Origin of the sequence: Hydrotalea sp. AMD, assembly GCF_004100315.1 — a bacterium.
Lineage (GTDB): Bacteria > Bacteroidota > Bacteroidia > Chitinophagales > Chitinophagaceae > Hydrotalea > Hydrotalea flava.
In genome coordinates this window covers 115344-173014 of the sequence record NZ_SCKY01000006.1, presented here as the reverse complement: position 1 = coordinate 173014, position 57671 = coordinate 115344, and the positions used below count along the sequence as shown (strand labels likewise).

Here is a 57671-nt window from a genome sequence, read left to right as displayed (position 1 = left end):
AATATTTTCATCAGTTTTTGATTGTATTGTATCATTATTCTCATCTTTTTTTAACCCTTTTCTTCTACTGGTTATAAACCAAACAAGTGGTATCACGCCACCTACAGTAAAAATGGAACCACCAACAATACGCAGCCAAGTGAGCGTTTGAAAACCGCTGCTTTCTATAAATGCACTGCTACGGGCATACCATAGTCCTTGTTCTGTTGCTGTTTTAAACTGGTAAATACCTGCAGGAAATAAATCAAGTAATACCATTAGTAACAAACCGATATTAATGGACCAGAATACTGTTTTAATGAGTTTTGGTTTCCACCAATCGGCCTTAAATAATAACTGGCAACAAAATAAAACAGCAGCTACTGCAAGATTGCCATAAACACCCATTAATGCAGCATGGCCATGATTAACGGTTAAATAAGTTCCATGCTCATAATAATTGGCAATAGGAAGATTGATAATAAATCCCAGAACACCTGCTCCAAAAAAATTCCAGAAATTAACAGCTACCAAAAACAGGAACACTTCAGAAAATCCAAAACATTTATTCAAATCTCCATTTATCCGATTATTCGTTTCCAGCAGTTTTGGGAGTTTGCTGAAACGCCATGCTTCTAATGTGAGCAGCACTAAAGGTATTACTTGCAATGTTGAAAACACTGAGCCAAGAGCCATTGTGAAAACCGGCTTAGCATTCCAGTAAAAATTATGTGAAATACCCAGCAAACCAGAACCAAGAAATAATAAGGTTGCTAAATAGATAACACGAATCACAGCCTGCCTGCTTACCAATCCCATCAATACCATAAAGTACCCAATCAGCACTGTGGTGAACACTTCAAAAAAAGCTTCGGCCCACATGTGCACTACCATCCATCTCCAGAAATCAGCAATCACAAAATTGGTTTTGGGTGTTGCAATAAAGCCGGAGATCAATAATAAAATTATACTGAATGTGGCATATACTAACCAGTTAGGTAAAGCCCATGGCTGCTTTAATTTCATAGTGGGTTTAATTCCTCTGTAAATGGTTACTGCCCAGATAATGAATACTACACCCAGTATAATCTGCCATAATTTTCCAAGTTCAACATACTCCCATCCCTGGTTTCCCAGCAAATACCAGTTTTTCCCGGCAAGACCTTTCGGCCCAAGCAACATACCGACAAAGGAACCTCCCACCAGCAATACCGTAAGCCAGAAAATAGTATTAATAAGTGTAACCTGTTTTTTTGATTGATTGGGTGATACAAATGACATCATAAAAAATGACGCGCCAATCCAGCAGATTGATATCCATAGAATGGATAATTGTACATGCCAACTTCTTGTTACAGTAATTGGCAATGCTTCGGAAATATTGAATCCGAAAAAATTTATAAAACCTAAAAAATAATGTACGGTTAAAATACCTGCCAAAACCTGCACAGCAAAAAGTATTATGGCAACATAAAAAAATTTGTAGGTATTTTTTTGAATGGCATCCGGTTGAAACTTTTGTATATCACCTTTTGTCATAAAAGGCTCTGCCTTTTTTGTATAAACATCATCACCCAGCTTATCCAGCTTGCCATGATAAAACAATACGATACCCAACCCAAATATCAACCCCAATGAACCGATAATACTCCATAAAATAATCGTAGCACTCGGTGTATTTCCTGCTGTAGGATCGTAAGGCCAGTTATGTGTATAGCTGTAATGTTCTCCCGGCCTTTCTACGCCACAAACCCATGAACCCCAAAAGAAAAAGGCTGTTAACGACCTTATTTCATTTTCATCCGAAATGTAACCATCTGGTTTAAATGCTCCGGAGGAAGAGGGATTTGTGAATTTTTGGTGATAATATTTTATTAATTCTCTGATTGCAAAAACTTGTGCATCGGAAAGTGTTACACTGTTGTTGTCTTTACTATAATGATTGCTTTTAATTTCTGCTTTTACCTGTTCTGCCACCCCCTTTTTAAGCAAATTGCTATTTGCTCCGGCTTTCAACCGGGATAGATAATAGTCATTCATGTATTGAGAAACATAATGTAAGGCTTCTGCTGTATAGTCTGGGCCACGGTTGGCACCATCACCAAACATACTGCCATATTCCATCAGTGCATATTTTTGAAATAATGCCTGACCTTTTAACACATCCTCCTTTGAAAAAACAGTTTCATTCTTGGCTGAAACATAGTTTGGAATAGGGGGTGCTTCTGTGTAAGTATGTAGCCCAATCATGGTTACGCCTGCTATACTAATTACAAAAATTACTAGTAATGGCAGCCACCAGTTTTTGGGATTAAGCAGGTATCTGATGAAATTATTTTTTGCCATAAATAAATATTTATCGACAAATATAGTAATTAAGGATTAATTTGTCCTTAATTATTTGAATTTATTATTTTCAAAAGTGCCGACTAAAAACTATCCGGTGTTTGAGGACTGGTATCTCAGGCAGGTATATATTATGTTACAAATAATAAAAATTATTAATATTTTATTTCGAACTGGCACATGCCATTGATATTGATGGGTTATACAGGTGTCTGTAAAAATATGCACTGCCTTTCTTACAAATTATAGGTTACTGTTTCAGGGAATTCACCCAAAGATGAGTATATTCCGATACCGGGCTTTGTTTTTGATTTTAAGGAACTAAAACAATTGATAACTGAATCCATTCTCAGGATGATTGACCATAACTTGGGTTATCTAAAAAATTACATAGCAAGGCACCTTCCTATTCATTCTCAGAAAAATTTGATTATACCGAAAATTTAATACATTGTAAAAAATACATGTATTTACAAAAAAATTTTATTTTAAATATTTCCATCTATTACTATAGTGATTGAACTAAAATTAGTAGAAACAAAAGATTCATTTGCAAGTTGCAAGATAAGATGGATTGATACCACAACTTTACGCAGTTACTAAAATAAAATGTAATTTTCTTTTTAAAATCAATTTCATGTTTTCAAAAGCAACAGAATATGCATTAAGAGCAACGATATACATTGCACAAAAAGGCACAGTGGAAAACAAAATCGTAATTGGAGAAATTTCTAAGGCCATTGATGCGCCTCAATCATTTACCGCTAAAATATTACAGGCACTTAGAAAGGACAATAAAATCATCCGATCTGTCAGTGGACCTAACGGCGGATTTTTTATGACTGAAAAAGCGAAAAAACTGCCGGTTCGCACCATCCTTAAGGCAATGGGAGAAGATGAAGTGCTGGATAAATGTGTGTTAGGTTTGGATAAATGTTCTGAGACACAACCTTGCCCTATGCATTCGAAATATAAAATAATAAAAGAACAGTTGATAGCATTATTTGAAACTAAAACTATTCAGCAACTGGCAGATGATATAAAGAATGGTGATGTGTTTATCAATAATAAGGATAAACAGAAATTGAAGTTAAAATAACTGTTATTTCTGTAGCAGAACTGACTAATAAAGTAATCAAAACCCATTCTAATTTTTTCCATAATGAGGCTTTTGCGCCAATTGTTGTGTTTAATAGTATTGTTTTTGAAGCATCTGTTTTTTAATGAGGTGCATTTGTGCGTAATTAATATGGCAATCATTTGCAGCCAATCCAAGAAAGATTTATCAGAAAATTTAAGCCCATGTTCTTGGGTGGTTTGCTTTGTATAATTTGTTTTGTCGCCTCCTGTTTTTTTAATACTACTTTCGATTTTTTATTACAAACCATTGCAGTTGTTTTTAGTTGGTTAATTCCTGTAATATTATTGCGTAATGATATTTAAAGCAGCCGGCCATTCATGTTTAAAGAGTTGGATCCAATATTGTATTCTCAATTAAGACTTGCGGTGATGAGTTTGTTAATTACTGTGCAGGAAGCTGATTTTTATTTTATTAAAGAAAAAACAAATGCAACTGCGGATAACTTGTCGGTATAAATTTAAAAATTAAAAGAAGCCGGCTATGTAGAAGTAGAAAAAAATTCAGTAATAATTATCCTTTAACCATTTGTAAAATAACTCCCAAAGGTATTGAAGCCTTTGAAGCCTATGTAAAAGTGTTGCAGGAATATTTAAATGCCGGAAAAAAGTAATCCATCATTTTTGCGAGGCAAAGCCTAATTTTTCTAATACTACTTTTGCCATTTTGTACAATGCTTCATGGCTGTAGCCCGCAATATGCGGCGTAATGAGTACATTCGGTTGCTGCATTAACCAGTTTAACTGTTCTTTTTCAGTAGTTGTGTATTGGTCTAACTGTTCATTCTCTAATACATCTAAACCGGCAGCTTTAATTCTTTTATTGCTCAATGCATGGATTAAAGCATTGGTATCAGTTACTTTTCCTCTGCAAAGGTTCAGAAAATAAGGTGTTCTTTCCAAGGCATTGAAAAATGATGTATTGGCCAAATGACGTGTTTCTGATGTAAGTGGCACATGCAGGCTGATTACATCGGCATAGCGTTGAATTTGTTCAATGTTTGCTTCATGTATGTATCCTTTTGCAAAATCAGATTTGTATTTGTCATAAGCCAAAACGGTAACATTAAATGATGCTAAAATTTTCGCAAAGGCACTACCGTTATTTCCAAACCCGATAATACCGATTGTTTTGCCAAAAAGTTCTTCACCACGGTTCGCATCTCTTAGCCATTTGCCTTCCTTTACTTCCAAATAGCTTTTGGTAATGTGGTTCATTAAGTTCAGCAACATACCCAGACCATGTTCTGCCACAGCATTTCTGTTGCCTTCGGGACTGCTTACACATGCAATGTTTTTGCTTTCTGCATAAGCCACATCTATCATTTCCATACCACTGCCTAAGCGGCCAATCCATTTAAGTTCATGTGCAGCATCTAGCATAGGTTTATCTATAGCTAATTTGGTAGTAACAATTAATCCACTGGCTTTTCCAATTATTCCTAATAGCTCATTATATTGAATGCCGGGTTTATAAATTACTTCCCATCCATTTTTTTCAAATGTTTCATTTAAAATAGGATGGCATTTAGCGGTAATAATTACTTGTGGCTTCATGGTTTAATCTTTGCTATCTGTAAATACTTATAATGCAGACTTCATTTTAAAAGTAAGTTGTGCAAAATCGGCTACCGATAATTGTTCGGCACGTTTATTAAAAATTTCAGCCTGTAAAGTATCGGCATCAAATAAATTTTTTACGGCATTGCGTAACATTTTTCTTCGTTGGTTAAAAGCTGTTTTTACTAACAGAAAAAAATGTTTTTCGCTTAACATGTTTTCTACAACTGTTTTTCTTTGTAGTTCAATTACTCCGCTCATTACTTTAGGGGGAGGCTTAAAAGCGGTGGGTTCAATGCTAAATAAATATTCAACCTGGTAAAATGCTTGTATTAGCACACTTAAAATTCCATACGTTTTACTGTTGGGTTTTGCAGCAACCCTTTGTGCTACTTCTTTTTGAAACATGCCAATAACAACCGGTACTTGCTGTTTCCATTCCAAAATTTTAAATAGAATTTGCGAAGAAATGTTGTAAGGAAAATTGCCAATTACGGTAAAATGGGTGGTAAAAGGGGCATCCATTTCCAGCATATCGGTATGGATAATATTATTTTTTAAATTTGGATATGTTTTTTTCAGATAGGTAACTTTTTCCGTATCTATTTCAACGGCCTTCAAATCAATATTGGGAATTTGTAATAAATATTTGGTTAATGCGCCGCCACCGGACCCCACTTCCAGCAATTGACTAAAATTGTTTTTTTGTAATGCTGCAACTATTTTTTTACAAATGGCTTCATTTACCAAAAAATGTTGCCCCAACGATTTTTTTAATTGGTATTCCATTGCTGCAAAAATAACCATTTGTAGAGGCTGATATTCTGTTTCAGTTAAGTATTTGTATGGTACTTTCACACACTATTCTCCTTAACTTTACCTTTTAATGTTTTATTATGAGCAATGAACTGCTAAAACCTGTTATAGGCATTACTTCCGGCGATTTAAATGGTATTGGTATTGAATTAATTATTAAATCGCTATCTGACCATCGTATACTTGATATCTGTATTCCGGTGGTTTTTTCGGGCAACAAGAGTATTAATTTTTACAGAAAAAGTTTACCAGACTATAATTTTACTTACAATAGCACCAAAGATTTTTCTAAATTAAGCCATAAGCAGGTTAATTTATTCAGTTGTTGGGAAGAAGAAGTAGCAATTCAGCCCGGTGTGTTAAATGCCACAGGTGGCGAGTATGCTTTACGTTCGCTTGAAGTGGCGGTTAAAGCATTGAAGGAGGGGAATATTCATGGCTTGGTTACTGCACCCATTCATAAACAAAATATACAATCTGAAACTTTTCAGTATACCGGGCATACACCTTATTTGAAAGCTCAGTTTCAGGCAGATGATGTAGTAATGATGATGGTTGCCGAAAATATGCGTGTGGCAGTTGTTACAGAACATATTCCCGTAAAAGAAATTGCAGGACTGATTACCAGGGAAAATATTTTAAGAAAAATAAAAATTATGCACCAAAGCCTGCAAACTGATTTTGGAATAGAAAAGCCACGTATTGCTGTTTTAGGTTTAAATCCACATGCAGGCGATGAAGGCTTAATAGGAACAGAAGAGGAAACCATTATAAAACCTGCCATTAAAGATGCCAAACACAATATGTTGGTTTTTGGGCCTTATAGTGCTGATGCATTTTTTGCAAGAGCGCAATACAATCAGTTTGATGCTGTATTGGCCATGTATCACGATCAGGGTCTGATCCCTTTTAAATCATTGGCCTTAGGTGAAGGCATCAATTATACAGCAGGATTGCCTGCTGTAAGAACAAGCCCTGACCACGGTACGGCATTTGACATTGCAGGAAAAGGAAAAGCAGACCATACTTCATTTATTGCTGCCATTTTTGAAGCCATAGATATTATTAGAACCAGACAGGGTTATAAAGATGCTCGTGCTAATCCTATGAAAAAAATGAGCGCACGAATTTTAGCCAATGCGGTAGATGAAAAAGTAGAAGAATAATTTTAACCAACTGATATGGCTGTTTATACCATTGCCAGTTCAACCATGCTGGTGCAAATTGCCGATAAAGGTGCTGAGTTACAGCGCATCTTCCATACAACAACAGGATTAGAATATTTATGGAATGGCAATCCAACATACTGGGCTAAAAAAAGTCCCGTATTATTTCCCATTGTAGGCGGTTTAAAACAAAATAATTATTATTTTAATAACAAAGCCTATCATTTAAGCAGGCATGGTTTTGCAAGAGATATGGTTTTTACGGTGCAAAAACATACTGACAATTCGATTCAGTTCATATTAACCAATTCTATTGAAACTTTACAGGTTTATCCATTTCGGTTTCATTTCTCCATTACTTATACCATCAGTAACAATATACTTACCGTTGAGTATATCGTTGAGAATACAGATTCATATGATATGTATTTCTCTTTAGGTGCACATCCGGCATTTGCAGTACCCCTTACTACCGATACAGTTTATGAAGATTATTTTTTACAATTTAATCAAGTTGAAAATATGGGTATTTGGCCGTTAACGGATGATGGCTTGTTGCACGAAGATCCGGTGCCTTTTTTAAAGAATAGTAATACTATTGCATTACACAAATCGTTGTTCTATAAAGATGCATTGGTATTTAAACACCTGGTTTCTAACAGCGTTCAATTATGCAACACAAAAAACAAACATGGTATTACCTTACAATTTCCTGATTTTCCATACTTAGGAATTTGGGCTGCCAAAGATGCTGATTTTGTTTGTATAGAACCATGGTGCGGGGTTGCCGACAGTGAAAATACCCATCAGCAACTGATTCAAAAAGAAGGGATATATGTATTAGCGCCACATTCAAAATTTAATCGTACCTGGTCGTTAAAAATATATTAATTATTGAATATACCTTGCGGTAAGCCTTTATTAATGGTGTATGAAGCATAATCAATTTCAACCTTTCCATTTTTTTGTTGCATTTTTTTCCTGTCTGTATCAGTAAGTGGTTCATCCATTTCTAAAGTAACACCCTTGGGTATTTTATAATTTTGAGTGTTGAAAGTAAAAATCACTTTATCCGGTAAGCCCAAATTACTGTATCGGCCATATTGCATATTAATTTGGTAAGTACCATTTTCTTTAGTTGTGGTAATAGCTTTTCTAATCAGCAGGTTTTTTTCATCTATGTATAAAGTGGTTAAAACAATATCATTATTTTCATTCATAGGTAACAGCTTTACTATTCTCGTTGGAAAGCCATCTGTTACGGTATTACCGGCAAATAGTGCCACATAACTTTTAGTAGCCATAATTGCATTCATGTTTACAGTAACGCCACCCTTGGGTAAAATTGAAATACCGCCTTCACGAATCAATCGAAAATAATCGGGCTGTTTGTAATAAATTTTTACGGTGCCCACCGGTGCTTTAATAAAAGCTACATCTGTCTTCATTCGGCCGGTAGCAACATAATCATGCACCTGGTCTAACTTTTGTTTTACTTTTTCAATTAATGCTGTTTCATCTTGTGCGGCACTATACTGTACATGCATCAATGCAAGTAACAATGCACATAGAATTTTTATTCCCTTCATTCCAATTTATTTTCGATGTTCAAAAAAAACGATTTGTACTGTTTGGTTAGGTTAATATATCCTTCCTTTTAAAAACAAATATAGCCACACCTACAAACAGCACAATATGCGCTGCCAATATCCATGCCGATTGAATAATTTGCTTTTTGTTTTGCAGCGTACCTTTTAATGCGGTATTATCGGTATTTACTTTTAAATCAAAATACTCCTTCCAGGCAACCATGTGGGTTGTAAATAAATAAGGTTGAATTTTTTGAAAAATAGGAATACTCATGGTGCTTAAAATAGTAAAGAATATAATAATGCTGATGGTAGCTACAATAGGCCCAATTGAGTTTTCTGCAAATACCGATAATAAAAAACTTAAAGCCGCCACCGTTAGCATAGCCAATAAAGCAAATCCAAATGCACCAACATAGCGCCAAAAAACATCATCTTTACTCATTTGCACTAAGTAACGGGTTTTTTGTATAATTAAATCATCGGTGCCAAACAGCCATATACTAACAAAAAGTGCTAAAACAGCCATCCAAACCAATAATAAAAATGTGTAAATAGCTGCTGCAATAAATTTTGCCATCATTATTTCGTATCTGCTTACAGGTTGGGTAAGCATGAGCCGTAAAGTACCAATATTGGCTTCGCCACTAACCATATCTGCAGCAACCAAGGCAATTAAAAGGGGCACGTGTACCAATAACAATTGCAGAATAATATAACATACCAAATAACCATTGAGTAGTTTACCATCAAAAGTAAATGACTGTTCTACATTGCTCATTACAAAATTAACATAAGCATCGCCATCTAATTTTAAACCCAGTTGTATAATGCCAATTAATCCTGCAATGGCTATAAAAGCAATATAGGTTCTGGGGCGTTTAAAAATTTTATAAAGTTCTACCTGTAGTAGTGTAAACATTCAACAAAATATTAATGGTTTAAAATAAGTGTATCTGTATTGCTATTGGCGGTAACCTGTAAAAAATAATCTTCTAAACTATGTCTGGGTTGTAACATTAAAAGTTGAATATTCAGATTGAATAATGCTCTGTTAAAATCGGGAATTTGGTCATGATGCATTTTTAAAAATATATTGGGCCCTCTGTTCAATTGAAGATGGGGTTGCCATTTTGAAGCTTTTAAAATTGCTAAAGAAGCAATATTGTTGGTGGTTTCTATTTCTACAATGGTTTCAGCAGGATTAAATAAAGCTGCGGCACTGTCGGCAATAATTTTTTTGCCTTTATCAATAATCAGAATATGTGTGGCCATCTGCTCAATCTCGCTCAATAAATGTGATGAAAGCAATATGGTTTTTTGTTGTTCTTTGCTGAGTTGCACAATTAAGCGCCTGATGTCTGCAATACCCTGTGGGTCTAATCCGTTGGTAGGTTCATCCAGAATAATGAGTGAAGGATTGTGAATTAAAGCAATGCCAATTCCCAGCCTTTGTTTCATTCCCTGCGAAAAAGTCTTTACTTTATTTTTTGCTCTGTCTGCCAAACCAACCTGTTCCAATTGGTTCATTAACTGCAAATGGGTAGGATGCATGCCATTTAAACAGGCAAACATTTTTAAGTTATCATAGGCCGATAAATAACCATATAAATCGGGTCTTTCAATAATGGCGCCAATATTTTTGAAAATTTTCTTGCGGTGTTGTTGCAATGGAAGACCAAAAAAACGGATATTACCTTCGGTAGGTGTAATGAGCGATAGCAGCATGCGGATAGTAGTGCTTTTCCCGGCTCCATTTTGGCCTAAAAATCCGTAAACCGAACCGGCGGGTACGGTAAAAGAAAGGTCATTGACTGCTACAATATCTCCAAATTGTTTGGATAGGTTTTGTACCTGAATAATGGGTTCCATGTGGTTCAATAACAACAAATGTAGCAGATGGTTGTTAATACGTAAGATAACTTGCTGATTTTTTAACAGAGCTAAATAATAAAGGCCCCTTCAGTAAAATATGCAATAGGGTATAAAGCTGTAAATTTTATAATTAGCTTACTTTTTTAAATTAGAATGCTTAATTTTGTGATTACTGCAACGCTACAGGAATATGTGGCGTTGTATTTTTTTATGTCTGCTAAAAACGTTGGCTATGAGTGAATATGTAACTAAAGAGACTTTTGAAAAAATGCGGGAAGAATTGCAACGCATGAAAACCGTTGATCGTCCGGCTGCAGCCAGGGCAATTGCTGAAGCTCGTGAAAAGGGTGATTTAAAAGAAAACGCAGAATATGATTCTGCAAAAGAAGCGCAAGGAATGCTGGAAGCCAGAATTAAACAATTAGAGGGGATTATTGCGAACTCAAAAATAGTAGATCCCGAAACCATTGATACCAGCAGGGTAGCCGTTTTAACCAAAGTTACCGTTGTAAATATGGCCACTAAAAAAACATTTACTTACCAAATTGTGGGTGAAAAGGAAGCTAATTTAAAAGAGGGTAAAATTTCGGCCAGTTCCCCAATTGGGAAGGGCTTATTGGGCAAAGCAGTTGGTGAAGTTGCTGAAATACAGGCGCCTGCCGGTATGATTAAATTTAAAGTTGAAAATATTACGATTTAATTTTTCCGATTCAAATAAAAGCCTCATTTGCATTTTTTGTGAATGAGGCTTTTTAGCTTTGTAACGTGTGTTTTTATTCAACCCTTAATTTAATTTTATGACGATATTTTCAAAAATTATCCGTGGCGATATTCCTTCCTACCGCATTGCAGAGAACGATCAATTCTATGCCTTTTTAGATATTTTCCCTTTCACAAAAGGCCATACGCTGGTAATTCCAAAAATAGAAACTGATAAGCTTTTTGAATTGCCATCTCAGTATTTAGCGGGCATTTTACCTTTTGCACAGCCTATTGCACAGGCCATTCAAAAAGCCTATCCATGTAACCGTGTAAACATACTTACATTGGGTTTTGAAGTACCCCATGCACATCTTCATTTAATACCGATGGATGGCATGCAGGATGTACATTTGCTCAACAAAAAATTGCGATTAACACAAGAGGAATTGGCAGAAGTGCAACAAAATATATTACAATATTTATAGGAACGGGCTGAATGAAGTGCTATTGGGTTTTCTTTTTCTTCTCCTGCTGTTGAATGTAATCAGCCCAATTTTTAAATCCTTTTTGTGTCTGCCCCAATATACTATTGGTTTGGTAATAGTGGCACAATGCCACACTTAAAGCATCGGAGGCATCAAAATATTTTGGTTTTGTTTCAATGTGCAAAATCTGCTGCAGCATTTTCCATACCTGCTCCTTATCGGCATTACCGTTTCCTGTAATAGATTGTTTTACTTTTTTGGGAGAATATTCTGTTACAGGTATTTTATACTGCATGGCAGCTGCAATAGCCACACCCTGGGCCCTGCCCAATTTTAGCATGCTTTGTATATTTTTGCCAAAGAAAGGCGCCTCAATGGCAAAGGAATGGGGTTTGTACGTGCTGATTAAGCTGCAAATTTTTGTATGAATTTTTTCTAATCTTTCATAAATGTCATCATACTTTGTTAAACTAAGTACATCCATCGTGATTAATACCAGCTGGTTATTTTGTACAGCCAGTAAGGCATACCCCATTAACTGCGAGCCCGGGTCTATTCCTAAAATTATATTTTTTTTATGCATGTAATTGGTGTTGGTGTTACAATCTTCCTGTCTTTATCCCTATGAATGAATTAAAATGTTAGGTGAATGTATGTAATTCAACCCATGGGTTTCTAAATATGGTTTATTCCCTATTACTTTGCTGCTAAATTATTCGTTCTGAACAAGCGGTTTAAAATATTTATCAATTATTTTCTGGGGCCGGTATTATTTATCTGGTTAGTTTTTTCTATTTATCATCAAATTCAGCATCAAAAAAATATAGAGGGGGCATTGCAGGTATTATGGATTTCTTTAACCGGAACAGAATGGTGGAAGTTGGTGGCTGTTTTGTTGTTGATGCTGGTAAATTGGGGTATTGAAGCTAAAAAATGGCAGTTTCTATTACAAACCATTCAGGTAATTGGTTATACAAAAGCATTTAAAGCGGTTTTAACAGGGCAGGCATTTGCCATCAATTCGCCCAATAATGTGGGTGAATATGTAGGTAGAATGATGTATTTAGATGAAGGAAACAGGTTGCGGTCAGTTGCTTTAAACATGGTAGCCAGTATAAGTCAGTTAGTCATCACTTTTATAGCCGGCATTGCAGCTTGGCTGTATTTAAAGCATATTGGAATAGAAGCACTGAGCAAACTTTCTGATGCTGTGCAGTATTGGTTACAGAATATGTTATGGGTAATCGTACTGTTTACAGTAGTACTGGTATTTGTTTATTATAACTTATCCGGCATAACAAAGTTGATAGAAAAATTGTCTCTTGTAAAAAAATACAGTTATTTTTTTACAAACATTGCCACTTTAAATTGGAAGGAATTAACAACAGTTTTAATTTTTTCCGCTCTTCGTTTTGTAATTTTCCTTTTGCAATATGTGCTGATGTTACAGGTTTGTGGCGTTCATGAAAATGTGCTGGTATTGGTATGTATTACGGCAGTGTTTTTTTTGGCATTGGCTATTGTGCCTACCATTGCTTTGGCCGAGGTAGGCATTCGTGGCGCATTGAGTTTACAATTATTTGGTTTGGTTAGCAGCAATATGCTAGGTATATTGTTTGCGGCTACCGGTATTTGGTTGATTAATCGAATTATTCCGGCTTCGGCAGGCAGTATGTTGGTACTGCGTATTAAATTATTTAAAAAATAAATGTACATTGAAGAAAATGTGTCAAAAAAATTGCAACCTTTCATTCAAATGGCTGTAATTGTAAAGAACACGAATCATTGATTTTATATTTAGCTGAAGATAATCGCATGAAAAAAATAGTTATTTTATTGTTTACGTTGGCTACCTCTTTCCCATTATGGGCAGGGGAAGAATCCTGCGGTGTACGTAATTATGCTTTTGAAAATGGTGAAAGTATTTCTTATACCATTTTTTATTCTGTAATTGGGGTATATGTAAATGCAGGTACTGCCAACTTTACTACTGCATTAGAGAAGTTAAATAATAAAGATGTGTACCATGTAGTGGGTACCGGTAGTTCAAACCATAGTTACGACTGGATTTTTAAGGTGCGCGACCGCTACGAAACTTATTTTGACACAGCAACGCTACAGCCGTATAAATTTATCAGAAATGTGGATGAGGGTGGATATAAAACTTATGAAAGCGTAACATTTAACCAGCAAACCAATATTGCCATTACAACCAAGGGTGTTTATAAAGTACCATCCTGTATTCAGGATGTGTTAAGTTCAATTTACTATGCCCGTAATATTGATTTCAGCGGGTATAAAGTAGATGATAAAATTCCTTTTGATATGTTTTTAGACAATCAGGTTTATCCATTATATATCAGGTATTTAGGTAAAGAAGTAATTAAAACCAAATATGGAAAATTCAGAGCCATTAAATTCAGGCCATTATTGGTAAAAGGAACAATTTTTGCCGGTGGTGAAAAAATGAATGTGTGGGTTTCAGACGATCCCAATCATATTCCTTTGCGCATTGAAAGCCCCATTGTAGTGGGTAGTGTGAAGGTAGATATGATGCAATACCGTAATTTACGGTACCCATTAACATCCATGCTGTCTTTCCATTAATGTTATTTATCCCAATTCCTGCAATCGAAATATTTCTTTTTGCCGAATTCCCTTTTCTGTTTGTGAAAGCGTGCAACATTCGTTCTGAATATCGTGTTCAAAAAACAGGATATAGTTTTCAAGCGTAGCTTTTTCTAAGAAATATTTTTTTTCGTTGAGTGTGGTTAATGGAAACATATCATAAGCCATTACATAGGGTAATGGTATATGTGCTATTGATGGTAGCAAATCGGCCATGAAAACAACGGTATGCCCTTTGTATTTAATTTGAGGCAACATCATTTTATCGGTATGTCCATCGGCAAAAATAATTTGGATGTCTGTATGAAAGGGTGCAGGAACAGGGCTGTCAATTTTGCCGGTTTCAATAAATTTTAACTGTCCACTTTCCTGAATGGGTAAAATATTTTCTTTTAAAAAAGAAGCTTTTTCCCGGGCATTGGGCTGTGTGGCCCATTGCCAGTGTGTTGCATTGCTCCAATAGGTTGCATTTTTAAAGGCAGGTACTAATTTGTTGTTTATTATTTCAATGCTTCCTCCACAATGATCAAAATGCAGGTGCGTTAAAAAAACATCAGTAATATCATCTTTATGAAAACCGGCTTTGGCCAACGATTTTTCTAAAGTAGCATCGCCATTTAAATAATAGTGCGAAAAAAATTTTGCATCCTGTTTATTGCCAATACCATTGTCAATTAATATGAGTTGGTTGCCATCTTCAATCAGTAAACAGCGCATCGACCAGTTGCAAAGATTGTTTTCATCAGCTGGGTTTAGTTTTTGCCAAATGGTTTTTGGAACTACCCCAAACATAGCACCGCCATCTAATTTAAAATTGCCGGTATCAATGGTATGTAATTTCATAAAATAAAATGTTTATTTCATCTTCAAATATGCGCTGCCCTGTAATTGTTTATGCAGCAGCAATTACATAATCAGGTTTATTTCTATAAGGTTTTCCGGTAATAATCAGTAACAGAAACAGCATTCCAATAATAAAAAACACCATTAATGCTATGACCGAATTACGCATATTGCCGGTAATTTGTTGTATAAAGCCAAAGCTAAACATACCAATTACAATGGCAATTTTTTCAGTTACATCATAAAAGCTGAAAAATGAGGCAGTATCTTTTGTTTCAGGCATTATTTTAGAATAAGTGGAACGGCTTAACGATTGTATGCCCCCCATTACCAGCCCAACTATACCGGCAATCATATAAAACTGTATTTCAGTAGTTATGAAATAAGCAGCTGCACAAACGCCAATCCAAATTACTATAACAAATAGCAGTACTTTAAAATTACCGAATTTATCTGAAAGCTTTGCCATGAGATAAGCCCCTGCAATGGCTACAATTTGAATTAGCAATATACACAATATTAATTTGCTGGTAGCCATTTGTAAAACCTGACTGCCAAATAATGTTGCAGCTAACATTACGGTTTGAACCCCCATACTGTAAAAGAAAAATGCCAACAGGAATTTTTTTAGAATAGGCAGATGCCTGGCCTGATCCCATACCTTTTTTAATTCGCGAAAGCCGTAGTACAAAAGGTTGTGTTGGGTTGCAGTTTTGCTGACTTTGCTTTTGGGTAGCCAGCTAAAAGTAATTTGTGCAAAACCCATCCACCACAGTCCTACTAATAAGAAAGATAAACGTGGTGCAAAGCCCGCATCTTTTATTCCAAACCATTCGGGTTTTAACACAAAAACAAAGCATACAATTTGCAATAAAACACTTCCAATATAGCCATATGCAAAACCTTTTGCGCTTACATCATCCTGATCTTCTTCTGCTGCAATTTCAGGTAAATAGGCATTGTAAAAAACAAGGCTGCCACAATAGCCTATGGCTGCTAAAATACAACAAATAATTCCTAACGATAATGTGTTTTTGGTAAACCAAAATAAAGTACAGCAAGCCAATGCGCCGAGATAGCAAAAGAATTGCATAAAAGCTTTTTTGTTTCCTTTATAATCTGCAATGGAAGATAAAATAGGAGAGATGAGTGCGATGACAAAATAAGCCAATGCCAAAGCATAATTGTACAACGAGGCACTTTCTATGCTAAACCCTGCAAACTGAATTTTGTGGCTGAGAATATTACCTGCTTTATTTGTGAGGGTGGTAATGGCGTCATAATATGCAGGAAAAATGGTAGAAGTAATTACTAAATTGTAGGCACTATTTGCCCAATCGTACATGGCCCAACCATTAATTACTTTTTTGGAAGCCGTTTGCATGTCATGTTTTTACTTTAAAGGTACAAGAGGTTGGTAATTCGCTAAACCCAGAAAATTGAGCAGAGTTTCATTACAGGTTACCGGTATAAATTAATACCAACACAACAATACCTACAACAATACGGTACCAGCCAAAAAGTTTAAACCCATGTTTTTGTAAATAACTGATGAAAAATTTAATGGCCAGCATAGCCACAATAAAAGCTATAATGTTACCAATGGCCAATAATTGCATATTATGGGTATTGGTAACTACTTCCGGATTTTCTTGCCAGGTTTTAAGCATTTTATAGCCGGTAGCGGCAGCCATGGTGGGTACTGCCAGATAAAATGAAAATTCAGCTGCCAATTTGCGGGTTAGGTTTTGCTGCATGCCGCCAATAATGCTGGCTGCACTTCTGCTTACGCCGGGTATCATCGCCAGGCATTGCCAGATACCAATAATGAATCCTTTTTTATAACTTATTTCAGTTTCGGTGGTAATGGTTTCTTTTCTAAAAAACCGGTCAATAAACAACAACACAATACCGCCTGCTAAAAGGCTTACTGCAACAGTAGTGGGGCTTTCTAATAACAGATCTATTTTATCGGCAAACAATTTTCCTAATACCAATGCAGGTATTACAGCTACAATTAGTTTTACATAAAATTGCCAGCGGCTGAAATCAAAAAATTTTCTCCAATACAATACTACTACTGATAATATTGCTCCTAATTGTATGGCAATTTCGAACATTTTTGTAAATGCATCTTTTTCAATGTGCATCACAGAACTGGCAATAATCATATGGCCGGTAGAAGAAACCGGTAAAAATTCAGTGATGCCTTCTATAATACCCTCAATAATGGCTTGAACTAAATTCATGGACAGGTTTTTGTTGTTTGGTTTAGTAAGGTTTTATTGGCTACAAAGTAGCAGAAAGTAATATTCAGATTTTAAAAAAGCGATGTTCATACATCGCTTTTTTAAAAGTTTTTTTTGATTAAGCTTTTACGTTAGGTTTTTTCAGAATGGCAAAAATTTCTATAATTAAACCTGCAATAATGGTAATGGGTGCAATGGTTACCCGTGTTGTACTATACACTAAGTTGTAATTAAACTGGTTGGGGTTTTCATTCTTACCACCGCTCATTAAAAACATGCCCAGCGCAATAACAACGCCACCAATAATCATCCACTTGTAATTTTCTTTGCCAAATAGGGGAGGCATTTGCTTCGTAATAGCTGTTTTTTTATCTGTCATGATGTTGTATGCATTAATTTAAAGTTGCAATATAGCAAACCCATTCATTTATCTGTGTTAAATGAATATTTTTTTACAGAAAACCGGTTTTAGGTTAGTACAGGTCATCTAACTTCATTTTCAGGTATTTAATCACACTTCTGTGGGTGCTAAATAAAGAAATGCCTACGCCTACCAAAATCATTCCCCCGAATAAAATAAAATTTAGTTTCGTATCATGAATTACTTTTAACTGTGGTACCTGGTTTTCTATCCAGCTAATGATAATAAACAATAATATAATGGCAATTCCGGAACTGATTAATCCGTTTACAATGGCTTTAATATCCATTGGCCGGGCTATAAAACTGCGTGTTGCACCCACCATTTGCATGGTTTTAATCAGGAAACGATTACTGAACATAGCCAGCTTAATGGTATTGTCAATACTAAATATTACAATGAGGCACAAAATACTTGAAATGACTAAAAAAGCAAGTCCAAAACGGGTGGCTTTTTCGTTAATGTTGTTCACCAAATCTTTTGGATATTTTATTTCTGTTATTTGATTGCCAAATAAGGAAATAATATGGGTTGAAATAGCGTCGAGGCTGTCTTTATTCACATAAGCAGCCCGGGCATAAAAGTCAATACTTTCGGGTAATGGATTGGCATCTAAAATCTTTGCCCAGTTTTCATTATTGTCTTTATTCCAAATTTGTTTGGCCTTTTCCTTATCTATATAATCCACATTTTTTGCAAAAGGTTGTGTGGATATATATTGCTGCATTTGGCTAATGGAGTCTTTATTCGCCGTGCGTAAAAAAACCTGCACTTTAATGTCTTCTTTTAAAGCGTTACCTGCCCTTTCAAAATTCAGAAATACCCAACCCATAATACCCATTAACAATAATACCAATGCAACACCTACAATGCTGTTTACATAGTTGGGTTTACTTCTTTTTAAAGATGATTTTTTTTGATGCTCCATACAATTTTTTTAAAACTTCTGTCGGTACAAATGTAGCCTAATCACTTACATTTGCAGCCAGTCAGTTCACTGTAATAGCTGCAAAGTAGTGCAAGATATTTTTTTATGGTTATTTTTTTTGTGTAAAACTCTGCGGTAAGCTACAGTTCATAATACCATTCAGTGTAATGATAACGTTTTTTATTACAAGTTAGTATGATGGAATATAATTTTAAGGAAATAGAGCAAAAGTGGCAACAATACTGGAACAGTGAAAGGGTATATGCAGTTCCCAATCAGTCAGATAAGCCTAAATTTTATGTATTGGATATGTTCCCATATCCCAGCGGTGCCGGTTTGCATGTAGGCCATCCTTTGGGTTATATTGCCAGCGATATTTTTGCACGTTACAAAAGGTTGAAGGGTTTTAATGTATTGCATCCCATGGGATATGATGCGTTTGGGCTTCCTGCAGAACAATATGCTATTGAACATGGTATCCATCCGGCCATTTCAACTGAAAATAATATTCAAAATTTCAGGAATCAGTTAGATAAAATTGGCTTTTGTTTCGATTGGGAAAGAGAAGTAAAAACCTGTGACCCCAGTTATTATAAATGGACGCAATGGATTTTTTTGCAACTATTTAACAGCTTTTTTAACCGTCGGTTGCAAAAAGCGGCGCCTATTGCCACTTTAATTGAAGCTTTTGAAAAAGAAGGCAATACACAACACGAATGTCCCGGTGATGCTGCCTTGCATTTTACCGCTGCCGAATGGAAGCGTTTTTCTTTTGCGGAACAGCAGCAAATTTTAATGCATTATCGCCTGGCTTATTGTGGTTATGGCGAGGTAAACTGGTGTCCTGCTCTGGGTACAGTATTGGCAAACGATGAAGTGGTGAATGGGGTAAGTGAAAGGGGCGGACATCCGGTTGAAAAAAAGAAATTACGCCAGTGGTATTTACGCATTACAGAATATGCCGATCGTTTATTACAAGGTCTGACTACTGTTGATTTTAGTGAAGCCATGAAAGAAATGCAAACCAACTGGATCGGCAAAAGCAGTGGTGCCGAAATTGATTTTGAAATAGAAGGGCAATCTGAAATACTTAGGGTGTATACCACCCGACCCGATACCATTTTTGGTGTTGATTTTATGGTCATTGCTCCTGAATTGCCGTTGGTAAATTCCATTACTACACCCGTACAAAAACAGGCCATTGACGATTATCTGGCATACGTAAAAAGCCGAAGTGATCGGGAGCGGCAAGCCGAAAAAAAGATATCAGGTTGTTTTACCGGTGCTTATGCTATTAACCCATTTAACCAACAACGGATACCAATTTGGGTAGCAGAATATGTACTGGCGGGTTATGGAACCGGTGCTATTATGGCTGTGCCATGCGGCGATGAACGCGATTTTAAATTTGCCCAACATTTCAATATTCCTATTACCAATATTATTGGGAATGCTTTTACCGGAACAGATGCAAACCCTACCAAAGATGCCATATTAACCAATAGCGGTTTCCTTACGGGTATGCCTATGCGTAAAGCCATTGAAGTGATGATTGTTGAATTAGAAACAAGAGGTATTGGCAAAAGAAAAGTGAATTATAAAATGCGTGATGCCGCTTTTAGCCGCCAGCGCTATTGGGGCGAGCCTTTCCCCATACAATGGATGGACGACAATGCTATACCGTTGCCAGAAAATGAACTGCCTTTATTATTGCCTGAAGTAGAAACTTATTCTCCGGGTCCGGAAGGAGAGGGACCATTAGCCAATATTCCTGAATGGGTACAACGCAATTTAGAAACCAATACCATGCCCGGTTATGCCGGAAGTAGCTGGTATTTTTTGCGATACATGGATCCGCATAACACTACTGCTTTTTGTGATAGAAAGATAAGCGATTACTGGGGGCAGGTAGATGTATATGTAGGCGGAACCGAACATGCGGTAGGGCATTTGCTGTATAGCCGAATGTGGACCAAAGCCTTATTTGATTTAGGTTATATTGGCTTTGATGAACCTTTTAAAAAATTAGTGAATCAGGGTATGATACAAGGCAGTAGCCGCTTTGTATATCGAATTCAGGGCACACATACTTTTGTTTCTGCCGGATTGAAGAATCAATACGAAGTAAATGCTTTGCATGTGGATGTATATATGGTAGATGGTGTGGTATTAGATATAACGGCTTTTAAACAATGGCGGAATGGAGAATATGCTAATGCTGAATTTATTTTAGAAGAGGGTAAATACATTTGTGGTGTTGAAGTAGAAAAAATGTCGAAATCTAAATTCAATACCGTGAATCCGGATGATTTGGTGGCGAAATACGGGGCAGACACTTTCCGCATGTACGAAATGTTTTTAGGTCCCGTGGAACAAAGTAAACCCTGGGATACTAAAGGTATTGAAGGCGTTCACCGCTTTATTAAAAAATTGTGGCGTTTGTTTTTTGATGAAGTAAAGGGAACTATGTTGTTGAATGAAGACCCCGCTACGCCACAGCAATTAAAAGTATTACACAAAACCATTAAAAAAATTGAAGAAGATACTGAACGATTTTCATTCAATACCGCCGTTGCGGCATTTATGGTTTGCGTAAATGAATTGAGCGACTTACATACACATAATAAAGCCATTCTGGAACCATTGGTTGTTTTGCTGGCACCCTATGCACCGCATGTAGCAGAAGAATTATGGCATGTGTTAGGTAATGAGGGATCGGTTGTAAATGCGCCTTTCCCGGCATGGAATGCCAGCTATTTAACAGAATCTGCAAAAGAATATCCGGTAAGCATCAATGGTAAATTAAGAACCACCATTTCTTTTTCGCTTACTGCTACACAGGATGAAGTAGAGCAGGTTACCTTGCAAAATGAAGTAGTAAAAAAATGGACAGAAGATAAGCCCATTAAAAAATTCATTTTTGTAAAAGGTAAAATGATTAATGTGGTGGTGTAGGTATATTTAGTGCATCATTACTAATTTTTTAATGGCCATAATGGTGCCGGTATGCAATCCTTCATGAAAAGGAAGAAATTGTATGGCATCTGAAATGCTGCTTAAGGTAACGCCATAGCGGGTTTGGAATGTTTCGTATTGAGAAAACAGATGCTCCGCTAAATCCGCATTCAGTTGATGTAATGAATCGATCATTGTTTGTTTTATGCGTACAATTTCTTGTTCATCCCATTGCTTTTCTGGTTTGCTACCTCCCTTAAATTGTAATATAATAGATTCATCTACCACCGGTTTAAGTCCGGAACGTATATAACAAAGCCCTTGCTGTGCCGCAATTAAGTGGCCAAAATTCCAAATAATATTATTGTTAAACCCATTGGGTATTGTATTGAGTTGTACAACCGATAAAGGTTCACACATTTCAATTAAGTATTTTCTGATATTTACTATGTTTTGAATAACAGAATTCATGTTGTTTATTTTTTATTTAAAAGCTATTTGTCTATTACCATTGTTGCAATAGAATGGGGTAGGCTAACTAATTGTGTGGCAGCACCATGAATCCATAAATGGTATTGTATGGCCTTATTGGTTGGGTTCATCACAATAACAGCCAAGCTGCCATCCTGATTTTCAAATGCAGTAGTTTCTAACTGGTCTCTGTTCGATGAACTGATAATTCTCCTGGCACCCGGATGCACAAATTTTGAAAACTGCCCCAAATAATAATAGCTGTTGGTGTATAGCAGTTTTCCGGTTCGGGTATCGGCATGTATGGGCGCAAAACAAAAATTACCAACATGGTTAGGGCCTCCTTTTTCATCTAATAAAATATTCCAGTCGGTCCAGGCTACTGTTCCATTATTAAAATCATTGATGAGTGAGTGTCCATAACGTTCACCCAGGCTCCAGTCATTGATTCTGTCATAACTAAATTTTTCAATGCAACCTTCTGTAAACATTAAATATTTATTTGGGTAGGCTTCGTGTACCCTTTGTTCATTTAAAAATTCCATACCACTGCCTGTCCATGTTTCGTACCAGTGATACCCAATACCCCAAACATATTTGGCTGCTTCCGGGTCATCCAATACTGTGCTGGCACGTTGGTACAATAAATCACGATTGTGATCCCATATAATCAGCTTTTTATCACCAAGGCCACTCCGCTGTAATGCGGGTCCTAAATAACCTTTCACAAAATCTCTTTCTGCTTCAGCACTGTAAATACAGGATTCCCAGGTTTGCCTGGCCATGGGCTCATTTTGCACTGTAAGACCCCAAACAGGAATACCATCCGCTTCATAAGCTTTTATAAATTTTACATAATACTGTGCCCAGGCTTTCCTGAAATTATTTTTCAGGTGGCCGCCTTCTACCATGCTGTTATTATCTTTCATCCAGGCTGGTGGCGACCATGGCGAAACAAATAAATGCAATTTGTTGCCGGTTGCTTTTGCTGCAGCTTTAATCAACGGCATTTTATAAGTTTTATCATGTGCAATTGAAAAGGTAGATAAACTGCTATCATTATTAGCAACATAGGTATAACTGTCACTGCTAAAATCGCAACTGTTAATATTGGTGCGTCCCATAGTATAACCAATGCCTTTTGTTGGATTGTAGTAGGCATCGAGCAATTCTTGTCTGGTAGCTTCAGGCAGTTTATAAAATGTTTCTGCAGCAGCATCGGTAATAGCACCTCCAAATCCAATTACTTTTTGAAACTGTTTCCCGGGGTCTACAAAAACACATACCTGTGTTTCAACCGGCTGATCCATTGGTGAAAATGTTAAGGTATCGGTTGCCGATATTCTGTAACGGGTGCCTTCTGCAGTGGTGTATACAATCACTTTCTTCGCGTTGTATGAATGTGCTTTTGGCGCAGGTTGCGTAGCAGGAATCTTGATAAAACCAATACCTGCTATTGCAGCAAATATGCATGTAATCAATACTTTCATATGGTGTTACATTTTTTTGTTCCTACTTAATGTTTTGCTATCCGTGTTTGTTGTGATAGTACACGAAGAATAACAGATTCAAAACGACTATTTTTGATGCGTATTTTTTAAAACAAGAAAATTTTTAAAAGAATTGTTTTGGAAAGGTACATTCAAATGAAATAAAGCAAAGTTTTTTTTATAATTTCTTTCATTGTTGTCCGACTAAAATTGTAAAATAATGGTTAAAACCCTTTACAGAACCATATTTCAGTCGATTTCAAAAGATGGGGCACTCCCTCCAATTTTGAAACAATCATTTTTTAGCCTGTAATTCTTTACAGCAAAGTATTACAGCAATTTTTAAGTTAAGTTTTGCCAGACAATAATGAATTTCTTTATTAAAATTTCATGAACACCTTTGAACAGTTGAGCTGTTCATTTGCAGAAATGTAGCTTCTTTAAAATTGCAAAACTTATGTTACAATAAAATGCTGATAATATTTGGAATGAAATGATATCCGAATAAATGTATTTTGATAAAAAAATAATCATGGTTACATTTGATGTTGGGGGATAGCCGAAATACACTTTAAAATGCTAATATATGCTTCGGGTTAGGCGAAAAAATATATTGCTATTTTTGGGCATTGAAATAATTGTGTATTTGTGTAGGGCCATCGATTCAATCAGCTGGAAGAATGCTTACAAATGCATCAACAATTTCAATTTTCCCCACAATTCATTGTCAAAACCGGAAACGGAAAACTGGCTGCTATCAGCGGCATTGCCCATTCTTATAATAACTAATTGCTGTGAGGGTACTACATAAATTTTCTGATCGTTTTTACCCAATGCTGCATACATATCTGTAGGGGCATTGGGAATGATTGCAGTAGGAAATACAGTTTGCAGGGATGGCAACATGCAACTCCTTTTTCCATTTAGCCATGTTAAATACCCGTAGCTCAGATTTAAATTTTGCGAAGTATTGATTTGTTGATGAAAATAAACGCTATCACCTAATACAGGTATATTACCCCAGTTGCCTTTATTCAATAGCAATAACCCAAATTTAGCCATGCTTCTGGCATTGCTATAATATACGTTATTTGAATTGGGTATTTTTATCCATGTGCCATTCATTCCAATTTTACCGCTTATTTTTTGTTGAAAGTAACTGTTGAATGGCATACCCGATACATTGGCAATTACCTGATCTAACAAAGTGTATGCGCCGGTATGATAAGCCCATCTCGTTCCTGCATCGGCTTTATAAATTAGGCAGGATGGCAAGGTGCAGTAATTATCGGGTACATCATCATCTAAACCGGTGGTCATGGTTAACTGATGGCGAATGGTAATTTTGTTTTCTTTGTCAATAGGGGCTCTTGTCCATCCCGTGCCTAAATATTTTGATGAAATGTCATTGATATTTAATAGCCCTTCTCTTTGTGCAATTCCCACCAATAAGCCTGTCATGGTTTTACCTGCCGATGCCCAATACCATAAGCTGTCTGCCGTAAAACTTCCAAAATATTGTTCTGTAACGATTTTGCCGTTTTTTAAAATAATAAAGGCTTTGGTATTTTTACTTTGCAAGTAAGGATACAAATTATTCAGTGCTGTATTATCCCAACCTAATGTAGCCGGCGCAATGGTTTCCCATGTGCTGCTATTCACCGGTGGAAAGTATAAACTGTCTGAATGTGAACCTGTAGCAGGGGGGACATTTTTTTTATGGCATCCCGTTGCAATGAACAGGCACAGCATTACTGTTACGAATTGAAAATTTATTTTCATATACTTAAGCTATGGTTGGGTTTGACTGTAATGTAATGAAAACGTTTAATCTGTATAGGCAATTGAAATGTATTTTATTTATCCGTATGCATACCAATATACATGGTAGGCCATATTATATGCAAACAAAATTGATGGATATCAAATAAACCGGCAGCTACATTAAAATCGTATTCATTTTTCGCTTTACCGCATAACTTCGGTTGGTAACCATTGCAACTGCCATGTTGAAATATTGCCTTATACTTTTATTAGCCTTGCTATGCATTAATAGGTTGGTGGCACAAAAAAAGAATGCCGCTTATCGTTACACGATGCATAAAATTCACACACCCATACAAATTGACGGTGTAATGAATGAACCGGCCTGGCAACAGGCACAAGTAGCTAAAAACTTTTTTATGGTGTTACCCATGGATACCAGCTTAGCCAATGTTCCCACCGAAGTGCGGATGGTGTATGATGATCATAATATTTATATTCTTGCTATTTGTTACAATACAAGGAAAGGCCCCAATATGGTAGAATCGTTGCACCGCGATTTTAACTTTCAGAAAAATGATAATTTCATTTTCTTTTTAGATCCTTTCGATGACCAAACCAACGGATTTACTTTTGGTGCCAATGCCGATGGTGCCCAATGGGATGGTGCCATGTATGAAGGCGGAAAAGTGGATTTGAATTGGGATAACAAATGGGTGTCTGTTGTAAAGAATTATAAAAACCGTTGGGTTTTTGAAGCAGCCATTCCTTTTAAAAGTATTCGTTATAAAAACGGCATTAAAGAATGGGGTATTAACTTCAGCAGGAACGATTTAAAGGCAGCAGAAAAATCGAGTTGGACGCCTATTCCACGTCAGTTCCCTACAGCCTCGCTCGCCTATACCGGTATTCTTGAATTAGACTCAGCTGCACCCTTGTATAAAAAAAACATATCTGTTATTCCTTATACATTAACCAACTGGCAGAAGGATTATACCAACAATACCAATGGCGTATTGAGCCAGCGTTTTGGTTTAGATGCCAAAATATCTGTAACCCCTGCATTGAACCTTGACCTTACCATACATCCCGATTTTTCGCAGGTGGAAGTTGATCAACAAGTAACCAATTTAAGCAGGTTTGAATTGTTTTTTCCGGAGAAACGGCAATTCTTTTTAGAAAACAGCGACCTTTTTGGTGATTTTGGTTTCAGCGGCATACAGCCTTTCTTTTCAAGAAGGGTTGGTTTGGATGCGCCTATTAATGCAGGTGCCCGCTTAAGTGGTAAACTCAATAAAGACTGGCGTGTTGGTGCCATGGATATGGAAACACAGCAATTACCCGGGGTATATCTTCCCAATCAAAATTTTTCGGTTGTTTCTTTGCAGCGGCGTGTTTTCCAACGGTCGAGCATTGGCGTAATTTATGTTGATAAAACTTCTATTGGCTACCATCCCGGCAATGATACCACAAAACCCATTTACTCGTTGTATAACCGCAATTTTGGATTGCAATACAACCTCGCATCACCCAATAATGTATGGACGGGTAAGGCTTTTGTGCTCAAATCACTTAGTCCGGGCAAATCGGGCGATGCTATTTCCCATGCAGCTAATCTGGCCTATAATAGCCGTAAGTGGAGTGTTATTGGGGAATATGAATATGTAGGCAAAAATTATACGGCAGAAACAGGCTATGTTCCCCGCACCGGTTATGTTCGGTTCAACCCTCAAATAATTCGATATTTTTTTCCAAAGGGTGGCAGCATTTTAAGTCATGGCCCTCAATTCAACCTGTCGTACTATTTTGATGAAAAAATGCACCGAACCGATTATGAAAACAGTTTTCTATACCTGATTACATTTCGTAACCGGTTGAGTATAGATGCTTATGCAGCGCAAGATTATGTGCAACTATTGCAACCCTTCGATCCAACCAATACCGGTAAAGATTCATTGGCTATTGGAACCATACACAAATGGAATACGGTTGGCTTTGATATAAATTCGCAACCACAAAAATTATTTACTTATGCATTCTCGGTACGTTACGGCGGGTATTATACTTCCGGAACACATTTGGCCATTAATTCAACCATTGGCTATCGCTTTCAGCCTTATGTTAATATGAATATGAACTTTAGTTATAATTACCTGCAATTGCCTGCTCCATGGGGTAATACGCCGTTTTATTTAGTGGGGCCGCGTATTGACGTAACTTTCACCAATAACTTATATTTCACTACCTATATTCAATACAACAATCAGTTGAATAACCTGAACATTAACAGCCGATTGCAGTGGCGCTATAAACCGGCATCCGACTTATTTCTGGTATATACCGATAATTATTATCCGGCCCCGTTTATGGTAAAAAACAGAGAGCTGGCTTTAAAATTTAATTACTGGTGGAATTTGTAATATTTTTTTCATACAGCCGCATCATTCATTTTATTTGCATATATCTTTCAGCACCTTCCATACGTTTGCTGCTACTACCATAGCGCCTGCTGCATTGGGGTGAATGCCATCATTCTGGTTCAGTGCAGGGTTGCCACCAACCCCTTCTAACAGAAATGGGATGAGTGCAATATGATTTTTAGCCGCCAGTTTCGGATAAATGGCTTCAAAAGTATGGGTATAGGTTTGCCCCAGATTGGGCGGTAGCTGCATGCCTGCCAGCACAATAGCGGCTGATGGATATTTTTCTTTTACCCGATCAATAATATCCTGCAAATTTTTTTCAGTAGCAGTTAATGGAATACCCCGCAATCCGTCATTGCCGCCCAGTTCCAACACAAAAACATCCATCGGCTGCCGTAAAATCCAATCAATGCGGCTTAAGCCACCTGCTGTAGTTTCGCCACTTACACCGGCATTTACTACCTGATAGGGCAAATGTAAAGCGTCTATTTTTTGTTGTATTAATGCAGGAAATGCTTGCGAAGGATCTAATCCATATCCGGCTGTAAGGCTGTTGCCAAAAAATACAATGATTTTTTGTTTTACCGTGGTGGGTATTGGTGCTGGTTTATTTAGGGTATCTTTTTGCTGCTGTTTGTTCCCGGTTTTGTTTTGGTTACAAGCTGCCACCCAAACAATTAAAAATAGCTGAATGTAAAACAATATCTTTTTCATAAAGTTGTAGCTGTAGTATATAGTTGTACGAATTTAAATTTAGATTGTCGGTAATTTTATAAAAAATCTTTTGAATGTACAGTGCATCTCACTAACCGGGCACTGTTCCTTTATTGAATTTTGTTTGAGCAAGTTAAATCAAAATACATGGAAACCATTCTTCAGTTGCAACAAGTAGGTAAAACATATAAAAGTGGCAATCAAACATTAGCAGTGTTAGAGCATATCAGTTTTTCTGCAGAAGCCGGCACTACTTTATCAATTGTTGGTCCCTCCGGCAGTGGTAAAACAACGCTGCTGGGCTTGTGTGCCGGACTCGATCACCCTTCTTCCGGCAGCATTGTACTGCACCAGCAACGTCTCGAAAGTTTAGATGAAGATCAATTGGCTGCCATCAGAAATCAATATGTGGGTTTTATTTTTCAAAACTTTCAGTTAATGCCTACATTAACCGCATTGGAAAATATAATGGTGCCATTGGAATTAAGGGGCGAAAAGCAGGTAAAAAAGCGTTCATTAGAACTATTATATAAAGTTGGGCTGGCGGACAGGGCCCATCATTACCCAGCACAACTGAGTGGGGGCGAGCAACAGCGCATTGCTATTGCCCGTGCCTTTGCTAACCAGCCAGCCATTTTATTTGCCGATGAACCTACCGGTAATCTGGATGCAGAAACCAGCGAAATGATTGTGAACCTTCTTTTCAATTTGAATAAAGAATCCGGTACTACATTGGTATTGGTAACGCATGATATTGAACTGGCATCAAAAACGCAACGTATTATTCGCCTGAAAGGCGGAAAAATTGAATCAGATATAGTTACGGCAATGGCTAAACGTTGATTTACCAGCTTAAATATTGAAAGATGCATCTTAATCTGCAATCATGAACCAAAATACTTCACAAATAGTAACACATCACCCAAACAAAAACAGTTTCCGGCCGGGCTGGTTGTTGTGCATGGCCTGGCGGGATAGCCGGCGCAGCCGCTCCCGGTTGCTGCTCTTTGTATCTTCTGTAATTGTTGGCATAGCTTCCCTGGTAGCCATTTATTCATTGGGTAATAATTTGAATGATGAAGTAAACAACCAGGCTGCGGCTTTGTTGGGCGCCGATGTTAAAATAACTTCTAATCAGCCACTCACCCCCGCTATACAGCAGTTGGTAGATTCTTTACGCCATAGCAGCAATTATTCGGAAGAAAGAAATTTTGCATCGATGGTGTTGTTTAAAAAAAATAACGGTATCCGTTTGGTGCAGGTAAGGGCATTACAAGGCAGCTTTCCTTATTATGGTGCTTTAGAAACTGATCCTGCCAATGCGGGCATTGCTTTCCGTACTCAGCAACGGGCATTGGTAGACGCCACTTTAATGCTACAATATGGAGCAAACATTGGTGACTCTATTCAGGTGGGTACAGTCACTTTTGCTATTGCAGGAAAATTATTGAATGCCCCCGGACAAACAGGTTTTTCTGCTGCAATTGCCCCCATTGTATACTTACCCTTGCAATATATACAGCAAACCGGCCTGCTGCAAAAAGGCAGTCGCGTTAGTTATCAGTATTATTTTCATTTTAAACAAACAGCAAATATTGAAAAATGGGCTGAAGCAGTGCGCCCCCGATTGGAAGCCAACGATTGTGCTATTGAAACCGTTGAAACGCAAAAAGAAAATACCGGACGAACGTTTACTGATCTTACGCGCTTCCTATCCTTAGTGGGTTTTATTGCTTTGTTATTGGGTTGCACGGGTGTGGCCAGTGCCGTGCATGTGTATGTAAAAGAAAAAATAAATACCATTGCTGTATTGCGTTGTCTGGGTGTAAAAGCATCGCAGGCTTTTACCATATTTTTGATTCAGATTACTGGTATTGGATTGCTGGGTTCTGCCATTGGTGCGGCATTGGGCATTGTTTTACAACAGTTTTTACCCTTTGTTCTAAGCAATTTTTTGCCGGTACACATCAGTACTGCCATCTCCTGGACGGCAGTAGGGCAGGGCATGTTGCTGGGAGTACTGATATCTGTTTTATTTGCACTCTTGCCTTTGTTGTCTATCCGCAACATATCACCACTCAATGCAATTCGAGTTGCTTATGAACCCACACAACGTAAAAATGATTTTTCCGGATGGTGGGTATATGTATTGATTGTATTATTTGTGTATGGTTTTACGTATGTACAAATACAGGAATGGAAACAGGCACTTCAATTTACAATCGGTATCGGTATGGCATTGCTGGTATTAACTTCCATTGCCCGATTACTGATGTGGATGGTACGGTGTTTTTTTCCTTCCTCGTGGAATTATGTTGTGCGACAGGCGTTGGCAAATTTATACCGGCCCAATAACCAAACTACATTATTAATGGTAGCCATTGGGCTGGGTACGGCCTTCATCAGTATCTTGTTTTTTGTGCAGTCTATCTTAATGAACCGGCTCAATCTATCATCCGGTACCAACCAACCCAATATTGTTTTGTTTGATATACAAAGCAGCCAAAAACAAGGCGTAGGCAATGTTGCAGCCACTTACCATTTGCATGTAAATGCGTTTGTGCCTGTTGTAAACATGCGTGTGGCAGCATTGAATGTTATCAAGGCTGCTCAGGCTTTAACTGATACCAGCGGTAAACTGCCCCGTGGTTTATTCAGAAGAGAATACCGCGTTACTTACCGCGATTCATTAACAGCTTCTGAAAAAATAGTAGCGGGCAAATGGGTGGGCGTTGCCAACGGTAACGGCCTGCCGTATATTTCAATGGAAGAAAATTTTGCCAAAAGAAATAAAGTGCATTTGGGCGATACCCTTACATTTAATGTGCAGGGGGTACCCATACCAACCATTGTAGGCAGCCTACGACAGGTAAATTGGGGGGGTATGCAAACCAATTTTTTAGTGCTGTTTCCCAAAGGCGTGTTAGAATCTGCTCCGCAATTTTGGGTATTGCTCACCAAAGTGCCCACCCAACAGGTATCTGCGCAGTTCCAACAGGCTATTGTGCAGCAATTCCCCAATGTATCTATCATTGATTTGGCCTTAGTATTACAAATACTCAACGACCTTATCAGTAAAATTGGTTTTGTTGTTCGCTTTATGGCAGGCTTAAGTATCAGCACCGGTATTGTGGTATTCATTGCATCTGTATTCATGAGTAAATACCAGCGCATACGCGAAACTGTATTGTTGCGTACACTGGGTGCCAGCCGCAAACAAATATTTGCTATTACCGCATTGGAATATTTTTTCCTCGGTATACTGGCTGCCATTACCGGTATATTGTTAGGATTGGCTGCCGGTTGGGTATTGGCAAAATATACTTTTGAAACTGCTTTTCATCTGCAACTGTTACCCATTATCATATTGGTATTGATGGTTTGTTTACTAACGGTAGGCATTGGTTTAATCAATAGCCGTGGTATTGTAAAACGTTCTCCGTTAGAGGTATTGAGGAATGAAGTGTAGTGAATGGGTGTTGGGTGTTGGTCTTTAGTCTTTGGTGGATTACATTGTAAATCATCTATTTGTTATTGATTCAGGCATGCTTTACTGCAAATGATGCAATGGTTTGGTAAACTCAAAATAGACACAACATAACTTATTATTGTAATGGAACACACTGGCTTTACAGCTTTTGTTTGACGAACAAACTCAATGCTGATAAATAGTTTACAAAAACGGTGTACACGAACGCCAGCCTATAGCGGTTTAGCAAAATTGGCGGTTCAGTGCTTTGTATCAACATTTGTAGTGAAAATCGCCATCTTCGGTAACCCTAATAACGTTATACGCCAATCATCATCTTCTCACTTCCACCTAAAACTATTAATCAGGTGTTTCATATCTTCTACCAAAAAGCGGTTAACGGGGGCTAATGAGTCCTGGTTGGGTGTGGCATCAAAGTAAAGGGCACCTCTTAAAAAATGATGGGTAGAGTCGGTTAAAAAAAACTGGTTGGCTGTGGCTACATTGCCGCCTACTTTAAAAAACATGCCATGTACGCCATTGGGGGTTACCATGAGCGAATCATCAATAGAATAGGCTTTTTCGCTGTGTTTGTTGGTAAGGGTAAAAGCATCATTCACCAATTTCTGAAAACTGTTGGGGCCAATGGCTTTGTAGCTTATATAAATGCGTCCGTTAAATTGCGGAAAGTCAATATTAATCCACCAGGGATTTTCCGTTTTTCCGCCCAAAAAAGTAGAGTCTTTTACCACCCGTGCATATACCGGATATTCAAAGGTATACGGGTAACCGGGCTGATTAAAAGTTTGGTATTGGTGTTGGGGAAAATTGATTTTATAATAACTTCTTGGTTTGGGTACAAAGGGACTATTGCAGGCAAAAGCGACAAAAGCAAAACAAATAGCGATAATGGCTTTGTGTTGTTGGAAAAACGGCATGTTATTTGGGTATAAAAATGGTAAAACTACAGTTGGTCATCATCAGATACTTTACTGATGGTTACTTTAATTTTGTTGATTCTTGTTTTCTCTACTTCCAGCATCATAAAATCAAATCCGGGAATGGAAACCACCTGGCCTTTTCTGGGAATTTCACCTGCAATTTCCAATATTAATCCGGCTAATGAATCACTTTCTCCTTTTAATGCATCAAATGTATCAACCGGCAGTTGCATAATTTTGCATACATCATTAATCATGATTTTACCTTCAAATATGTAGTTGTAATCATCTAATTTTCGGTAGCCATATTCTTCTTCATCAAATTCATCTTTAATATCTCCAATAATTTCTTCCAGAATATCTTCTAAAGTAACAATGCCACTGGTGCCGCCAAATTCATCTACCACAATAGCAAAATGTATACGCCTGCTTTGAAATTCGCGTAATAAATCTTCAATCATTTTATGCTCATGCACAAAATAGGGAGGAGAGATGAGGTTATGCCACTCGAATGTATCGGGTTCATTTAAAAATGGCAACAAATCTTTGGTGCGCAATATGCCTACTACTTCATCCAAATCTTCTTTGTATACGGGCACCCGGCTGTAACTCATATCGGCAACCGATTGCAGCAATGCATGAAAGCTGGTATTGTATTCTACACCATGTACTTCTAAACGGGCTTTCATGATTTGCTTTACAGTAATATTGCCAAATTTTATAATTCCTTTTAAAATGTTTTTTTCATTTTCATTGGTGCCCGATTTGGTAATTTCAATGGCATGGTACAATTCATCGCTGGTAATGCTGCCTGTTTTTTGGGCTAATCTTCTTTCAATAATATCTGAATATTTTACCAGCACATTGCTTAAGCGTTTGCAGATGTAATGAATGAATTCAATGAGTGGTGCTACTTCTTTGGCAAAGCGAATATTGTTTTGCGTGGCCAAAATTTTAGGCATTACTTCACCAAACAATAATAACACGGCGGTTACAATTACTACTTTGATTAAAAATTCTATCCAGATATTGGTAACCAAAAATGCAGGGTGGTAATTCAGCAACCATTCATCAATACTAATATTGAAAATGATAATAATGGCTATATCAATAAAGCTGTTGGCAATGAGTAAGGAGGCTAATAGTTTTTTAGGCTCAGTTAGCAGATGAATAATTTTTTTGTAGGAAGGATTTTGTTTGGTTTTGAGCAAATTGATGTCTTTTTGCTTCAGCGAAAAAAAAGCCGCCTCTGCCCCACTTACAAAAAATGAAATGACCAATAAAATAAAAAGCAAAATAATTAATGCTATACTGCCCTGCGGAATGGCTGCATTTAGTATGGTAAACGGATAAAATGCCGGGTGATGATCCAAAATATTTTATTTTAATGAATAATAACAAGCAGTCTTTACAAAAAAGCACCTGACTTACAAAAATATCATTTTTAAGCATGAAAAATCAATAAGGCATATTTTCTCCCGGATCTATCATGGGCGGAACATCTTCGCCACCATAGCCTTCAGGATTGTCGGGATGATTGCCGGAATGCCCATCGGCACGTTTATCTAACATAATCAGATTGTCGCCCACCACTTCAGTTGCAAATTTTTTATTGCCTTCTTTATCTTCCCAACTGCGAGTACGCAATCTGCCCTCTACATAAATTAAACTGCCTTTGTGCAGGTATTTTTGCGCCAAATCGGCTAACCCACGCCATAAAACTACGGTATGCCATTCTGTTTGTGAAACGAGTTTGCCACTGCGGTCTTTATAGGTTTCGGTAGTGGCCAAAGGAAATTTTGCTACTCCAATATTCCCGTCTAATACCTGTAAATCCGGGTCTTTTCCCAAATTGCCGATAAGCATTACTCTGTTTACGCCTCTCATACTTTTGTTGTTTTGGTAAGTGAGATAGTTGTTCTTAAAATTACTGCTTTTAAACGATGTTCACAACGATTTTAAAATTAAACAATTATTTATTTTAAGCATCATAAGGGCTGTTAAATTTTTTCCTGATTGTTGCAAATGGCTATTCATTGCAACAATGCATATTATCGGTAATAGGTTTCGTCTAAATAAAATAGTCCATTGCTGTGTTGCCAGTACCAAAACTTTTTTTTGTAAATGCAATAAGTACCTTTTAGGGAATGTAGGGTATAGGCTGGAGCTACATAAATAATTTTTGGCGGGATGCTGTTAAAACGATAAAGGAGATTTTTGCGTTGATTGGGCGTAAATGCACGGGTAATTTGGGTATAATTTACCTGTTGGCCAATAGCGAGGGGAAATCTGTCTTTTGGGGTAAGAATATTGCCCATGCCATCCACCACAATAAATGCAGCAGGGCGTGGTGGGGTTTTAACCGGATTTGTTTTATAGGTGCAGGCTTGAAATGACAACATCACTAAAACGAGGGCAATGATTGGCTTCATGGCAGGAATTGTTTGTTGGGTTCAAAAATGTAAAAACCATGCCATGATTAAAAATTGTGTCTGAACAAATTTGTACGGCCTGCTGATATTATTTTTTTATGAAGGTTGAAATGTAGTTGATATTGCCGTATCTTAACGTCAAAAAAAATGAAAACATTTTTATTCATGTTGGTTATGTTAACAGGCGCTGTAATAACAGCACAGGCACAACAAACCACACAGGCAAAAAAAGACACTACCGTAACTGAACTGATAGGAAGATACACTTTTCCGGATGGAAGTGTAGTAGAGCAAGTGGAAGTAACGTTTGATAGTACCGGACTAAATATGGTATCTGATGCAGGTACCTCGGTATTGCAGAAATTAGGCGTAGATTCATTTGCATTGGTTTCGTTTCAGGGCACTGCCGTATTTAAAAGAGATGAAAATAAAAAAGTTAAAACAGTCATTATTGATGCTGTGGGCTATCATTTAGAAGGCAAGAAAGAAGATACCGCTGCTGCTACACGCCCCGTTGCCCTGCTACCTGACATGCACAAACAATATGCATTGGCACCACTTACACGATAGCGCAAATAAAAACATGAATAAAAAAGGCGACAGGTATAGGTATCACATTCATCGCCTTTTTGAGTATTGTTTATGCTAATACGCTTACAAGCCCGATTCTATTGTAGCAATATAGTTGATTAAATCAGCCTGCACAATGGTTTCCTGAGTGCCGGTAGCCAATTGTTTTACAGTGCAGGTATTTTCTTCCAGTTCCTTACTGCCCAGCATAATTACAACTGGTATGCCTTTCTTTTCAGCATATTTAAATTGCTTATCAAATTTAGCAGGCTCATGATATAATTCGCCACTGATGTTTTGTGCCCGTAAACTTTGTAACAAAGCAAAGGCACGGCCGCTTTCTTCTATTCCCAAATTAAAAAACAACACTTTACTACCCTTCATTAATTGTTTGGGAAATAATGCAAGCCCCTCCATTACATCATAAATTCTGTCTACCCCAAATGAAATGCCCACGCCGGGTACATTGGGTACACCAAATAATTCGGTTAAGTTATCGTAACGGCCGCCGCCGCCAATACTGCCTATGCTAAAGCCAATGGCCTTCACTTCAAAAATTGCTCCGGTATAATAGTTTAAGCCTCGGGCTAAGGTAACATCAATTTCTAACGGTAACGGATTGTCGGGCATTTGTCGGTTTAAAATAAATTGCAGGGCTTCAATACCTTCTTTACCCAGCGGGTGCTTGCCAATGCTGTTGGTAAGTGTTGCAATTTTTTCTTCATTACTGCCTTTTATTTCCAGAAAATGTGCAATGGTTTCAATTTGTGCTGCCGACAGGTTGCGTTGCTGTAATTCTTCTTTTACTTTATCTATTCCTATTTTATCTAATTTGTCGATAGCAACGGTTATGTCGGTTAATTTATCTGCTCCGCCACATATATCTGCCAAAGCTGCCAATATTTTTCTGTGATTGATTTTAATAACAATGGGTAGGTTCAGCATTTTAAACACATGAGCATATAAATGTGCCAATTCCACTTCATTCATGAGTGAGTTGCTGCCAACAATATCGGCATCGCACTGATAAAATTCGCGGTAACGGCCTTTTTGCGGCCGGTCGGCACGCCATACGGGTTGTATCTGGTAGCGTTTAAAAGGGAAAGTGAGTTGCCCATAATTCATGGCAACATAACGTGCAAAAGGTATGGTAAGATCGTAACGGAGTGCCCTTTCTGTAATATGTTTTGATAATTCATTTGGTTGTAAAAGATGATCTAATTCCGCTCTAATTTCATCAATATTTGAGGTGTTGATTAGAAGATCATAAGCAGATTTAGTATAAGTGTCATTATTTTCCTTTTTTATTAAGAATAGAATGTCAATCATTTTTAAAGCACGTAATCTGGTTTCTTTGCTAAAATCACCATTACTTAAAATCCTAAAAATTAGTTTATCACCCTCTTCTCCGTACTTCCCCATTAAAGTACTTAAGTTTTCCATTGCCGGCGTTTCTATGGGTTCAAACCCATATAACTGAAAAGCTTGGTGTATGGTGTTGAAGATATAGTTGCGCTTGTAAATGGTAGTGGCATTAAAATCACGGGTGCCCTGGGGCAAAGTAGGTTTATTCATGCGATGTTTTTATATCATTTTTTTAAGAACTGTATTTCTGAAGTATACTATCAGTAGCAGCATCTAACATTTGGTAAACAGTTATAAAATCATTTTCGGTACCAAACCAGGGGTCGGGTACTTCGGTATTGGAACCAGGAAACAATTCGTTCATAATAAATGCAGTTTTTGCAGCATCAAAATGTTTTTTGCTGATTTGTTCAACGGCTTTATAGTTATCCAGGTCCATTACATAAATTTTGTCATAAGCCATCATGTCATTGGCGGTAAATTGCCTGGCTCTGTGGTTGCTGATGTCAATGCCGTGTGCCATTGCTACTTTTTGCGAAAGCAGATGCGGTGGTTCGCCAATATGGTAATTACCGGTTCCTGCACTGTTTACTTCCCAATGTAAGCCGGCTAATTGTACTTTATGTTGTAAAATTCCTTCTGCCAAAGGGCTTCTGCAAATATTTCCTAAACAAACCATCAATACTTTCATGCTTGCAAATATACATTGCCGGCAGCTTTTCACATTGCTTTGCATGGTGTGGGGCACTATGGTATTTACAATTGGATGGCATGTTGTACCATTCAAAAAGCCGGTAAATAGCACTGTTTTACCCGGGCATTTATGATGGCAGCGAAAAAAAGAATACATTTTTTTAACAAAATATGTTTTGTGGAATGTCAGCTTTTATGCTTCTTACAGCAAAAGAAACCGGGTTTTTTATGGTAATATTTTTGCACATTAAAAAATTCTTAGAAAATTCTTAGAGGTTTTTAATGCATCGCAAAGGAATTATTCTATAAATTGCCCATCCCATACAGTATTAATTGTAATGAAATGGAGCAACCAATTAGAGAAAAGCATAGAAAAAACTTTATTTTTCTAAGTTCTGTGAGAGATATTTTTATGGCATTACTGTATTTGGGTATGTCTGTACTGCTTTTTGGAGGCAAATACTGGCAAATACCTCAAATTATGGCTTTAGGTGATGCGTTTTGTTATTTTTTAGGATCTGTTTGTTTGTTGTATGGTGGCTTTAGAATGTACAGGGGCATTAAGAAAATGTATTAACATGATAATGAGCAGGCATGTGGTTTTTATCTCTTTTTTAGTTGTTTTGCTGGTTGCGTGTCAACAGCAGCAAAATAAATATGTCATTACCGATACCCCATCAAAAGGTACCATTCACATTAGTGTGGATGAAAGTTTTCAGCCCGTTATTGCGCAACAAATTAAAGTATATGAGTCATCTTATCCTGATGCGCATATTCTTGCCAAATATGAACCGGAAGTAGATTGCTTTAAAGATTTGATGAAAGATAGTACCAGAATGATTATTGTGGCAAGAGGATTGAATAAGCGGGAAGATTCATTTTATTTAAATAAATTAGGTTTTAAACCTTTATTTGGTGTAATGGCATTTGATGGTGTTGCCGTAATTGTAAACCAAAACAATCCCGATAGTGTTTTTACCCTTAACGATTTAAAAGATATTTTATCCGGCAAAAAAAATATTCCGGTTGTTATGGATGGTACCAATGCAACCAGTACCGTTCGGTATTTGCAGGATACATTATTGCACGGAGCACCATTTGGTAAAAATGTAATGGCAACCGGCGGCAGCGATTCGGTAGTGTCGGTTATTAAGCAAATGAACAATGCCGTTGGTTTTGTAGGAATTAGTTGGGTGGGCAATCCCAATGAACCCAAGCAGGTAGCCAATCTTAAAAAAATAAGGCTGGGATTAATTGAATGCACCGCCTGCGGTGAAAAAGATGTTTTTGTGAAACCTTCGCAGGCCAGCATTACATACGGACAGTACCCGCTTACCCGGCCCATTTATTATATTTTAAAAGAAAATGCAGTAGCATTGGGTACCGGATTTAAAAATTTTATGACTTTGGAACGCGGTCAACTCATATTCAGAAGCGGTGGTTTAGCACCTGCTAAAATGGATTTGGTGAATCGAAAAAGTCAAATTGAGGAGTAAACAAACCACTATAAACTTAAAGCATGATGAAGAAAACAATTACTTTGCTAGTGGCAGCCTTTCTGGCTGTAAATGGATTGATGGCCCAGTCGATTGCTGATGGGATTAACGACTTAAACTCGTCATTCAAAGTTCAATCTGCCATTAATATTTTGAAGAAAAATTACGACGATAAGCCCAAAGATGTACAAGCCATTTATTGGTACGGTCAGGCTTTAATTGGCGGCAATGAAGTAACCAAAGCCCAAATGGATGCGGCGAAGGCTGTGTATCAGAAAGCCTTAACCGATGGTGTAAATGAGCCATTAATATGGGTAGGCATAGGCCATATAGACATGCTGGAAGGTGGCGATATCAATGCTGCCAAACAAAAGTTTGAACAGGCCATTACAGCTACAACACCCACCAAAGGCCGACATAAAGGCGAGCCCAGTGTTGAAATTTTAGAAGCCATAGGCCGTGCCAATGCCGATGGAGGCAGCAAAATTGGTGATCCTAACTATGGTATTGAAAAATTAAAACAAGCCGCTGCATTAGATCCTAAAAATTCTATGGTGTATGTGTACATGGGTATCTGCTATCTGAAATTAGGTGGCGAAAATGGAGGTGAAGCCGTAAAAGCATTTGAGCAGGCTACCACCATTGATCCAAAAAATGTGTTGGCTTATTACAGAATTGGAATGGTATACCTGAGCCAGAATAATGAAGACTCTTTCATGCCGGCTTTTGGAAAAGCAATGGAAGCAGATCCTTCTTTCCCCGATACTTATCTGGCGTTGTTTGAATATTATAAGAACAGAAATGTAGATATGGCCAAAGCCAATCTGGACAAATTCATAAAATATGCAGATAAAGATCCGCAAAACGATTTCTATCTGGCAGATTACCTGTATCAGGCAGGTAAATACCAGGAATCATTGGCTAAAGAAAAAGAAATAGAAACCTCTTTAGGTGGTACAGACAAATTACCCGGATTGAGTTTATTGTATGCCTACAACTATTTGAAATTAGGTGATTCATTACAGGCTAAACAAAATATTGAAAAGTATTTTAAATTAGAACCTACAGATAAAGTGAAACCGGCAGATTATGAACTGGCAGTAAAAATTTTCTCTAAATTTCCTGAAAATGCCGACGTTGCTGTTAAGTACATCCAATCAGCCATTCAGTCAGATACTTCTAAAGTGAATAAAATTAACTACATGACGCAGGCTGCAGATTTAATGGCAAAAGCTAAAAATTACAAAGCGCAGTTAGATTGGTTATTGCAAGCGCAAGCCCTGAAAGGCACTTGGAGCGAGTACGATTATTACAATATCTCAAATGTGGCATATCAGGCAGCCGATTATCCCAAAGTAATGGATGTGGCGGCTAATTATATCAAAGCATTTCCCGATAAGCCACAAGGTTATTATTTTAATGTAATGGCAGCCAAAGCATTAGATACCACTTCTAATCCCGGCATTGCTATTCCCGCCTTGCAACAGCAAATTGATTATTTGATGAAAGACAGTGTAAAAAATCAACGCTTCATCATCATCGACTATTATTATATGATGGGTTACTATAATGACAGGGCAAAAGATTATGAAAAAGCCCTCGATATCTGTAATAAAATTTTGGAATTAATTCCTAATGATCCGGATATGTTAAAAATTAAAGGCGCAATTGAAGGCAACATTAAAAAGCAAAAGCTGATGGAAGGAAAACAACCACAGACTGACAGCACCGGTACAAAGGGTGCAACGAAGAATTAATTCGTCAGGAAATACATTTTTAAATATAATAAAAAAGTTGCCGCTGTAAAAAGTGGCAACTTTTTTATTGAAGCAAGCCTGGAAACTCCAATTTCATAATTTAGTAGATTATTACGCTATTGACTTTAATTTTTTTGAGAGCGGGTAATATTAAAACAATATTGAAAATACTTGTGGCATTATAAATTGCTGAATTCATCAAAAACAACAAAAGAATAGTAAGGGTTTATAAACAGACTGCCTTATTTTTGCATCTCATTCAAGAATGTTATGATAGGTTTTAGTACACTTCTTCAACTAAATCAGCTTAACAATACTGCTGAAAATTATTTCCCGATAGGCATTCAACTCATTTTCGCCATAGGTTTTGTGGCTACCATGATTGGATTGTCTGCCTGGGTAGGTCCAAAAAGAAAAACGAGTGATAAACTGGAAAATTTCTCCAGTGGTATAGCCAGCCATGGCAATGCCCGCCAACCCATGGCAGTAAAGTATTTTTTAGTGGCTATTTTGTTTGTATTGTTTGATGTAGAAGTAATTTTCTTTTATCCCTATGCAGTAAACTTTAAATTTCTGGGATGGGCCGGCTTTTGGGAAATTGTGTTGTTTGTGGCTTTATTCCTCATTGGTTTTGTATATATCATTAAAAAGGGAGCATTGAATTGGGAAGATTAATGGGAAGGAATCTTCAACTTAAAAGAAGTTGAAATGTTATATATGGTGCAATTTGTGCTTACTTTCTTTGAAAAATGGCAGGGGTATAACAAATTAGCAGGATGTGGTAAGTGATGTTTTACAATCCTGAAAACCTTATTTTATCAAGCAAATTAAATGTTATTCTATGCGTCCAGTACGTTTTAATATTCATCCCAAACCAGCAGAACCTGCCAAATCTATTATTATGGGCGAGGCTCCGCAGGGATATAATGGAGAAGGCTTTTTCACCACCAAATTAAGTGAAGTAGTGGGGTTAGCACGAAAAAACTCTTTGTGGCCATTGCCATTTGCCACTTCTTGTTGTGGTATTGAGTTTATGGCTACAATGGGTGCGCACTACGATTTAGCTCGTTTTGGTGCAGAAAGAGTTGGTTTTTCTCCCCGTCAGTGCGACTTACTAATGGTAATGGGTACCATTGCCAAAAAAATGGCGCCTGTTTTAAGGCAGGTATATTTGCAAATGGCTGAACCCCGTTGGGTATTGAGTGTAGGTGCCTGTGCCAGCAGTGGTGGTATTTTTGATACTTACAGTGTGTTACAGGGTATTGATCAGATTATACCGGTTGATGTATATGTGCCAGGTTGCCCGCCCAGGCCAGAAGCTATTTTAGATGGGTTTATGAAAATTCAGGAATTGGTAGGTAAAGAAAGTATTCGCCGCAGAAACAGCCCGCAATACACGGCACTTTTAGAAAGTTATGGCATTCAATAAACGCCATTTATTGGCTTATTCATCAGGCTTTAAAAAAATCTGTAAACGCTTATAACAGTCATGGCACTAACCAACGAAATCATACAACAAAAACTCCAGGAAAAATTTGGCGATCAGGTGTCTAATTTTGAAACACCATTTGGTTTGCTCAGTTTTCAATCACCAAAAGAAATGAATTTAAAGATATTGCAGTTTTTGTATGAAGATGCAACACTTCAATTTACTTTCTTAACTGATTTGTGTGCTGTTCATTATCCGGTTAATACCGGAAAAGAACTGGCTGTAGTATATCATTTACATAATTTAAAAGAGAATATACGCATCCGTTATAAAGTATTTACCGGTATACAGCAACCCGATGTGTTTACGGCAACCAAATTATTTGAAGCAGCCAACTGGATGGAAAGAGAAACCTACGATTTTTTTGGCGTAAACTTTATCGGGCATCCCAATTTAAAAAGAATTTTAAATGTAGATGAAATGGATTATTTCCCATTAAGGAAAGAATATCCATTGGAAGATCAAACCAGAATAGATAAAGATGATGCCATGTTTGGCAGAGGCGGTTCAATTTATTAAATCCAATTGTAAAGGCAGTTCAAAACAACTGTCGGTAATTTAATTGAAATATTATGTTGGAAACAAAAGAGGTGCAACCACACCATATAAAACTTCCGGATGGTTCCATTGAAAAATTAACCACCACCCTCAATCTGGGTCCTACACACCCCGCTACCCACGGTGTGTTTCAAAATATTGTTGAATTAGATGGTGAACGTATTGTATCGGCCGAGCAAACCGTAGGTTACATTCACCGGGCATTTGAAAAATTAGCCGAACGCAGGCCGCTTTATCAGGTAACACCCATTACCGATCGATTAAATTATTGCAGCAGCCCTATTAATAACATGGGTTGGCACATGACCTGCGAAAAATTACTGGGTGTAAAAACACCCAAGCGGGTAGATTATTTGCGGATTATTATCATGGAACTGGCCCGTATTTCCGATCACCTTATTTGTAATTCAATTGTGGGTGTAGACAGTGGTGCCTATACCGGTTTTTTATATGTGATGCAATACCGCGAATTGATTTATGAAATTTATGAAGAAGTATGCGGCTCTCGTTTAACCACCAATATTGGCAGAATAGGTGGGTTTGAACGCAACTTTACAGATACAGCTTTCCAAAAGTTAGAAAAATTTCTTCAGGAATATCCTAAAGTGCTAAAAGAGTTTGAAAACCTCTTTACCCGTAATCGTATTTTCATGGATCGCCTCCAAAATACTGGTGCTATTAGTGCCGAGCGTGCTTTAAACTATGGCTTTACGGGACCTAATTTACGTGCAGCAGGGGTTGATTACGATGTGCGGGTACATAGCCCATACTGCAGTTACGAAGATTTTGATTTTATTGTTCCGGTGGGCAGTACCGGCGATAACTATGACCGGTTTTTAGTGCGCAATGTAGAAATGTGGCAAAGCTTGCATATTATAGAACAGGCCTACCAAAAAGTACAGAAATTTAAAGGAGCCGAAGCCGAAGTATTTCATGCCGATGTGCCTGAGTATTATCTTCCCGAAAAGAAAGAGGTATACACAAAAATGGAGGCATTAATCTGGCACTTTAAAATCATCATGGGTGAAACTGCCATACCCAAAGGTGAAGTTTACCATAGTGTAGAAGGTGCTAATGGCGAATTGGGTTTTTATTTAATTAGCGATGGTGGAAGAACACCTTATCGCTTGCATTTTCGCAGGCCCAGTTTTATTTACTATCAGGCATACAGTGAATTAACAAAAGGAGGTATGTTGAGCGATGCCATTATTACCATGAGTAGTTTAAACCTCATTGCAGGTGAGTTAGATGCATAAACACATAACAAACTAAAATATAGCGTTGTGGTACAATTTTCAGAACAGCAAATGCAGGAATTTAATCGTTTAGTAAAACGTTACCCGGAAGGCAAACAAAAAAGTGCGCTATTGCCGGTATTGCATTTGGCACAAGAAAGCTTTGGCGGTTGGTTAAGCGCTGAAACAATGGATTATGTTGCCAATTTATTGCAATTAGAACCCATTGAAGTATATGAAGTAGCCACCTTTTACAGCATGTTTAATACCCAACCCGTTGGGAAGTACATGTTTGAGGTATGCCAAACCGGTCCCTGTATGCTAAATGGCAGCGATGAAATTATTAGCTACATCAAAGAAAAATTAGGCATTAGTGCCGGCGAAACTACGCCCGATGGTATGTTTACGCTAAAAACAGTAGAGTGCCTGGGGGCTTGTGGGTATGCACCCATGATGCAGTTGGGAAAACAATATCGGGAACATTTAACGAAAGAAAAAGTCGATGCAATTATTGAAGAATGCAGAAGCAATGCTGCACGCAACAATTAAAAGCATCATTTATTCACTTTTATTGTAATTACAAATGGGTGTAAAATTATTATTATCAAAAGCGCATGTAGAAGGCATCAGACAGTATGATGTTTACAGAAGAGAAGGCGGTTATCAGGCAGTTGAAAAAGCGCTGAAAACCATGACTCCGGAAGCCATTGTGGAAGAAGTGAAGAAAAGTGGCTTGCGGGGTCGTGGCGGAGCCGGTTTTCCTACGGGCATGAAATGGAGTTTTATTGCTAAGCCCGAGGGCGTACCCCGCCATTTGGTGTGCAATGCTGATGAAAGTGAACCGGGTACTTTTAAAGACAGGTACCTGATGGAGTTTTTACCCCATTTATTAATTGAAGGCTTAATCATCTCATCTTTTGCTTTGGGGTCAAATGATACCTATATTTATATCCGTGGTGAATATGCTTGGATAGTAGGTATTTTGGAAAATGCTATTGAAGAAGCCAAACAAAACGGTTGGCTGGGTAACAATATTTTGGGCACAGGCTTTAATTGTAATATTTATGTTCAACGCGGGGCAGGCGCTTACATTTGTGGAGAAGAAACCGCATTGTTAGAATCATTGGAAGGAAAAAGAGGTAATCCCAGAATTAAACCTCCTTTCCCGGCCATCAAAGGAGTTTGGGAACGACCAACTGTTGTAAATAATGTAGAAACATTGGCGGCAGTAGTACCTATTATTAATATGGGTGGCGAAGAATATGCCAAAATTGGTGTAGGCCGTTCAACCGGAACCAAATTAATTTCAGCCTGCGGTAATATCAATAAACCGGGCGTGTACGAAATTGATATGACCATTAGTGTAGAAGAATTTATTTACAGCGAAGAATATTGTGGTGGCATTAAAAACGGGAAGCACTTAAAAGCCTGCATACCTGGCGGTTCTTCTGTTCCAATTTTGCCGGCAAATTTGTTGTTGAAAACAGCAAAAGGAGAAACCCGTTACATGAATTATGAAAGTTTAAGCGATGGAGGTTTTGCTACCGGAAGCATGATGGGCAGTGGTGGTTTTATTGTGTTTGATGAAGACCAGTGTATAGTGCGCCATACTTATACTTTGGCCCGGTTTTACCGTCATGAAAGTTGCGGACAGTGTTCACCCTGTAGAGAAGGTACCGGTTGGATGGAGAAAATATTATTGCGTTTGGAAAAAGGAGAAGGCAAAATTAGTGATATAGATTTGTTGTGGGATATACAGGGAAAAATTGAAGGAAACACTATTTGCCCCTTAGGCGATGCGGCTGCTTGGCCTGTAGCGGCTGCTATCCGTCATTTCCGGGATGAGTTTGAGTGGCATGTATTACATCCGCAGGAAGCGCAGGTAAGAAATTTTGGTTTGGCACATTATGCCAACCCTATTCAGGTGCCTGTAGGTGCTTAATCCAGCCTTATTGAAAGGCTAATTTTGAATTTTAGAATTTTACAATATGTCAGACGAAACATTATTCAAAGTCACCATTGATAATATTACGGTTGAAGTACCTGCAGGTACCACCATTTTGCAGGCTGCCCGTAAAATTGGCGGAGAGGTAACCCCTCCTGCCATGTGCTATTACAGCAAATTACAAGGCAGTGGTGGTAAATGCCGTACCTGTTTGGTAGAGGTGAGCAAAGGTTCTGAAAAAGATCCGCGCCCAATGCCCAAATTAGTTGCTTCTTGCCGCACAACTGTAATGGATGGTATGGAAGTAAAAAATGTAACATCGCCACGTGTACAGGAAGCAAGGGCCGGTGTGGTTGAATTTTTATTAATTAATCACCCATTAGATTGCCCCATCTGCGATCAGGCCGGCGAATGTCATTTGCAGGATTTAAGTTATGAACACGGTAAAGAAGGCAGCCGTTACGAATTTCAAAAACGCACCTTTAAAAAAGTAGATTTAGGAGCATATATTCAATTACATATGACCCGCTGCATACTTTGCTATCGTTGTGTGTTTGTAGCCGACCAGCTTTCTTCCAAAAGAGAACACGGTGTATTAGATCGGGGTGATCATGCTCAAATTGCCACTTTCATTCAAAAAAATTTGCATAACGAATTTATCGGTAATGTTATAGATGTTTGCCCGGTGGGTGCTTTAACCGATAAAACTTTCCGTTTTAAAAACAGGGTATGGTTTACCAAACCTGTGAATGCACACAGGCATTGCGATAAATGTTGTGGTGAAGCAGAGCTATGGTTAAGAGGTGATGAGGTGTTTAGAGTAACTGCCAGAAAAGATGAATGGGGTGAAGTGAAAGAAGCCTCAAACGGCAAAACAGGATGGATTTGCAATGAATGCCGCTTTGAAAAGAAAAATCTGGCCGATTGGGTAATAGAAGGCCCCACTAATGTTAACCGGCATTCAGTGATTGCACAAAACAAATATGTAGGATTGGTAAAACCTACTGAAACCTTTCCTAACATTATGAAAGGCAGGAATCCAAAATTACTCATGGATATTCATAGTGTAAGTGAAGTAAATAAACCAAACATACATTTAAGCGAATTAGAACGCCCGGCACATTCAACCGATTTTAACCAATAACACTCAATCAATATTTGCCATGTTACTAAGTATAGACTGGATATTGTTTCTGGAAAAATTAATTCTGATTGCCATTGTTATTTTTGCAAGTCTGGGTATAGCACTCTATACCACATTTGCAGAACGTAAAGTGGCGGCGGTTTTGCAAGACAGGCCGGGCCCCAATCGTGCTGGTCCGTTTGGCTTGTTTCAGCCATTTGCCGATGGGTTAAAGCTCATCATGAAAGAAGAAATTATTCCCAACACTTCCAATAAAGTATTATTTGTTTTAGGGCCTTTTTTGGCCATGACAGCCGCTTTGATGACCAGTGCCGTAATACCCTGGAGCAGTGATGTGCATTTATTTGGCAGAGTTATTCCCTTGCAAATTGCCGATGTAAATATTGGTATTTTATACATATTTGCTGTAGTAAGTTTGGGTGTTTATGGCATTATGATTGGCGGATGGGCATCTAACAACAAATTTTCTTTAATGGCCGCACTAAGAGGTGCATCGCAGGCAATTAGTTATGAATTAGCCATGGGCTTAAGTTTAATTGCTTTATTAATGACAACAGGCACTTTGCAGTTAGGCGAAATTGTAAAGCAACAAATGCAACCAGGTCATTGGTGGAATATTGTATATCAGCCACTCGGTTTTTTAATATTCATCATCTGTGCATTTGCAGAATGTAACAGAACACCCTTCGATTTACCGGAAGCAGAAAATGAATTAAACTTTGGTTACCATCAGGAGTATTCTTCTATGAAATTAGGCTTTTACCTGTTCTCAGAATATGTAAATATGTTTATCAGCAGTGTGGTAATGGCAACGCTTTACTTTGGCGGTTATGATGTACCTTTTTTAAATGAAAGCCTATTGTCGCCAAATGTTGCAGCCATCATAGGCGTGGCAGCTTTACTGATAAAAGTGGTGATATTCATTTTCTTATTTATGTGGGTACGATGGACAATTCCGAGGTTCAGATATGACCAGTTAATGAACCTGGGCTGGAAATCGCTGGTGCCATTGGCTTTGGCAAATATGCTGATTACAGGTGCACTCATTCTATGGATGGGAAAATAAATTTCATTGCACAGCAAAGGGATGCCAGGTTACAAGGAATAAAACAATATAAACTTGGATACTAGTTACAATAAAAATATTTTTGCAAAACTTTTAAAACCATCGGTTCAATCATGCAAGCACTAACCAACAGAGCACAGCCGGTTAACAGAAAGCCGATGACATTCTGGGAAAGATTATATCTGATCAATATTTTCAAGGGAATGTTAATCACGTTTAGCCACATATTTAAAAAACAACCAACCATTCAATATCCGGAACAAAAAAGGCCATTTAGCCCGGTGTTTAGAGGATTGCATGTATTGAACAGAGATGAAGAAGGCCGGGAAAGATGCACCGCCTGCGGATTATGTGCCGTAGCCTGCCCGGCGGAGGCCATTACCATGGAGGCTGCTGAACGTTTACCCGGTGAAGAAAATTTATATCGTGAAGAAAAATATGCAGCCCGCTACGAAATTAATATGCTGCGTTGTATTTTTTGTGGATTGTGTGAAGAAGCTTGTCCGAAAGATGCTATTTATTTAAGCGAAACCTTTGCACCGGCAAATTTTAATCGTACCACTTTTATATATGGTAAAAAAGATTTATTAATACCCAACCCTGTAACAGAGCCAGAAGCGTATACAAAAGCAAAAGGATTGAATTAAACCCTGTAATTATTTTCATTGTAAAATAATGGCAAGGTTATTTTCCATCAACCATCTTTATTAATTCGTTTAGTGAGTCTGTTACAGAAATAAAAATAATAGTATCAAATGAATGCCATACAAATCTTATTCTGGTTTTTAAGTGCCCTGGCGTTGGTAAGTGCATTAATGGTTTTACTCAGTAAAAATCCGGTACACAGTGTGTTATGGCTGGTAGGTGTATTTTTTGCCATTTCAGGGCATTATATTTTACTGAATGCACAATTCATTGCAATCGTAAATTTAATTGTATATGCTGGTGCTATTATGGTGTTGTTTCTTTTCGTAATCATGTTAATGAATTTGAATAAGGATACAGAACCTCAGAAAAATATTTGGATGAAATTAGCCGGTGCCATTTCAGCCGGTTGTTTTTTAATGATATTGGTATCATTAATCAGACAGGCGCCCGAGTTGCAAGCCAAAACAGCCATGATGAAAGAAGGAAGTATCGGGTTGATTTCAAATTTGGGAAAAGCATTATTCAGTACGTATGTGGTGCCCTTTGAAATAAGCAGTATTTTATTTTTAAGTGCGATGGTGGGAGCAGTGGTGATTGGGAAAAAAGATTAGTCAGCATTCTTTATAAGTTTTTTAAACAACCAACAGATTATGCCCATACAATATTATATTTTTTTAAGTTTAGCACTGTTCTGTATTGGTATTGCAGGTGTACTAACACGCAGAAATGCCATCATTATTTTTATGAGTATAGAACTGATGCTCAATGCAGTAAATTTACTACTCGTTGCTTTTTCAAAAATGCATCATGCAGTAGCAAGTGCGGTTGAGAAAGTAAACAATGCCGGAACGGATGGACAAATTTTTGTGTTTTTTGTAATGGTGGTAGCAGCTGCTGAAGTAAGTGTTGGATTGGCCATTATTGTAATGATGTACAGAAATGCACATTCTGTAGATGTAAATTTTTTAAACCGGTTAAAGAATTAAATGATAAAAGGGAAGCTTATACTGTTGTGGTAAGCCTTACTTTAAACGAATAATATGAATCAATTAGTTTACTTAGTACCATTACTGCCGCTTGCAGGATTTCTGATCAACGGATTGCTTAGAAAATCACTTTCTAAACGGGCAGTTAGTTTAATAGGCTGTGGCGTAATTTTAGTGGCTTTTTTAGTCAGCCTGAGTTTATTCTGGCAGGTAAAATCTAATGGCCCTATTATTCAAACTTATTTCAATTTTATTGATATTAAGGGACTAATCATTCCATTTTCTTTTCAGGTTGATGCACTTTCTGCCTTATTTATGTTAATTATTACCGGTGTAGGTTTTCTAATTCATGTATATTCAACCTCATACATGCATGAAGAAGCTGAGCCACATTTTGCACGTTATTTTTCTTATCTGAATCTGTTTGTGTTTTCCATGCTGCTCTTGGTAATGGGCGGTAATTACCTTATTCTGTTTTTGGGATGGGAAGGTGTAGGCTTATGTTCTTATTTGTTAATTGGTTACTGGTTTAAAAACAATGATTATAACTATGCTGCGAAAAAAGCTTTTATCATGAACCGTATTGGTGATGTCGGTTTTTTGCTGGGAATTTTTTGGTTGATTGCTAAATTAGGCACATTAACTTATGGTGAAGTTTTTGCCGGAACCGGAAGCTTAAGTGCTGTTGATGTTACCGGAATTACCCTGTTATTTTTTATTGGAGCTACCGGTAAAAGCGCACAAATACCTTTGTATACATGGCTGCCCGATGCAATGGCCGGTCCAACTCCGGTTTCAGCTTTAATACATGCAGCTACCATGGTAACTGCCGGGGTATACATGATTGCACGTAGCAATGTATTATATAGTATGAGTGCGGTAACTGAAAACATTATTGCTATCATTGGTGTGGCTACTGCTTTACTGGCGGCTACAATTGCCATCAAACAAAATGATATTAAAAAAGTATTGGCCTATTCCACAGTGAGCCAGTTGGGTTATATGTTTTTAGGATTAGGAGTAGGTGCATACTCAGGTGCGGTTTTTCATGTAATGACACATGCATTTTTTAAAGCATTGTTATTCCTGGGAGCCGGTTCTGTAATACATGCTATGGGCAATGAACAGGATATCCGAAAAATGGGTGGATTACGTAAATACATGCCCGTTACCCATATTACTTTCCTGTTGGCATGTTTAGCCATTTCAGGTATTCCTCCATTTAGCGGTTTCTTCTCTAAAGATGAAATTCTGGCTGCGGCGTATGCAAAAAACCCTGTTTACTGGGTATTAGGAGTAGCAGGTGCAGCATTAACCGCATTTTATATATTCCGTTTATATGCCACTACTTTTTTGGGCAACTTCAGAGGCACACATGATCAGGAACATCATTTACATGAAAGCCCTGCTGCTATGACCTTCCCTTTAATTTTACTGGCTATTTTAAGTGTGATTGGCGGATGGGTGGGTATACCTACCGTAATGGCTCCGGGTGCCAATTTATTTCATCATTTGTTACAACCTGTTTTAACTACTGAAACATCAACCGAAATGCCACATGCAACAGAATGGTTATTAATGGGTGTTTCTGTAGCCATAGCAACCATCGCCATTTTATTTGCATTGGGCAGGTTTACCAAACATCCTGAATTAGAAGAGCCTACAGGCGTTGGAAAATTTCTGGCTAATAAATGGTACATCGATGAATTATATGATGGAATTGTTGTAAAACCACTGAACAGATTTGCAGGAGTTTTAAAAAATATTGTTGAAAAAAGTGGTCTTGATGGTGTAGTAAATGGGGTAGGAAGATTTGTTTTGTATGCGTCGCGGCAGGTAAGATTAATTCAGAGCGGACAGGTAGGCGGATACATACTCTTTATGGTACTGGCCATGATTGTATTGGTTTTAATTTGGATAAACGACGGTTATATTTATACCTATTTAAGTAAAATATTTTAAAAGCCCCAGGCAAATAATAGCTATGATTCCTCTTTTATTAATAATCGTTCCTCTGATTGGTGGCCTTATTTCTTTTTTGTTGAAAGAAGATAAAGCAGCCAAAAGCTGGTCATTACTGATTGCGCTTGTTACTTTGGCCATTGCATTAAGTGGTATTTACTTTTTTAACAATGCTGATGCTTTATCTATTCATTTACCCTGGTTGCCGGCATTAGGCAGTGGTTTTGATTTACACATGGACGGGATGAGCAGCATGCTTACCTTATTAACTGCAATCGGCTTTCCTATTATTTTTGTTGCCATTTATAAAAATAGTTATACGAAGCCGGGCAATTTTTTTGCCGGTATGTTATTAACTCAGGCAGGGTTAATGGGTGTTTTTGTTGCAGCCGATGCGCTGGTATTTTACTTTTTTTGGGAGCTTGCTTTAATTCCGGTTTATTTTCTTGCTTCTAACTGGGGTGGAGAAAAAAGAATTGCTGCAACATTCAAATTTTTCGTGTACACATTTGTGGGCTCGTTGCTAATGCTAATCGGAATTTTTTATTTATATTTTCAAACCCCCGGTAATCACTCCTTTGCTATTGAATCGTTTTACCATTTGCATTTAAGCACCCACCAGCAATATGTATTCTTTTGGTTATTTTTTATTGCTTTTGCTATCAAAATGCCTTTATTTCCGCTACATACCTGGCAACCCGATGCTTATGAACAGGCTACAACCGGTGTAACCATGGTGCTAAGTGCCATTATGGTAAAAATGGGTTTATATGCCACCATTCGTTGGTTAGTGCCTGTTTTTCCTGAGGCTACCACTCATTTTGCAAATTTCATTATCATTCTTGCAGTGATCGGAATGTTGTATGCATCACTCATCGCTATCCGGCAGGATGATTTTAAACGAGTGATAGCTTATTCTTCCATTGCACATATTGGTTTAATGTGTGCTGCCATTTTTGCACAGAAAGAGGTGGGATGGAATGGGGTAATGGTACAAATGTTTAACCATGGTATAGTAGTATTGGGATTGTGGATTGTGGCAGATGCAATTGAACAGCAATTGGGTACCCGCAAATTGAGCGAATTAGGCGGTCTTGCACAAAAAGCTCCGGAATTAGCTATACTTTTTGTTATTATGGCACTTGCAAATATTGCATTGCCGCTAACCAATAGTTTTATTGGCGAGTTTTTAATGTTTAATGGTCTGTTTCAATACAATATGGTAATAGCCATTTTTGCACTGATTACCATTATATTAACTGCGGTATATACATTAAATACCGTACAAAAAATTTTTTATGGTGATTTGGCCATTCAAATAACCCATGCTGTAGATGCAGGGCTACATGTGCGGTTTATTTTATGGATACTGGTGGTTGTAATTTTCTTTTTTGGTATATATCCCGAGCCAATGATACACTTAACCCATGAAACAGTGAAAGAATTATTGGTGCAATAAAATAGCTGTAAGTGAAAAACATACTCTGAGTAGAATGATGTTGCAGTGTATAAACAAAAAAGTTTTTATTACGAATAAAGTTGATACATTTTAGAACAATTCAACAGGGCGAATAACTATATTTTAATATATGAACGCAATTATATTTTCGGCAGTAGCGGGTGTTGTAATGATGTTTACAGGCATTATCACACAACAAAAATCAACCATCAGAAATGTGGCACTGGTAGCTTTATTGGTGGTTTTACTGGCCAACATTTTTGATACTTATGGTATTTTTAGTATTTATATTCCTACGCATGGTTTGCTGAATTTTCAAAAATTTGGCTTGTATTTTAATACACTTGCTTTTGCTGCTACATTTTTGTTTACTTTAATCAGTGGTTCAGATGTTACATTGATCGGCAATGGCCGGCATGCTGCAGAATTCTTTGCATTAATTTTCTTTTCATTAGCCGGTATAGCTATTTTAACCTCTTACAACTCGCTTTTAATGCTGTTTTTGGGCATTGAGATTATGTCCATTCCATTATATATTCTAACCGGTGCTGATAAGCGGAATTTAAAAAGTAATGAAGCCTCGTTGAAATATTTCCTGATGGGTTCATTTTCTACCGGTATTTTATTAATGGGTATTGCTTTAATGTATGGTGCCCGTGGCGGATTTGAAATAGACGCCCTTAAACCCTCTGCAGTATCAAATGAGTATGGCATATTAGACCCATTGGGTTTGGTGCTGGTATTTATTGCCATTGCTTTTAAAGTTTCTGCTGCTCCTTTTCATTTCTGGACGCCCGATGTATACGATGGTGCACCCGGTGTTTTTACTTCATATATGGCAACGATTATTAAAGCAGCCGGTTTTATTACATTTATACGATTATTTGATAATAAGGCAGTTGAAATGGGTTTGTCGTGGAAAATTATTTTACCGGTTGTAATTATTGCCACTTTGTTGGTTGGAAATATTACCGCGGTATTCCAACAAAGCGTAAAACGGATGATGGCTTATTCCAGTATTGCCCAGGCCGGATTTATGCTATTTGCGGTTTTTGCCGAAAATGATGTAGCTAAAGAAGGTATTTTAATTTATACTGTGGCCTACTCTGTGGCTACTATTGGCATTTTCGCCGTGTTGGAAAAAGTGAAAGATATATCGCTGGAAGGATTCAATGGCCTTGCACAAAAAAGTTCGTTACTGGCCGGAACCACCACCGTATTTCTTTTATCCTTAACAGGCATTCCGCTTACGGCAGGGTTCTTTGCAAAGTATTATATGTTGTTATCTGCCATTAAATACGGCGGCAGCTCAGTAACCTGGTTGGTAATTGTTGCGGTAATTTTTGCTGCCATCAGTGCTTTTTACTATTTCAGAGTAATACAGGCCATGTATTTTAAAAAGGGCAATCCGGAATTGCATTTATTCAGTAAAGGGTTTTGCTTTATGCTGATTTTGCTTGCTGTAGTTACTATTTTAATTGGCATATTCCCAACTATTATTCTAAACTGGTTTTACTTTTAGTTTTTAATCAATTCTCTTCACAATGTTTATCTAATCAGTAGTAACTGCTACAGCAACGCAACATGCTGCCATAATAACTGAACCTACAAGAGTGAGTGACACAACAGGCGATGCCCAAAATAGCAGAAGCCGGGTTACCTAAAATTGATTCAAATTACTCATAGGGTTAAATAGCCGCCATTACCGTCTGTTTATTTTTTGCTACGTTTATCCTTTTTGGTTTTAAACTATCTGATTGCGCCTTATCTTTAGAATGATTTTAATACAAAAACTTATTAATGACGTTAACCGATTCATTTAATTTGGCATTTAAAACGGTAAAAGGAAATAAGCTGAGAACCGGTATAACCGTTGCTATTATTGCATTTGGCATTATGGCGTTGATTGGAATTATTACCGCTATTCAGGCTATGAATCAAAGCTTGCGGGAAAGTTTTTCATCGATGGGGGCCAATGCTTTTGTAATAAAATACAAAGAATCGCGTATCCGTTTTGGAAGAGACCAAAGTGTAAAGAAAACGGCAAGAGGAGTGAAGGATAAAGTTTCGAACCTCGATAAAACCATACGGCGGGAAGATGCGGTTTATTTTAAACAAACCTATCAATACCCATCTATTGTAAGTGTGTATATGCGCGGGCCCGGTAATGTAGAGTGTTATTATGGCGATAAAAAAACCAATCCCGTTGTAACTGTTTGGGGTGGTGATGAAAATTATTTAACGGTAAATGGTTTTACGGTAGCAGTTGGCAGAAATTTGAATAGTTTGGATGTGGAAAGTGGTCGTAATGTATGTTTGTTGGGTAGCAATGTTGCTACAAAATTGTTTGGAGATCATCCTGAAACAGCTGTTGATCATATTATAAAAGTTGGTGGAATACCTTACCGCATAATTGGTGTGCTAAAAAGCAAAGGATCGAGTGGTTTATTGCGGCAGGATGATATAGTGGTAACTTCTTACAACAGTGCTCGTCGTTTAGCCAATGCCTCACCGTCGTATTTTATTGGCGTAATGGTTGAAAATGTAGCGATGTTAGATCCTGCAATAGGTGTAGCTACAGCGCATTTCAGAGGTATCAGAAAATTGCTGCCAACAGATGCGGATAATTTTACCATTGAAAAGAGTGATAAGTTTGCAGAACTGTTTATTACTTTTTTAAGTAGTATTACAGGTGCGGCTGCGGCTATTGGTATTATTACTTTAATTGGTGCTGCCATTGGTTTAATGAATATTATGCTGGTTTCGGTAAATGAACGTACCCGTGAAGTAGGTCTTATTAAGGCAATTGGTGGAAAAAGCAAAAATGTAAGGCAGCAGTTTTTATTTGAAAGTATGATTATTAGTTTACTTGGTGCAATATTTGGAATTATTTTGGGTGTTTTGGTTGGTAATATTTTTTCAATGGTATTGAAAACCGGTTTTGTTGTGCCCTGGTTATGGGTAAGTATTGGTATTGTAATCTGCTCTCTGGTTGGGTTTGCAGCAGGATTGTACCCGGCAATAAAAGCTGCTAAATTAAATCCAATTGTTGCTTTACGATATGAGTAACGCTCAAGCTTTTGCGTTACTTTTTTAGAAATAATTTTAATTTATCATTAATATAATAAATTAAATCTTCCCGGTGCGGGTGCTGCCTGAGCCATTTATAAGTTGGCCTGTATGTTTCCATAAACAACAGCAGCGAGTCTGTTGGTAGTGTTACATATTGTTTTAAGAAAGTTGGATTAAATCGGTAATTAATATAATGTTCCTGCTCCATTTGGTTAAAGAGTTGAATGGTTTCACGTTTTCGTTTATCCGGCCCAAAAAAATGGTCAATATTAATACCCATACCAACACCCGAATTGCCGTTAGATACTGTTGGTAAAGTATAATCGTTGGTAGTAGCAAAAAAATCTCTTCTTCTGTGCAAACTGTCTAATTGATATGCAGAGTAGCTTTTATGCGATCTGACAGTTACTTCATCTAACATTTTAGAAAGAGGATGCAGGTAAATAACGTATCCGGCTTGCTGTAATAATTTTATATTGATTTGAAGCGTATCAAATGTATAGCTGATAGAAGCAATGGATATAATATCGCCAGGTTTTGCGGCAATTGAAAACAATCCTTTCTCGTTAGAGATAACTGTTTTTTTATTATTTAAATTGGTAATACTGGCAAAATAAACCGGCTCTTTGGTCATACTGTCTTTAATAACTGCTGAAAAATTTTGCGCTGTGGCAAAGTGGGTTATTAAACAAAAAATCTTAAAACACAATCCAAATTTTTTCATATTGTTTATTTGTAGCTACACAAAGTTATTGCAGTTGGTTGCATTTATATGAATTGGTTGAAAATAAAAAGAGCTACCGGTTAAATGGCAGCTCTTTTTATTGTTTTAAAGCGCTATGT

55 protein-coding genes (1 of these 55 only partly in view) are annotated in these 57671 nt (G+C 37.5%); 32 read left to right on the top strand and 23 right to left on the bottom strand.

What is annotated here, in order from left to right; translation table 11 throughout:
- On the bottom strand, window positions 1-2325 hold the 5' portion of the coding sequence (locus tag EO766_RS06065) for a nitric-oxide reductase large subunit (protein WP_074420363.1). 18 nt of this gene lie to the left of the window's left edge; 2325 of the gene's 2343 nt are visible here — the first part of the coding sequence; its start codon is at window positions 2323-2325; its stop codon lies off the left edge, out of view.
- Window positions 2326-2962: 637 nt separating this feature from the next.
- Here EO766_RS06065 and EO766_RS06060 point away from each other — a divergent pair.
- The 3 genes from EO766_RS06060 (at window position 2963) to EO766_RS18395 (ending at window position 4076) form a co-directional block, all read left to right on the top strand.
- Window positions 2963-3424 (top strand): RrF2 family transcriptional regulator, encoded by a 462-nt coding sequence (locus EO766_RS06060; RefSeq protein WP_074420369.1) that lies wholly within the window; start codon window positions 2963-2965, stop codon window positions 3422-3424.
- 359 nt (window positions 3425-3783) lie between these two features.
- Complete coding sequence (locus tag EO766_RS18400; protein WP_353744826.1) at window positions 3784-3921, top strand: transcriptional regulator; 138 nt, start codon at window positions 3784-3786, stop codon at window positions 3919-3921.
- A complete protein-coding gene (locus EO766_RS18395) occupies window positions 3918-4076 on the top strand; it encodes a transcriptional regulator (RefSeq protein WP_353744827.1) in 159 nt (52 codons plus the stop codon). Before EO766_RS18400 ends, EO766_RS18395 begins: the two co-directional genes overlap by 4 nt.
- Before the next feature lie 4 nt (window positions 4077-4080).
- On the opposite strand, the gene EO766_RS06055 is transcribed toward EO766_RS18395, so the two are convergent.
- Entirely contained in the window at window positions 4081-5019 is a 939-nt protein-coding gene (locus EO766_RS06055) for an NAD(P)-dependent oxidoreductase (protein WP_074420364.1), read from the bottom strand.
- Window positions 5020-5046: 27 nt separating this feature from the next.
- Window positions 5047-5880 (bottom strand): 16S rRNA (adenine(1518)-N(6)/adenine(1519)-N(6))-dimethyltransferase RsmA, encoded by an 834-nt coding sequence (gene rsmA / locus EO766_RS06050; protein ID WP_287100800.1) that lies wholly within the window; start codon window positions 5878-5880, stop codon window positions 5047-5049.
- 38 nt (window positions 5881-5918) lie between these two features.
- Between rsmA and pdxA the strand changes: the two genes are divergently transcribed.
- Together pdxA and EO766_RS06040 are read left to right on the top strand one after the other, a co-directional pair.
- On the top strand, window positions 5919-7004 hold the full coding sequence (gene pdxA / locus EO766_RS06045; RefSeq protein WP_074420366.1) for a 4-hydroxythreonine-4-phosphate dehydrogenase PdxA: 1086 nt from the start codon (window positions 5919-5921) through the stop codon (window positions 7002-7004).
- Between the two features lie 15 nt (window positions 7005-7019).
- Window positions 7020-7895, top strand: coding sequence for an aldose 1-epimerase family protein (locus tag EO766_RS06040; protein ID WP_074421015.1), 876 nt, complete (start codon window positions 7020-7022; stop codon window positions 7893-7895).
- Here EO766_RS06040 and EO766_RS06035 read toward each other — a convergent pair.
- The 3 genes from EO766_RS06035 to EO766_RS06025 are packed head-to-tail and all read right to left on the bottom strand — an operon-like array spanning window position 7892 to window position 10465.
- Entirely contained in the window at window positions 7892-8593 is a 702-nt protein-coding gene (locus EO766_RS06035; protein ID WP_074421014.1) for a LolA family protein, read from the bottom strand. The two genes, EO766_RS06040 and EO766_RS06035, sit on opposite strands and share 4 nt — an antisense overlap.
- A gap of 46 nt (window positions 8594-8639) precedes the next feature.
- Entirely contained in the window at window positions 8640-9515 is an 876-nt protein-coding gene (locus EO766_RS06030) for an ABC transporter permease (RefSeq protein ID WP_074421013.1), read from the bottom strand.
- 11 nt (window positions 9516-9526) lie between these two features.
- Entirely contained in the window at window positions 9527-10465 is a 939-nt protein-coding gene (locus tag EO766_RS06025; RefSeq protein ID WP_074421012.1) for an ABC transporter ATP-binding protein, read from the bottom strand.
- A 235-nt stretch (window positions 10466-10700) separates the two neighbouring features.
- Here EO766_RS06025 and greA point away from each other — a divergent pair, with 235 nt between their 5' ends.
- Window positions 10701-11168 carry a transcription elongation factor GreA gene (greA, locus tag EO766_RS06020; RefSeq protein WP_074421011.1) on the top strand — a complete coding sequence of 156 codons (468 nt, stop codon included), beginning with the start codon at window positions 10701-10703 and terminating at the stop codon, window positions 11166-11168.
- A gap of 97 nt (window positions 11169-11265) precedes the next feature.
- Entirely contained in the window at window positions 11266-11655 is a 390-nt protein-coding gene (locus EO766_RS06015; protein WP_074421010.1) for an HIT family protein, read from the top strand.
- A gap of 19 nt (window positions 11656-11674) precedes the next feature.
- Here EO766_RS06015 and ruvC read toward each other — a convergent pair whose 3' ends face one another.
- Window positions 11675-12238 (bottom strand): crossover junction endodeoxyribonuclease RuvC, encoded by a 564-nt coding sequence (gene ruvC / locus EO766_RS06010; protein ID WP_074421009.1) that lies wholly within the window; start codon window positions 12236-12238, stop codon window positions 11675-11677.
- Window positions 12239-12490: 252 nt separating this feature from the next.
- Between ruvC and EO766_RS06005 the strand changes: the two genes are divergently transcribed.
- Window positions 12491-13363: a lysylphosphatidylglycerol synthase domain-containing protein gene (locus EO766_RS06005; protein ID WP_074421008.1), complete on the top strand. Its 873-nt coding sequence runs from the start codon at window positions 12491-12493 to the stop codon at window positions 13361-13363.
- 107 nt (window positions 13364-13470) lie between these two features.
- Window positions 13471-14262 (top strand): DUF3108 domain-containing protein, encoded by a 792-nt coding sequence (locus tag EO766_RS06000; RefSeq protein WP_074421017.1) that lies wholly within the window; start codon window positions 13471-13473, stop codon window positions 14260-14262.
- A gap of 6 nt (window positions 14263-14268) precedes the next feature.
- Here the strand turns inward: EO766_RS06000 and EO766_RS05995 are convergent, their stop codons facing one another.
- The 5 genes from EO766_RS05995 to EO766_RS05975 form a co-directional block, all read right to left on the bottom strand.
- Window positions 14269-15126: an MBL fold metallo-hydrolase gene (locus tag EO766_RS05995; RefSeq protein ID WP_074421007.1), complete on the bottom strand. Its 858-nt coding sequence runs from the start codon at window positions 15124-15126 to the stop codon at window positions 14269-14271.
- A gap of 49 nt (window positions 15127-15175) precedes the next feature.
- Window positions 15176-16510: an MFS transporter gene (locus EO766_RS05990; RefSeq protein WP_074421006.1), complete on the bottom strand. Its 1335-nt coding sequence runs from the start codon at window positions 16508-16510 to the stop codon at window positions 15176-15178.
- Between the two features lie 70 nt (window positions 16511-16580).
- On the bottom strand, window positions 16581-17375 hold the full coding sequence (locus EO766_RS05985; protein WP_074421005.1) for an undecaprenyl-diphosphate phosphatase: 795 nt from the start codon (window positions 17373-17375) through the stop codon (window positions 16581-16583).
- A gap of 118 nt (window positions 17376-17493) precedes the next feature.
- Window positions 17494-17754 carry a DUF3098 domain-containing protein gene (locus EO766_RS05980; RefSeq protein ID WP_074421004.1) on the bottom strand — a complete coding sequence of 87 codons (261 nt, stop codon included), beginning with the start codon at window positions 17752-17754 and terminating at the stop codon, window positions 17494-17496.
- Between the two features lie 94 nt (window positions 17755-17848).
- Window positions 17849-18724: a cell division protein FtsX gene (locus EO766_RS05975; protein WP_074421003.1), complete on the bottom strand. Its 876-nt coding sequence runs from the start codon at window positions 18722-18724 to the stop codon at window positions 17849-17851.
- A gap of 195 nt (window positions 18725-18919) precedes the next feature.
- Here EO766_RS05975 and leuS point away from each other — a divergent pair, with 195 nt between their 5' ends.
- Window positions 18920-21679, top strand: coding sequence for a leucine--tRNA ligase (gene leuS / locus EO766_RS05970; protein WP_502697230.1), 2760 nt, complete (start codon window positions 18920-18922; stop codon window positions 21677-21679).
- A 6-nt stretch (window positions 21680-21685) separates the two neighbouring features.
- Here leuS and EO766_RS05965 read toward each other — a convergent pair whose 3' ends face one another.
- From EO766_RS05965 to EO766_RS05955, 3 genes are all read right to left on the bottom strand, one after another.
- Window positions 21686-22150: a DinB family protein gene (locus EO766_RS05965; RefSeq protein WP_074419609.1), complete on the bottom strand. Its 465-nt coding sequence runs from the start codon at window positions 22148-22150 to the stop codon at window positions 21686-21688.
- Window positions 22151-22173: 23 nt separating this feature from the next.
- Window positions 22174-23640: a glycoside hydrolase family 30 protein gene (locus EO766_RS05960; RefSeq protein ID WP_218330536.1), complete on the bottom strand. Its 1467-nt coding sequence runs from the start codon at window positions 23638-23640 to the stop codon at window positions 22174-22176.
- Between the two features lie 684 nt (window positions 23641-24324).
- Window positions 24325-25422, bottom strand: a complete 1098-nt coding sequence (locus EO766_RS05955) for a serine hydrolase domain-containing protein (protein ID WP_228733091.1) — start codon at window positions 25420-25422, stop codon at window positions 24325-24327.
- A gap of 314 nt (window positions 25423-25736) precedes the next feature.
- Between EO766_RS05955 and EO766_RS05950 the strand changes: the two genes are divergently transcribed.
- Window positions 25737-27824, top strand: a complete 2088-nt coding sequence (locus EO766_RS05950) for a carbohydrate binding family 9 domain-containing protein (protein WP_287100799.1) — start codon at window positions 25737-25739, stop codon at window positions 27822-27824.
- A gap of 30 nt (window positions 27825-27854) precedes the next feature.
- Here the strand turns inward: EO766_RS05950 and EO766_RS05945 are convergent, their stop codons facing one another.
- Window positions 27855-28541 carry an arylesterase gene (locus EO766_RS05945; RefSeq protein ID WP_287100798.1) on the bottom strand — a complete coding sequence of 229 codons (687 nt, stop codon included), beginning with the start codon at window positions 28539-28541 and terminating at the stop codon, window positions 27855-27857.
- 147 nt (window positions 28542-28688) lie between these two features.
- Between EO766_RS05945 and EO766_RS05940 the strand changes: the two genes are divergently transcribed.
- A complete protein-coding gene (locus EO766_RS05940) occupies window positions 28689-29384 on the top strand; it encodes an ABC transporter ATP-binding protein (RefSeq protein ID WP_218330534.1) in 696 nt (231 codons plus the stop codon).
- Window positions 29385-29427: 43 nt separating this feature from the next.
- Entirely contained in the window at window positions 29428-32010 is a 2583-nt protein-coding gene (locus EO766_RS05935) for an ABC transporter permease (RefSeq protein ID WP_287100797.1), read from the top strand.
- A gap of 341 nt (window positions 32011-32351) precedes the next feature.
- On the opposite strand, the gene gldD is transcribed toward EO766_RS05935, so the two are convergent.
- The 4 genes from gldD to EO766_RS05915 all read right to left on the bottom strand — a co-directional run bounded on the left by gldD (window position 32352) and on the right by EO766_RS05915 (window position 35383).
- The gene (gene gldD / locus EO766_RS05930; protein ID WP_074419704.1) at window positions 32352-32948 is read right to left on the bottom strand and encodes a gliding motility lipoprotein GldD; all 597 of its coding nucleotides are present in this window, start codon (window positions 32946-32948) and stop codon (window positions 32352-32354) included.
- Window positions 32949-32974: 26 nt separating this feature from the next.
- Complete coding sequence (gene gldE, locus EO766_RS05925) at window positions 32975-34324, bottom strand: gliding motility-associated protein GldE (protein ID WP_287100796.1); 1350 nt, start codon at window positions 34322-34324, stop codon at window positions 32975-32977.
- Between the two features lie 85 nt (window positions 34325-34409).
- Complete coding sequence (locus EO766_RS05920; RefSeq protein WP_218330531.1) at window positions 34410-34838, bottom strand: single-stranded DNA-binding protein; 429 nt, start codon at window positions 34836-34838, stop codon at window positions 34410-34412.
- A gap of 164 nt (window positions 34839-35002) precedes the next feature.
- Window positions 35003-35383: a hypothetical protein gene (locus EO766_RS05915; protein ID WP_287100795.1), complete on the bottom strand. Its 381-nt coding sequence runs from the start codon at window positions 35381-35383 to the stop codon at window positions 35003-35005.
- Between the two features lie 147 nt (window positions 35384-35530).
- Between EO766_RS05915 and EO766_RS05910 the strand changes: the two genes are divergently transcribed.
- A complete protein-coding gene (locus tag EO766_RS05910; RefSeq protein WP_287100794.1) occupies window positions 35531-35953 on the top strand; it encodes a hypothetical protein in 423 nt (140 codons plus the stop codon).
- Window positions 35954-36037: 84 nt separating this feature from the next.
- Here EO766_RS05910 and hisS read toward each other — a convergent pair whose 3' ends face one another.
- Window positions 36038-37528, bottom strand: a complete 1491-nt coding sequence (hisS, locus tag EO766_RS05905; RefSeq protein ID WP_287100793.1) for a histidine--tRNA ligase — start codon at window positions 37526-37528, stop codon at window positions 36038-36040.
- A 22-nt stretch (window positions 37529-37550) separates the two neighbouring features.
- Window positions 37551-38009, bottom strand: a complete 459-nt coding sequence (locus EO766_RS05900; RefSeq protein WP_228733089.1) for a low molecular weight protein-tyrosine-phosphatase — start codon at window positions 38007-38009, stop codon at window positions 37551-37553.
- Window positions 38010-38354: 345 nt separating this feature from the next.
- On the opposite strand from EO766_RS05900, the gene EO766_RS05895 reads away from it, so the two are divergent.
- The 18 genes from EO766_RS05895 (at window position 38355) to EO766_RS05810 (ending at window position 56825) form a co-directional block, all read left to right on the top strand.
- Complete coding sequence (locus EO766_RS05895) at window positions 38355-38588, top strand: hypothetical protein (protein WP_218330527.1); 234 nt, start codon at window positions 38355-38357, stop codon at window positions 38586-38588.
- 1 nt (window position 38589) lies between these two features.
- Window positions 38590-39507: a PstS family phosphate ABC transporter substrate-binding protein gene (locus EO766_RS05890; RefSeq protein ID WP_218330526.1), complete on the top strand. Its 918-nt coding sequence runs from the start codon at window positions 38590-38592 to the stop codon at window positions 39505-39507.
- Between the two features lie 23 nt (window positions 39508-39530).
- Complete coding sequence (locus EO766_RS05885) at window positions 39531-41264, top strand: tetratricopeptide repeat protein (RefSeq protein ID WP_218330525.1); 1734 nt, start codon at window positions 39531-39533, stop codon at window positions 41262-41264.
- Between the two features lie 270 nt (window positions 41265-41534).
- Complete coding sequence (locus EO766_RS05880) at window positions 41535-41939, top strand: NADH-quinone oxidoreductase subunit A (RefSeq protein WP_068247403.1); 405 nt, start codon at window positions 41535-41537, stop codon at window positions 41937-41939.
- Window positions 41940-42105: 166 nt separating this feature from the next.
- Window positions 42106-42693, top strand: a complete 588-nt coding sequence (locus EO766_RS05875; protein ID WP_068247400.1) for an NADH-quinone oxidoreductase subunit B — start codon at window positions 42106-42108, stop codon at window positions 42691-42693.
- Between the two features lie 60 nt (window positions 42694-42753).
- Entirely contained in the window at window positions 42754-43272 is a 519-nt protein-coding gene (locus EO766_RS05870) for an NADH-quinone oxidoreductase subunit C (protein ID WP_218330524.1), read from the top strand.
- 53 nt (window positions 43273-43325) lie between these two features.
- Window positions 43326-44567: an NADH-quinone oxidoreductase subunit D gene (locus tag EO766_RS05865; protein ID WP_218330523.1), complete on the top strand. Its 1242-nt coding sequence runs from the start codon at window positions 43326-43328 to the stop codon at window positions 44565-44567.
- Between the two features lie 27 nt (window positions 44568-44594).
- A complete protein-coding gene (locus EO766_RS05860; RefSeq protein ID WP_218330522.1) occupies window positions 44595-45095 on the top strand; it encodes an NADH-quinone oxidoreductase subunit NuoE family protein in 501 nt (166 codons plus the stop codon).
- Window positions 45096-45129: 34 nt separating this feature from the next.
- Window positions 45130-46488 (top strand): NADH-quinone oxidoreductase subunit NuoF, encoded by a 1359-nt coding sequence (gene nuoF, locus EO766_RS05855; protein ID WP_218330521.1) that lies wholly within the window; start codon window positions 45130-45132, stop codon window positions 46486-46488.
- A gap of 46 nt (window positions 46489-46534) precedes the next feature.
- A complete protein-coding gene (locus tag EO766_RS05850) occupies window positions 46535-47635 on the top strand; it encodes an NADH-quinone oxidoreductase subunit G (protein WP_075051845.1) in 1101 nt (366 codons plus the stop codon).
- Between the two features lie 19 nt (window positions 47636-47654).
- Entirely contained in the window at window positions 47655-48701 is a 1047-nt protein-coding gene (gene nuoH / locus EO766_RS05845) for an NADH-quinone oxidoreductase subunit NuoH (protein ID WP_075051844.1), read from the top strand.
- A 113-nt stretch (window positions 48702-48814) separates the two neighbouring features.
- A complete protein-coding gene (gene nuoI / locus EO766_RS05840) occupies window positions 48815-49348 on the top strand; it encodes an NADH-quinone oxidoreductase subunit NuoI (protein ID WP_074418233.1) in 534 nt (177 codons plus the stop codon).
- A gap of 108 nt (window positions 49349-49456) precedes the next feature.
- Entirely contained in the window at window positions 49457-49960 is a 504-nt protein-coding gene (locus EO766_RS05835) for an NADH-quinone oxidoreductase subunit J family protein (RefSeq protein ID WP_068243041.1), read from the top strand.
- 39 nt (window positions 49961-49999) lie between these two features.
- Window positions 50000-50335: an NADH-quinone oxidoreductase subunit NuoK gene (gene nuoK / locus EO766_RS05830; RefSeq protein WP_074418234.1), complete on the top strand. Its 336-nt coding sequence runs from the start codon at window positions 50000-50002 to the stop codon at window positions 50333-50335.
- Between the two features lie 54 nt (window positions 50336-50389).
- Complete coding sequence (nuoL, locus tag EO766_RS05825; RefSeq protein WP_074418235.1) at window positions 50390-52297, top strand: NADH-quinone oxidoreductase subunit L; 1908 nt, start codon at window positions 50390-50392, stop codon at window positions 52295-52297.
- A gap of 22 nt (window positions 52298-52319) precedes the next feature.
- Window positions 52320-53756, top strand: coding sequence for a complex I subunit 4 family protein (locus EO766_RS05820; RefSeq protein WP_218330520.1), 1437 nt, complete (start codon window positions 52320-52322; stop codon window positions 53754-53756).
- A 130-nt stretch (window positions 53757-53886) separates the two neighbouring features.
- Window positions 53887-55278, top strand: a complete 1392-nt coding sequence (locus EO766_RS05815) for an NADH-quinone oxidoreductase subunit N (RefSeq protein ID WP_218330519.1) — start codon at window positions 53887-53889, stop codon at window positions 55276-55278.
- 278 nt (window positions 55279-55556) lie between these two features.
- The gene (locus tag EO766_RS05810; protein WP_218330518.1) at window positions 55557-56825 is read left to right on the top strand and encodes an ABC transporter permease; all 1269 of its coding nucleotides are present in this window, start codon (window positions 55557-55559) and stop codon (window positions 56823-56825) included.
- 16 nt (window positions 56826-56841) lie between these two features.
- On the opposite strand, the gene EO766_RS05805 is transcribed toward EO766_RS05810, so the two are convergent.
- Entirely contained in the window at window positions 56842-57552 is a 711-nt protein-coding gene (locus EO766_RS05805; protein WP_074421069.1) for a peptidase associated/transthyretin-like domain-containing protein, read from the bottom strand.
- Window positions 57553-57671 lie beyond the last annotated feature (119 nt).

Excerpts from the sequence above, each read along its gene's own strand:
- EO766_RS06060 (WP_074420369.1), top strand. The coding sequence starts at position 2,963 with ATGTTTTCAAAAGCAACAGAATATGCATTAAGAGCAACGATATACATT.
- EO766_RS18400 (WP_353744826.1), top strand. The coding sequence starts at position 3,784 with ATGTTTAAAGAGTTGGATCCAATATTGTATTCTCAATTAAGACTTGCG.
- EO766_RS06055 (WP_074420364.1), bottom strand. The coding sequence starts at position 5,019 with ATGAAGCCACAAGTAATTATTACCGCTAAATGCCATCCTATTTTAAAT.
- pdxA (WP_074420366.1), top strand. The coding sequence starts at position 5,919 with ATGAGCAATGAACTGCTAAAACCTGTTATAGGCATTACTTCCGGCGAT.
- EO766_RS06040 (WP_074421015.1), top strand. The coding sequence starts at position 7,020 with ATGGCTGTTTATACCATTGCCAGTTCAACCATGCTGGTGCAAATTGCC.
- EO766_RS06035 (WP_074421014.1), bottom strand. The coding sequence starts at position 8,593 with ATGAAGGGAATAAAAATTCTATGTGCATTGTTACTTGCATTGATGCAT.
- EO766_RS06030 (WP_074421013.1), bottom strand. The coding sequence starts at position 9,515 with ATGTTTACACTACTACAGGTAGAACTTTATAAAATTTTTAAACGCCCC.
- EO766_RS06025 (WP_074421012.1), bottom strand. The coding sequence starts at position 10,465 with ATGGAACCCATTATTCAGGTACAAAACCTATCCAAACAATTTGGAGAT.
- greA (WP_074421011.1), top strand. The coding sequence starts at position 10,701 with ATGAGTGAATATGTAACTAAAGAGACTTTTGAAAAAATGCGGGAAGAA.
- EO766_RS06015 (WP_074421010.1), top strand. The coding sequence starts at position 11,266 with ATGACGATATTTTCAAAAATTATCCGTGGCGATATTCCTTCCTACCGC.
- ruvC (WP_074421009.1), bottom strand. The coding sequence starts at position 12,238 with ATGCATAAAAAAAATATAATTTTAGGAATAGACCCGGGCTCGCAGTTA.
- EO766_RS06000 (WP_074421017.1), top strand. The coding sequence starts at position 13,471 with ATGAAAAAAATAGTTATTTTATTGTTTACGTTGGCTACCTCTTTCCCA.
- EO766_RS05995 (WP_074421007.1), bottom strand. The coding sequence starts at position 15,126 with ATGAAATTACATACCATTGATACCGGCAATTTTAAATTAGATGGCGGT.
- EO766_RS05990 (WP_074421006.1), bottom strand. The coding sequence starts at position 16,510 with ATGCAAACGGCTTCCAAAAAAGTAATTAATGGTTGGGCCATGTACGAT.
- EO766_RS05985 (WP_074421005.1), bottom strand. The coding sequence starts at position 17,375 with ATGAATTTAGTTCAAGCCATTATTGAGGGTATTATAGAAGGCATCACT.
- EO766_RS05980 (WP_074421004.1), bottom strand. The coding sequence starts at position 17,754 with ATGACAGATAAAAAAACAGCTATTACGAAGCAAATGCCTCCCCTATTT.
- EO766_RS05975 (WP_074421003.1), bottom strand. The coding sequence starts at position 18,724 with ATGGAGCATCAAAAAAAATCATCTTTAAAAAGAAGTAAACCCAACTAT.
- leuS (WP_502697230.1), top strand. The coding sequence starts at position 18,920 with ATGATGGAATATAATTTTAAGGAAATAGAGCAAAAGTGGCAACAATAC.
- EO766_RS05965 (WP_074419609.1), bottom strand. The coding sequence starts at position 22,150 with ATGAATTCTGTTATTCAAAACATAGTAAATATCAGAAAATACTTAATT.
- EO766_RS05960 (WP_218330536.1), bottom strand. The coding sequence starts at position 23,640 with ATGAAAGTATTGATTACATGCATATTTGCTGCAATAGCAGGTATTGGT.
- EO766_RS05955 (WP_228733091.1), bottom strand. The coding sequence starts at position 25,422 with ATGAAAATAAATTTTCAATTCGTAACAGTAATGCTGTGCCTGTTCATT.
- EO766_RS05950 (WP_287100799.1), top strand. The coding sequence starts at position 25,737 with ATGCATAAAATTCACACACCCATACAAATTGACGGTGTAATGAATGAA.
- EO766_RS05945 (WP_287100798.1), bottom strand. The coding sequence starts at position 28,541 with ATGAAAAAGATATTGTTTTACATTCAGCTATTTTTAATTGTTTGGGTG.
- EO766_RS05940 (WP_218330534.1), top strand. The coding sequence starts at position 28,689 with ATGGAAACCATTCTTCAGTTGCAACAAGTAGGTAAAACATATAAAAGT.
- EO766_RS05935 (WP_287100797.1), top strand. The coding sequence starts at position 29,428 with ATGAACCAAAATACTTCACAAATAGTAACACATCACCCAAACAAAAAC.
- gldD (WP_074419704.1), bottom strand. The coding sequence starts at position 32,948 with ATGCCGTTTTTCCAACAACACAAAGCCATTATCGCTATTTGTTTTGCT.
- EO766_RS05920 (WP_218330531.1), bottom strand. The coding sequence starts at position 34,838 with ATGAGAGGCGTAAACAGAGTAATGCTTATCGGCAATTTGGGAAAAGAC.
- EO766_RS05915 (WP_287100795.1), bottom strand. The coding sequence starts at position 35,383 with ATGAAGCCAATCATTGCCCTCGTTTTAGTGATGTTGTCATTTCAAGCC.
- EO766_RS05910 (WP_287100794.1), top strand. The coding sequence starts at position 35,531 with ATGAAAACATTTTTATTCATGTTGGTTATGTTAACAGGCGCTGTAATA.
- hisS (WP_287100793.1), bottom strand. The coding sequence starts at position 37,528 with ATGAATAAACCTACTTTGCCCCAGGGCACCCGTGATTTTAATGCCACT.
- EO766_RS05900 (WP_228733089.1), bottom strand. The coding sequence starts at position 38,009 with ATGAAAGTATTGATGGTTTGTTTAGGAAATATTTGCAGAAGCCCTTTG.
- EO766_RS05895 (WP_218330527.1), top strand. The coding sequence starts at position 38,355 with ATGGAGCAACCAATTAGAGAAAAGCATAGAAAAAACTTTATTTTTCTA.
- EO766_RS05890 (WP_218330526.1), top strand. The coding sequence starts at position 38,590 with ATGATAATGAGCAGGCATGTGGTTTTTATCTCTTTTTTAGTTGTTTTG.
- EO766_RS05885 (WP_218330525.1), top strand. The coding sequence starts at position 39,531 with ATGATGAAGAAAACAATTACTTTGCTAGTGGCAGCCTTTCTGGCTGTA.
- EO766_RS05880 (WP_068247403.1), top strand. The coding sequence starts at position 41,535 with ATGATAGGTTTTAGTACACTTCTTCAACTAAATCAGCTTAACAATACT.
- EO766_RS05875 (WP_068247400.1), top strand. The coding sequence starts at position 42,106 with ATGCGTCCAGTACGTTTTAATATTCATCCCAAACCAGCAGAACCTGCC.
- EO766_RS05870 (WP_218330524.1), top strand. The coding sequence starts at position 42,754 with ATGGCACTAACCAACGAAATCATACAACAAAAACTCCAGGAAAAATTT.
- EO766_RS05865 (WP_218330523.1), top strand. The coding sequence starts at position 43,326 with ATGTTGGAAACAAAAGAGGTGCAACCACACCATATAAAACTTCCGGAT.
- nuoF (WP_218330521.1), top strand. The coding sequence starts at position 45,130 with ATGGGTGTAAAATTATTATTATCAAAAGCGCATGTAGAAGGCATCAGA.
- EO766_RS05850 (WP_075051845.1), top strand. The coding sequence starts at position 46,535 with ATGTCAGACGAAACATTATTCAAAGTCACCATTGATAATATTACGGTT.
- nuoH (WP_075051844.1), top strand. The coding sequence starts at position 47,655 with ATGTTACTAAGTATAGACTGGATATTGTTTCTGGAAAAATTAATTCTG.
- nuoI (WP_074418233.1), top strand. The coding sequence starts at position 48,815 with ATGCAAGCACTAACCAACAGAGCACAGCCGGTTAACAGAAAGCCGATG.
- EO766_RS05835 (WP_068243041.1), top strand. The coding sequence starts at position 49,457 with ATGAATGCCATACAAATCTTATTCTGGTTTTTAAGTGCCCTGGCGTTG.
- nuoK (WP_074418234.1), top strand. The coding sequence starts at position 50,000 with ATGCCCATACAATATTATATTTTTTTAAGTTTAGCACTGTTCTGTATT.
- nuoL (WP_074418235.1), top strand. The coding sequence starts at position 50,390 with ATGAATCAATTAGTTTACTTAGTACCATTACTGCCGCTTGCAGGATTT.
- EO766_RS05820 (WP_218330520.1), top strand. The coding sequence starts at position 52,320 with ATGATTCCTCTTTTATTAATAATCGTTCCTCTGATTGGTGGCCTTATT.
- EO766_RS05815 (WP_218330519.1), top strand. The coding sequence starts at position 53,887 with ATGAACGCAATTATATTTTCGGCAGTAGCGGGTGTTGTAATGATGTTT.
- EO766_RS05810 (WP_218330518.1), top strand. The coding sequence starts at position 55,557 with ATGACGTTAACCGATTCATTTAATTTGGCATTTAAAACGGTAAAAGGA.
- EO766_RS05805 (WP_074421069.1), bottom strand. The coding sequence starts at position 57,552 with ATGAAAAAATTTGGATTGTGTTTTAAGATTTTTTGTTTAATAACCCAC.